Here is a 56613-nt window from a genome sequence, read left to right as displayed (position 1 = left end):
TCGAGTAACTATACGTCAAATGTGACGCTCTTTGCACTGAATGCCGATGGCCGTGAGGTCTCGGGGATCGCGCTGACACCGTCCTCTATGGAGGTGACGGTGAATCTTGCACGCGGCCTCTCGCGCAAGGTGGTCGAGGTGCAGGCAAAGGCACAGAGCGATCTCCCGCCGCAGCTGAAGCTCGAGGGCATCACGGTGGAACCCGCACGCATCGAGATTGCGGGTGCGGAGGATGTGATCAGAAAGATCACGAGCATCGGAACCGAGGAATTCTCTCTCTCTCATGTGCGCGAGACGGAGAAGCGCCAGGTGAAGCTTGCACTGCCCGAGGGCGTGACGGTTGCAGACCCGAATGTGACGGTGGAAATTAAAGTTGGAGCAATGCAATGATTCGCGTGAAAAATCTGCGCGTTCCCTATGACAGCACGCGGACGCTCGCGGAGATCGCAGCGGACCGCCTCAAGCAATCACCCTGTGCCGTGCACGGGGTGATTGTCGTTCATAAGGCTCTGGATGCGCGGCGTAGGCGCGGCGCGCCGATTCTGTGGATCTATACCCTCGATGTTGCGGTGGAGGAGGAGCGCACGGTGCTCTCGCGACTGAGGCGCGATAAAGAAGTCATGCCTGTACCCGCCGATCCGCCGCTGATGATCCCGCGCGTCGGGTGCAGCAGCACACGTCCCGTCGTCGTGGGATTCGGCCCTGCGGGGATTTTCGCTGCGTGGGCGCTCGCGCGCGCGGGCTGTGCACCGCTCGTGCTTGAGCGTGGGCAGGATGTCGATCGGCGTACGGCGGATGTTGCGCGTTTCTGGCAGGGGGGGGCGCTTGACCCTGCATCGAATGTGCAGTTCGGCGAGGGCGGCGCAGGGACGTTCTCGGACGGGAAGCTGACGGCGCGCAGCAATGACCCGCGCATGCGCGAGATCATCGAGGCATTTGTCGCGGCGGGCGCGCCCGAGGAGATCCGATATCTCCAAAAGCCGCATATCGGGACGGATGTGCTGCGCCGCGTGGTGAAGAATCTGCGCAGCGAGATCATTCGCATGGGCGGCGAGGTGCGCTTCAGCGCGCAGGTGACGGGCGTGGAGCTGTGTGCAGGACGGCTCGCGGCGCTCGTTGTGAACGATACGGAGCGGATTTCCGCCGATGCCGCCTTCTTCGGCATAGGGCACTCGGCGCGCGATACGTACGCTATGTTGCATGAGGTGGGGCTTATGATGGAGGCAAAGGCATTCGCCGTCGGTGTGCGTATCGAGCACGCGCAGACGTTCATCGACCGTATGCAGTACGGCGCGGCGGCGGGCAGTCCGCGGCTCCCCGTCGCGGACTACGCGATGACGTACCGCGACGAGGCGGGCGGGCGTGGCGTGTACTCATTCTGTATGTGTCCCGGCGGCATGGTGGTCGCGGCGGCATCTGAGGAGGGACGGCTCGTGACGAACGGGATGAGCAACTATCGCCGCAACTCGGGTGTGGCGAACAGTGCCCTGCTTGTGCAGGTCAGCCCCTCGGATTGGGGCGGGGATGTACTCGGCGGCATCCGCTTCCAGCGGGAACTCGAGGAACGTGCCTATCGCCTTGGCGGCGGGGATTACTGTGCGCCCGTGCAGTCCGTTGGCGATTTCTGTGCGGGGCGGACGGGCACCCGGGACTTTGCCGTTACGCCGACCTATGCGCCCGGTGTGCGCGCCGCCGATCTGCGCGCGCTGCTGCCTCCTGCGTGCACGGCATCCCTTACGCGTGCGCTTACATTTTGGGAGGAGCGCGTGCCGGGGTTCGGGGCTGCCGATGTGCCGATGACGGGCGTGGAGTCACGTTCGTCCGCGCCCTGCCGCATCCTGCGCGATGCGGAGACGATGGCATCGGTCTCGACGGCGGGGCTGTATCCGATCGGTGAAGGTGCGGGCTATGCGGGCGGCATTATGAGCGCGGCGCTCGACGGGCTGAAAGCTGCGCTTGCATTTTTGGGAAAGATACAGTAGATTATAGAGACAATATAGTATAGGGGGCTGTTCATGGTGAGACTTTTTGGTACGGACGGCGTGCGCGGTGAGGCAAATACAGAGCTGACGCCGGAGCTGGCATATCATCTCGGGCGCGCGGCGACGCTCTATTTCGGCGCGCAGTCGGAGGTGCGCCCGCGCATCTTGATCGGACGCGATACGCGCATCTCGGGCGAGATGTTCGAGGCGGCGCTCACGTCGGGCATTTGCTCAGCTGGCGGCGTTGCACTCCTCGCGGGTGTCGTTCCGACGCCTGCGGTCGCCTATCTCGCGCGTGAGCACAGGATGCAGGCAGGCATTGTGATTTCCGCCTCACACAATCCGTTTCCCGACAACGGGATCAAGTTCTTCGGCGGGGACGGCTACAAGCTGCCCGATGCCGTGGAGGATGAGCTCGAGGCACTTGTGCGCCGCCTGCAGACGAATGACGATGCAGCGCGCCCGACGGGCAAGGCGATCGGGATCGTGGAGTACCGCGACGATCTCCTTAATCAGTATATCGACTACGTGGTGAGCACATGCACGGAGCGGTTCGACGGCATGAAGATCGTGCTCGACTGCGCGAACGGCGCTGCCTATGAGGCGATGCCGAAGGTGCTGCGCCGCCTCGGCGCCGAGGTGAAGGTCATCCATGCGCTCCCGAACGGCGTGAACATCAACGACGGCTGCGGCTCGACCCACCTCGAGTCCCTGCGGCGCACTGTGCTCGAACGCGGCGCGGACATCGGCATTGCGCACGATGGGGACGCAGACCGCTGCCTCTGCCTCGATGAGACGGGCGCGCTGATCGACGGCGATCACATCCTCGTTGCCTGCGCCTCGGAGATGATTCGCGCGGGGCGTCTGCCGCACAAGACGGTCGTGACGACGGTGATGGCGAATATCGGCTTCCACAAGGCAATCGCAGAGCTGGGCGGGCGCGTCGACGTGACGGCGGTCGGCGACCGTTATGTGCTCGAGTCCATGCGCGCGAACGGCTACAGCATCGGCGGCGAGCAGTCGGGGCATATCATCTTTGCCGAGCATGCGACGACGGGCGACGGGCTCATCACGGCGCTGCAGGTGCTCGCGGCGCTGCGCCGCAGCGGAAAGAAGGCGTCGGAGCTGAACGCGATGATGACGACCTACCCGCAGCTCCTCGTCAATGTCCGCGTGAAGACGAAGGCGGGCTGGGAGGAGAATCCCGCGATCCGCGCTGCGATCGAGGAGGGCGAGCGCGTGCTCGGCAGTGACGGGCGCGTGCTCGTGCGCCCCTCGGGCACGGAGCCGCTCATCCGCGTGATGGCGGAGGGCAGCGATCAGGCGCAGCTCGAGGAGGTCTGCGGCGCGATCGTCGAGGTTGTGAAGCGGGAGCAGGGTGAGGCGTAATGTCTCATCTCTCCGCCGTTCTTCTCGTCCTGCTCGCAGGGACGATGTGGGCGGCGAGCGGCACGGCGGCGCAGCATTTCTACACGCAGTCCGCGCATGTCCCCATCGAGCTGACGCAGGTGCGGCTCTTCATCTCGAGTTCGCTCTTCTTCCTGCTCTCGTGGTGGAGCGGCGGACTGCGGCGCGGCATCCGATTCCTGAGGCGTGATCCGCGTCTGCTTGTGCAGCTGGCGATCCACGGCATTCTCGGGATCATGATTGTCCAGTACTCCTATTTCATGGGGATTGCGGAGGGCGATGCGGCGGCGACGACTGTCATCGGCTATACGAGTCCCGCGATGATGATCCTCTATCTCGCCGTGCGCTGGCGGCGTCTGCCGTCGACAGCGGAGGCGGGGACGGTCATCGTGGCGGTGGCGGGGGTGTTTCTCCTCGTGACGGGCGGCGATATCGGGCGTCTCTCCGTGCCGATGTCCTGCATCGTTTGGAGCCTCATCTCAGGAGCGACCTTCACCTTTGCCATGCTCTATCCCGTGCGGCTGCTGCGTCTCTTTGACCGTTTCTTTCTGCTCGCCGTCTGCATGCTGATCGGTGGCATTTCGCTCCTGCCGATGACGCAGGCAATCGCCGATGTCGGATCTTTTTTTACGACGGGGACGTGGCTCGATCTCCTCGTCATCATTGGCTTTGGGACGATTGTCGCGTTCTTTGCGTTCAACCTCGGGCTGCGTTGGCTGAGTCCTGAGGAGACGGCGATCACGGCGACAATCGAGCCCGTGGCAAGCGTCATCTTTGCATGGCTCATCTTTGATACACATTTTGTCATGATGCAGATCGTTGGGATCGTGCTCGTCATTGCGGCGATTTTGACGCCGAATGTGCTGCGGAAATGGGGGTACACATGAAGATTCCCCTGCGCTATCAGATGTCGGAGTACGACTGTGGGCCGACGGCGCTGCTCAATGCGGTGAGCTATCTCTTCCCGCGCCGTGAGGTGCCGCCCGAGATCATCCGCAGCGTCATGCTCTACACCTTGGATTGCTACGGCATGGACGGGACGGCGTGCAAGGCGGGGACGTCGCGCATGGCGATGATGTATCTCGCGAACTGGCTCGAGGGCTTTTCTCGCGCGACGAAGTTCCCGCTCACCTGTCAGTACATCTCGGGGCGCGCGGTGCACATCGGCGCGCACAGCTATATCAACGACGCGCTTGTACGCGGCGGTGCTGCGGTCGTGCGCCTCTTCTACGAGGTCGAGCACTATGCGCTGCTCACGGGTGCGTCCGAGGGGCACATCTATCTTTTCGATCCCTACTATCTCGCGGAGGCGGAGCCGGAGTTCGTGCAGGAGGGCATTGCGGTGACGCTCGCGCATCCGCATAGCTACAACCGCATCGTGCCCTTTGATGTGTTCAACCGCGAGACACAGGAGCTCTATGCGTTCGGTGCGGTGGACAGCCGTGAGGCGGTGCTGCTCTTTGACGAGCGGACGAGGCGGACGGCAGACGATACGATCGAGTATTTTATTTGACGGGAGGTTTGTTCTTGCAGGAGACGACGGAGACGATTGAGTTCAGGGATATGCACGAGGCGGCGGCGCTCCTCGGGGAGCGAGACACGCTGCTACAGTGCATGCAGGAGGTCTTTGCCTGTCGCATCGTGAGCCGGGGCACGGCGCTCGCCGTGACGGGGGCGGAGGAGGATGTCGCCGCCGCGCGCGTGCTCATACAGGAACTGCTCTTCTATCACAGGCAGGGCGCGAAGCTGACGACGCATGAGGTGAACTACGGCGCGCAGCTCGTGCGGGCGGGGCGCGTGGAGGAACTGCACTCCCTTTTTGCCGAGGTGCTGCTTGTGACGGCAAAGGGCAAGGAGGTGCGCGCAAAGACGCTCGGACAGCGCGACTACCTTGCGAAGATCCGACGCAATGCCGTGACCCTCGGCGTCGGCCCTGCGGGCACGGGCAAGACCTATCTCGCGGTCGTGATGGCAGTCGCGGCTCTGCGCAACCGCGAGGTGAGCCGCATCATCCTGACGCGTCCCGCCGTGGAGGCGGGCGAGCACCTCGGCTTCCTGCCCGGCGATCTGACGGAGAAGATCAATCCATACCTGCGGCCGCTCTACGACGCCCTGCAGGACATCCTCGGCGCGGAGGCGTATCAGAAGATGATGAGCCGCCAGTTGATCGAGGTTGCGCCGCTTGCCTACATTCGCGGGCGCACGCTCGAGGACGCCTTCATCATCCTCGACGAGGCGCAGAATACGACGGGCGCGCAGATGAAGATGTTCCTCACGCGCCTCGGCTTCGGCTCGCGCATGGTGGTGACGGGCGATCTCGAGCAGGTCGATCTGCCGCGCGGCACGGTGTCGGGGCTGAAGCAGGCGTGCCAGATTCTAAAGGGTGTGCGGGGCGTCGGCATTGTGCGGCTTGAGCCTGTGGACATCATCCGTCACGAGGTCGTGACACGCATTGTCGAGGCATACGGCGCGTGGGAGAAGAAGCGGGGACAAAAGTATGGAGATTGAGATTCGGACGGAGCCGGAGGAACTGCCCGTCTCCGAGGAGGAGCGGGCGGCGGTGCGCCGCGCGATTGAGACGGTCGGACGCCTCTACGGGGCGGAGGGCGCCGAGGTGAGCGTAACACTCACGGACGACGCGCACATCCACGTCATCAACAGGGAATATCGCAATGTCGACCGTCCGACGGATGTCATCTCCTTTGCCCTCATGGAGAGCGAGGAGCCCGAGATTATCGGCGGTGGGGAACATGAAGTGCTCGGCGATCTCATCATATCGCTCGAGCGCATGCGGGCACAGGCGGCGGAGTACGGGCATACGGAGCTGCGCGAACTCTCCTTTCTCACGGTGCACGGGATGCTGCACCTCCTCGGCTACGACCACATGGAGGCGGAGGAACGGCTCGAGATGGAGGAGGAGCAGCGCGCGGTCATGGAGGAACTGGGGATCACACGATGAATGCACATAAATCGGGCTTCGCCGCCGTGATCGGGCGGCCAAATGTCGGCAAATCCACGCTGATCAACGCGCTCATCGGGCAGAAAATCGCCATCATGAGCGACAAGCCGCAGACGACGCGCAGCCGCATCCTCTGCATCTTGACGGAGGAGGACGCACAGATCATCTTCCTCGACACGCCGGGCGTACACAAGCCGAAGCACAAGCTTGGCGACTATATGGCAAAGGCGACGGAGGGGGCTCTGCACGGCGTCGATGTCGTCGTCTTTGTCGTGGACGTGACGGAGAAGATGGGCGCGGGCGAGCAGTATATCCTAAAGCAGCTAGCAAATGTGCGCGTGCCCGTCCTACTCGCCGTGAACAAGGTGGACTGCATCCCACGCGAGGAGAGTCTGCCCGTCATTGCAAACTATGCAAAGGCATACGACTTCGCGGGCATTGTGCCGATCTCGGCGCGCGAGGGGGAGAACCTGGACGGGCTGCTCGTGGAGATCAAAAAACATCTGCCCGAGGGACCGCAGTACTATCCCGCCGATATGGTGACGGATCAGCCCGAGCGCCTCATCATCGCTGAGCTCGTGCGCGAGAAGGTGCTCGAGCTGACGCGTGACGAGATCCCGCACGCGGTCGCCGTTGACATCGAGGAGATGACGACGCGCGCGAAGGGCGATGTCTACATCCGCGCTGTGATCTACGTCGAGCGCGAATCGCAGAAGGGCATTGTCATCGGTGCGCGCGGAGCACTCCTTAGGACGATCGGACAGCGTGCGCGCGCGGATGTGGAGACGCTGCTTGGGGCGAAGGTCTATCTTGACCTCTGGGTCAAGACGCGCAAGGACTGGCGTAATCGGGCAAATGCCCTGCGGGAGTTTGGGTTTTATGAAACCGATTGAAGAAACGGCGGTCATGACACCATCCTTTGATCAGATGTATCAGCGGGAACTGAATCGCATGTCACGCCGCTTTGTCAATGGGCTGCTCGTCCTCGTGCCCGTCATCATTACCCTGCTCGTCATCGAGTGGACGCTGCGCTTCACTGAGGGCGTGCTCGGGCAGTATCTGCCCTTCTACTTCCCAGGAATGGGCATCATCACGCTCGTCCTCGTCATCTACGCCGTCGGCTGGGCATCAACAAACTGGGCGATCGCAAAGTTGATCTCATTTGGAGAAAATATGATGGGCACGATTCCGTTTGTGAAGTTCATCTACACGAGCGTGAAGCGCCTCTCGGAAGCCGTGCTTGACTCGAGCAGCAACTTCAAGCGCGTCGTCCACGTGCCCTATCAGGGCGCGCGTGCGCTCGGCTTCGTCATGGCGGATCTGCCGCCGCGTTTCCAGCAGGCGATGGGCGGCGGTTACGTCTGCGTCTTCGTCCCGTGGAGCCTCAATATGACCTCGGGGACGACGCTGCTCGTCAAGGAGGAGGACGCGGTGACGATCGACATCCCGAAGGAGGAGGCCCTGCAGTACATGCTGACAGCGGGCGCCGTCATGCCGCTTGCCGAAGAGAAAAAGAAGGGCGCATCGAAAAATCCGGAGAACCGCCTCGCTGACGATGGGCAGAAGGCGGAAGGGTAGATGGCACTCTACGGAACAGAGGGCATCGTGCTCGGTGCGCGCAGCTGGGGCGAGGCAGACAAGGTCATGACGATCTTCACGCGCGAGCGCGGTCTCGTGCGTGCCGCCGCATTCGGCTGCCGCCGCCCGCGGAGTCCCCTTGCGGGTGCGATGCAGATGTTCGTGCACGCCGAGCTGCAATTTGCCGAGGGCGGACGCCTCGAGACAGTCAAGACGGCGAGCGTGCGTGCTCATCACGCAAAGCTCTCACTCGACCTCACAGCACTTGCCTATGCGACCTTTGTCGCGGAGGTGATCCGCGAATTTATGCCAGAGGGCATCACGGACGAAGCGTTCTTTGACCGACTCTCTGCGATCCTGACGGCATTCGAGACACGCAATCCGCGCGTCACGGCGCTCGCCGCCGTCTTGCAGACACTTGCCGCAGCCGGACTGCAGCAGAGCTATGAGCGCTGCTTGCACTGCGGTGTCCTGATCGAGGGGGACGCTTTCTTCCACACACGGGAGAACGGAGTCCTCTGTGCGGACTGCCGCACAGAGGACAGTGCAGATTTTTCGGAGGAGCTGCGCCTGCTCCTCATCTCACTCGAACAGCTTGACTGGGCGCACCCGCCGAGCCTGCAGCTGCGTGGCGGAACCCTGATGGCTGCAGAGTCTCTCGTGCTCGCGCACGTGCAGGATCTTGTCGGTCACCCCCTGCGTTCACTGTCGTTTTTAGCCCAGCTCGGATAATTTTTTTGAAAAATTTAAGGCATGATGAAAAAATAACCTGAAAAAAAAGGAAAAGTAAAGATGATGGCGAAAATATATCAGGTAATCATTTGTGTATAGTTTTTGCTGTGCGCAAAAAATGAGAGAGGGAACGGAGGGGAAAGCCTGTCATGATCATGCTGACGAAGTTCAACTCCAAGACGAACAAAAAAGGTGAGTTTGTCCTCAATGCAGAGATCATCGAGAGCATTGAGGAAACGCCGGATACTGTAATAACGCTTACCAACGGGAAAAAGCTGATCGTCGAGGAGCCGATGGAGGAGATTGTGCGACGCACGATCAAGTATCGTCGCGCGCTTCATCAAAATTAGTTGGCGAATTTCCATTCCTTTGGTATAATGGGGGGAACAGTGTTCCTCTACGTGGCAAGGGAGTGCCCGGGTGTGGAGCCCCTGTGGCTTCGTGGTCATTTTTAGGGAGGGAGTAACTCATGGCGGAGGAAAAGGAAGAACAGGCGGCTGAGCAGCCAAAGCAGAAATCACCCATGCTCATGATGGTCGTGGTGGTCATCGTGGCAGTACTTGTCGCAGTGGCGGCAGCCGGGGGCATCTCGTACTACATCTTCTCACAGGCGGAGTCACCGTCGCATTCGGAGGATGGCAGCGGGGGCAAATCGAATCACGATCCCGGGGTGTTTTACAAGCTTGGCGACCCGAAGGAAGGCATTCTCGTCAATGTCGGCGGCGGACGCTCCGGCAAGTTCCTCAAGGCGGGCATCGTTCTGGAGCTCAACCCCGGCAAGTCGGATAATGTTGTGGACGGCAAGGTCGGTTCGGTCGCGGAGACGAAGATCCTCGATACGACGATGCAGTTCCTGCGTGCTGCACCGCTGGAGGAGTTTGACGCATCCAAGCAGGATGCGCTCAAGAAGCAGCTGAAGGATGCGCTCAACGAGCGTCTGGGACAAGGCTCTGTTTATGATGTTTACATCACGAGCTTCCTGCTGCAGTAAGTAACATGAACCACTGCACAAAGGGAAGGGGGAAGAGTCTTGGCTGAGGACGTACTGTCTCAATCCGAAATAGATAAGCTGCTCTCAGCACTTTCGGACGGCTCGGTTTCCGCCGAGGAAGTCAAGGCGGAAGAAGAGGAACGCAAGGTCAAGGTCTATGACTTTAAGCGCCCGGATCGGTTCTCTAAGGATCAGATCCGCACGCTGTTCATGCTCCATGAGACCTTTTCGCGTCTCCTGAACACCTATCTGTCGGCGAGTCTGCGCACGATGGTCGATATCGAGGTTTTGTCGGTCGAGCAGATGACCTATCAGGAATTTGTTCAGTCGATGGGGAATCCGTCCGTGATCGGCATACTTGCACTTCCGCCGCTCAAGGGCAATATCATCATCGAGGTCGGTACGGATCTGGCGTTTGCCTACATCGACCGCGTTTTTGGCGGCGAGGGAAAAAGCGGCCTCAAGTCGCGTGCCCTGACGGATATTGAGACGGCGGTCATGCGTCGCTTCATCGACACGGTCACCAATTACTTTAGGGAAGCGTGGAGCAACGTGGTGGAGTTCCGTCCGAACTTCGAGACGATGGAAACGAATCCGCAGTTTGCGCAGATCGTCCCGCCCAGCGATATGGTCGTGCTCGTCACGATTCACATCAAGATGGGCGATGTCGACGGCATGATGAACATCTGCATTCCCTATCTGGTGCTCGAGCCGGTCATGTCGAAGCTCACCACGTCGTTCTGGGTGGCGTCCTCTGTGGACAAGGAGAGCTCGCCCGAGCAGGTGGCGGAGCTCCAACGCAAGATTGAGCGGACATGGGTGCCGTTCTCAGTGGAACTCGGCACGGTCGACATTACGATCCACGAGTTCCTGACGCTCGGCTTCGGCGATGTGCTGCAGCTCGACACGCTGGCACAGGATGAGCTCGTCTGCTACGTTGGGTCGAATGCGAAGTTCCGCGCACATCCGGGTACCGCCGGAAAGCGAATGGCTGTGCAAATATCCGGCATTATAGAAGGAGATGACGACGCGAATGAGTGATGAAATGATCTCGCAGGAGGAGATTGATGCCCTCCTGAGCGGTGGAGCGGGCGGCGGCGATGATGCGCCTGCCGATGACGCTGCGCCTGCTGCCGACTCGTCTTCTGAAGAGGATGATGCCGGCATTACAGACCTGGAACGCGATGCGCTCGGGGAGATCGGCAATATCTCGATGGGGGGCGCTGCAACGACCCTCTCCGTCCTGCTTGGACGCAAGGTATCGATCACGACCCCGACGGTCTCCGTATCCAATCTGCGCAAGCTGAAGGAAAAGTATCCCGTGCCCTTCCTCGTTGTCGAGGTGGGCTACAGCATCGGCATTGAGGGCAACAACGTCCTCTGCATTCAGGCGAAGGATGCCGCGATCATCGCCGATCTCATGATGGGCAATGACGGCACGAATCCCGATCAGGAGCTGAGCGAGCTCCACATGAGCGCGGTCAGCGAATGTATGAACCAGATGATGGGCAGCGTTGCAACCTCGCTCTCGTCGATGTTTAATAAAAAGGTGGATATTACTCCCCCGGTGGTCACGCTGGTTGACCTTGGGACAGAGGAAGTGGTGTCCAAGCTGCTGGACAAGGTCGACCCGATCATCCAGGCGTCCTTCCGCATGGAGGTGGACGGTCTCATCGACAGTGAGATCATGCAGCTCCTGCCGCTCGACGTCGCAAAGGATATGGTCGACGCGTTGATGAATCAGCAGCCGGATGTCGACAACGAGGAAGAAGCCGTTGTGGCAGCGGCTGCACCGCCTCCGCCTGCAGCGCCCGCTGCAGCTCCGGCAGCAGCGGCGCCGGCAGCAGCTGCACCTGCAAACTATGGATATGGAGCACCGCCTATGCAGTCACATGTAGCATCCAATGTGCCGGTACAGTCGGCGCAGTTCACACCGCTCAGCGCTACGCCGGTACAGGTCAACGACGCCAATATCGGTCTGATCCTCGACGTTCCGCTTCAGGTCAATGTCGAGCTTGGGCGGACGAAGAAGTCCATCAAGGACATTCTCGACCTGACGAAGGGCTCCATTGTGGAGCTGGATAAACTTGCCGGCGAGCCCGTGGACATCATGGTCAACGGCAAGTACCTCGCGAAGGGGGAGGTTGTCGTCATCGACGAGAACTTCGGCGTTCGCATTACGGAGATTGTCAGCCCGCTGGAGCGCGCTGCACGCCTCCAGTAGCGGAAGGAATATGGTTCTTTTGGGACTGGTGTAGAAAATCCTTGTCACAGAGGGCAGATTTCGTTATAATGAGTAACGATAAAAATGCACATGATTTCTATGTGTTTTGTGCCCTTTGGAATAGGGATGTTCTGTCGGATTAAGGAGAGATGAGAAAATGGCAACTCGCGTTCTGATCGTTGATGATGCAGCTTTTATGCGAATGATGGTGAAGGACATCCTCTCGAAGAACGGCTATGAAATCGTTGGCGAAGCTGAGAATGGCATGAAGGCTCTCGAGAAGTATCAGGAGCTGAAGCCGGATCTCGTGACGATGGACATTACGATGCCGGAGATGGATGGCATCACCGCTGTCAAGGAGATCAAGAAGGTCGATCCCGCTGCAAAGGTTGTTATGTGCAGCGCGATGGGACAGCAGGCAATGGTTATCGAGGCCATTCAGGCAGGCGCGCGCGACTTCATCGTGAAGCCGTTCCAGGCGGATCGCGTGCTGGAGGCCATTCGCAAAGCCGTCGGCTGATGAACAAACGGATATTTTCACTGTCCCTGCTGATCGGATGGCTCCTACTTTTCTTGTGCATGGGAGACGTGTCTGCCGCAGGTGAGACGGGCGGTGGATATTTAGCCGGATATGAAGAGGCTGACCCGCGCCCGTCGGCCGTATCATGGTGGTCGACGGTCGCCTATGTGGTCAGCCTTTTTGCTGTCTTTGCGTTCGTGGTCATCCTCGCCTACTTCGCAGCGCGTGCCTTTGGAAAGAACTCCATGCAGAGGCTTGCGGCACGCGGGGGACAGATCTATCTACAACTGCCGCTCGGGCAGAACCGCTCGGTCTGTGTCGTAGAGCTCTTTGGGCGCGTCTTTGTGCTGGGCGTCACCGATGCGAATATCCATCTGATCACAGAGATTGACGATCCGGAGACGGTGGACGAGATTCGCAGTTCGGCACCCGCAGGGGGCGGCGTCTTTCAGGAGCAGTTCGGCTCTCTGTCGGATTTTGTTCAAAAAATACCACCGCTTTTCCGAAAGTGAAGGCGGGGGAGAGAAATGGGGGGGGGGGACAGGATTGGGGCGCAAATTGCTTGTTTTGGGAGGCGCGGCGCTCCTCCTGATGGGCGCGGGACATGCGAGCGCAGCACCCTTGATTCCGACGCTTAGTGTCGGTGTGGGGACGTCGGAGAATCCGCAGGATGTTGCAACGACGATGCAGCTGCTTGCGGTTCTGACCATTATTTCACTGGCACCTGCGATTCTCGTCATGACGACCTCCTTCGTTCGTATTGTGGTCGTCATCGGCTTCCTGCGCAACGCGCTCTCAACGCAGAACGTACCGCCGAATCAGGTCGTCATCGCGCTCTCGCTCTTCCTGTCGTTTTACATCATGGCACCCTATTGGGGGCAGGCGAATGAGAACGGGATACAGCCCTATCTCGCCGGGCAGATCTCGCAGGAGCAGGCGCTTGACAATATCGTTGAACCGATGCGTGAGTTCATGTTCCGCCAGACGCGAGAATCCGATCTCGCGCTCTTTGTCAATCTTTCGGAAGCCCCCCGACCGGAGGGACCCGAGGATGTATCAACATTTACGCTCATTCCGGCATTCATCATCAGCGAGTTGAAGACGGCGTTTCAGATCGGCTTCATGATCTACATCCCTTTCATTGTCATCGATATGATTGTCGCGAGTACGCTGATGTCGATGGGTATGATGATGCTGCCGCCGGTGATGATTTCCCTGCCGTTCAAGATCCTCTTGTTTGTCATGGTCGACGGGTGGCATCTCCTGATCCAGTCGCTCATCATGAGTTTCCGTTAGCGGGGGAGGCGTGCGATGTCCGGAGATTTGGTCATCCAGCTTGCCCAGGAGGCGCTCTTCATCGTCCTTCTGGTCTCTGCCCCCATGCTGGGACTTGGACTGATTGTCGGTCTTTTGGTGGCGGTCTTTCAGGCGACCACCTCGATTCAGGAGCAGACACTGGCATTCATCCCAAAGATCATTGCAGTCTTTGTTGCAATCCTGATCTTTGGCCCGTGGATGCTGCGCATCATGGTCGAGTATGTGACGAATGTGTTTGTCAACCTGCCGATCTATCTGCGCTGAAGGGGGCGGCAGTGCATGGATTTGTATGAGCTGCTGCAGGGGCATATCGCAGCATTTTTGCTCTCGCTCACGCGGATTAGTGGTATCTTTCTCATATCGCCGTTCTTCGGCAGTATGAATATCTCGGCATATTTCCGCGTCGGCTTGGCGCTTGCAATAACGGTTGTGCTCTTTCCCATGATCGACGGATTGGGGACGCCCGCGGCGCCCGAGAGCATCATCATGTTTGCCGTCGCCGCGATCGGAGAACTTTTCATTGGATGGCTGATCGGCTTTGTGGCATACATCTCCTTCGCCGCCATTACGATGGCAGGCAAGGTCATGGATATGCAGGTGGGCTTTGCCATTGTCAATGTTGTGGATCCGACTTCCGGTCAGCAGATACCGCTCATCGGAAGTTTTCTTTATAATCTGGCGATCATCATCCTGCTCGTGACAAATGGGCATCATATGATACTGGCCGCGCTTACGGAGAGCTTCCGCGTTGTACCGATTGCGGGGATCGAGCCGAATATCTCGATTGCGCTCCTCATGGCGAATTTCGTCAGCGGCATTTTCCTCACGGGGATGAAGATCGCGATGCCGATCACCTTCGCGATCCTGCTCACGAATGTGGGGTTGGGCATCCTCGCGCGCACGATGCCGCAGATGAACATCTTCGTCGTGGGCATTCCGATGCAGCTGATGATTGGCATCACTGTCCTGTCGATGATCATTCCGTTCTATGTCTTATTCCTGGATGTGCTGTTTCATGAAATGTATGGAAATATATCACTTGCGGTACGCGCCCTCCAATAGCGCGCCGTTCGTCTTTGATCTCCAGCGTTTCGCGGGGGAAAAGACAGAGGAACCAACGGCGAAGAAGCGCGCCGACGCGCGCAAGAAGGGGCAGGTCGGACGCAGCCAGGAAGTCAACAGCGCATTCGTGCTGCTCATTGGCTTCTTTGGACTCAAGCTGCTGTGGGATTCGATCTATGTATCGATTGCAACCTATACAACCTATGTGTTCAGCAATCTGAACCAGACAGTGGACACGGAGAACATCCTCCGCATCTTCATCGGAATCGTCATCGTCCTCGCCAAGACTGCGTTTCCGATCATGATCTTCATCATGATTATCGGACTTGCGGTCAACTTCTTCCAGGTGGGGTTGAATTTCAACACGGAGTCCATCGAGTTCAAGCTGGACAAGCTCAACCCCATCAACGGGTTCGGTCGCATCTTCTCGAAGCGCTCCCTCGTGGAGCTGGCGAAGTCCATCTTCAAGATCATCGTCATCGGCTTCTTCCTCTACCGTTTCATCCACGAACAGATCCTTGCGATGCCGCAGTTCATGTTCTTTGACCTGACGACGAGCCTTGCGCTCGTTGCGGAGATCATCTTCCAGATGGCGTTCATCGTCATTGGCGTCATCATGGTTATGGCGTTCATGGACTACGGCTACCAGAAATGGCAGACGACGCAGGATCTCAAGATGTCGAAGCAGGAAGTCAAGGACGAGATGAAGCAGACGGAAGGTGATCCGCAGATCAAGGGCAAGATTCGTCAGAAGCAGCGGCAGATGGCGATGGCGCGCATGATGAAGGAAGTCCCGAAGGCGGATGTCATCATTACAAACCCGACACACTACGCTGTAGCGCTCTCCTATGAACAGGGCATGGTTGCGCCGACGGTCATTGCCAAAGGGCAGGATCTCGTTGCGCAGCGCATCAAGGAGATCGGACGTGAGGCACGTGTGCCGATCATCGAGAACAAGCCGCTTGCACGCACGCTCTACGCCGCCGTGCAGGTCGGCGACAGTGTGCCGCAGGAGCTCTATCAGGCGGTCGCTGAGGTGCTCGCGTACGTCTATCGACTGAAACACGCGCGGCGTGGTGCATGAGAAAACGGGCAATTTCTCTAATCCATGACGAAAGTCTTATTAAATATTTGACGTACTTGCGATATTTGGTATAATATTTAGGGGACGAATAAATATTTGTCTTCGTAGGGAATGAGGGAGTGAGTGAGAGTATGGCGGCACCGCAGACCGGCAGTGTAAATCCTCTTGCATCCGGCAATCTCATACAACGATACAGTGACGTCCTGATCGCCGTTGCCATCGTAACAATCGTCATCATGATGATTATTCCGTTGCCGACGATTTTGTTGGACGTTCTTATCTGTCTGAATATTACAATTGCACTTCTCGTCGTGATGTCAGCGATCTATAATGTGGAGGCACTCGATCTATCGGTCTTTCCATCTTTATTGCTGATTACGACACTGTTTCGTCTGGCGTTGAATATCTCCTCGACCCGTCTCATCCTCCTCAATGGCTATGCCGGAGAGGTTATTACTGCGTTTGGCAACTTCGTTGTCGGTGGTAATGCGGTGGTCGGCTTCATCGTGTTCGTCATCCTCGTCATTGTCAACTTCATCGTCATCACGAAGGGATCGGAGCGCGTGGCTGAGGTTTCGGCACGATTCACCCTCGACGCGATGCCTGGTAAGCAGATGGCGATCGACGCCGATCTCAACCAGGGCGCGATCACGGATGCGGAGGCGAAGCGCCGGCGTGAAAAGGTGCAGCGCGAGTCCGATTTCTTCGGCGCAATGGACGGTGCTTCGAAGTTCGTCAAGGGCGACGCAATCGCCGCAATCGTCATCATGATTATCAACATCGGTGGCGGCTTTGTCATCGGCATGCTGCAGCGCGATATGGACGCGGCGCAGGCGCTGCAGACCTATACGTTGCTGACCGTCGGCGAAGGCCTGGTCGCACAGATTCCGGCGCTCCTCATCTCGACGGCAACCGGTATTATTGTCACGCGTTCAGCGGCTGAGGGCAACCTCGGCGGCGATCTCGTGAAGCAGCTCTTCCGCAACGCGCGTATCTTTATGATCCTCACGGGCGTTCTCCTCTTCCTCGCCATCATGCCGGGGCTGCCGGGCGTGCCATTTACGGTGCTCGCTGCAATCTGCGGCTTGATTGCATGGAATCTTCATCGGGGGCAGGCAGTGGAGCAGGAGGTGCAGCAGGTCGAGCAAAAGGCAAAGGCGAAGAAGGAGGCAACGACCCCCGAGAACATCGTATCCCTGCTGCAGGTCGACCCGATGGAGCTCGAGATTGGCTACAGTCTCATCCCACTTGTCGATACGGGGCAGGGGGGCGATCTGCTCGACCGCATTGTCATGATCCGTCGGCAGTGTGCGCTTGAGCTCGGCCTCGTCGTACCGACCATCCGCATCCGCGACAATATACAGATCAAGCCGAACGCGTACATCATCAAGCTCAAGGGCATTGAGATTGCACGCGGCGAGCTCATGCTCGACCACTACCTCGCGATGAACTCCGGCACGGTGTTCGAGGAGGTGCCGGGCATTGAGACGACGGAGCCGGCATTTGGTCTGCCCGCCCTCTGGATCTCGGAGAACGAGCGCGAGCAGGCGGAGCTAAACGGCTATACTGTGGTCGACGCGGTCTCCGTGCTCGCGACCCATCTCACGGAGATCATCAAGCAGCATGCGGCTGAGATCCTCGGACGTCAGGAGACGCAGAACCTCCTCGACAATCTCCAGAAGACCAACGCGGCGCTCGTGGACGAGGTCGTCCCGAACCTGCTCAGCGTGGGCGAGGTGCAGAAGGTACTGGCAAATCTCCTGAGCGAACGCATCTCGATCCGCGATATGAGTACGATCCTCGAGGTGCTCGCCGACTACGGTACAGCAACGAAGGATACGGACATCCTGACAGAATATGTCCGCCATGCGATGGCGCGGCATATCACACAGCAGAACGTCCAGAACGGTGTGCTGCCATGCATTACGCTTGACCCTGCGATTGAGAACAAGATTGCGGGCAGTGTCCAGCGCACGGAGCACGGTTCATATGTCAGCCTAGATCCCGATTCCATGCAGAAACTGCTGATGGCATTGCAGGAGGAGCTCAAGAAGCTGACCGATCAGGGCTATCAGCCCATTGTGCTGACGAGTCCGACCGTGCGTCCCTACTTCCGTAATCTTGTAGAACGCTCCATTCCGGGGCTGATTGTGCTCTCCCATGCGGAGATCGAACAGAATGTTGAAATACAGATCCTTGGGGTGGTGAGAATCTAAGTGCAGGTCAGGACGGTGCGTGCCTCCTCTGTAAAGGAAGCCATGGAACAGATCAAGGACGAGCTCGGCAGCGATGCCGTACTCCTCCATACAAAAAAATATCGTGAGGGCGGGGTGCTCGGCGGCGCAGAGATGATCGAAGTGACAGCTGCGGTCGATGAGACCCAGGCACGCGTACCACACGCGCCATCTGTGTACGTGCCGCCTGCTGCACCAATTCTCCCCTCCAATGTCCTCAATCAATATCGGATGACGGAGGCGCCCGCAGAGGGAGCAAGCGCAATGCCGGCACGGAGTGTTTTGCCTGCATATGACGGCTACGGGGCAGAGCCTACCGTTGCAGACCCCTATGCCACGGCAGCGGCACCCATCTATCCGCAGGACGTGTATGCGGCACCTCTCGCACCGGCACCTGCTGCACCTGTGCTGCAGCCTGCGGCGCCCGCCTATGAGACGGCGGTCAAACCACCTCCTATACAGGCGGCAGAATTAGAGCCCGCTGAAGCCCGTGCAGATCAGCAGAAGGATGGCTCAGCAGAGCGCATCCGTATGCTTGAGGATGAGCTTGCGCAGATGAAGACGATGCTCGCCTCGATGATGGCGGCGAATCAGCCGAAGGAAACGGTCACGATACGGGATGTCCTGCGCCGTCAGGATGTGCGCGATGAACTCTGCGAGGATTTTTCCGGCAAGATTCCGGTTGCCGATGTGAATCTAGACAGTCTGGATCCGCGCGCCGTCAGTGTTCTCTCCGGTTACCTCGCGCAGGTGATGAAGTTCACGGATGGACTGCAGATGGCTGGGCGAAGTTCCCGCGTTGTCGCCTTTATCGGAACGACGGGGGTCGGCAAGACCACGACGCTTGCCAAGGCGGCGGCTCATTTCGTGCTGGAGCAGAATCTCAAGGGCGCGCTTATCACCGCCGATACCTACCGTATCTCAGCGGTGGAGCAGCTCAAAAAATACGCCGAGATTCTGGGACTTCCCGTCGAGGTCGTCTACTCCGCCGCCGACCTCAAGAAGGCGATTGCACGCCACCGCAGCAAGGATTTTGTCCTCGTCGATACAGCGGGACGTAGTCAATACAATGAGTTTCAGATGGATGAGCTCAAGGACTTGCTCATGGCGCACCCCCGCATGGAAAAGCATCTCGTCGTCAGTGCCACGACGAAAGAAGAGGATGTGGCGGAGATCATGAAGCGATTCTCCGTATGCAAACCGGATCGCATCATCTTTACGAAGACAGATGAGACGCGGACGATCGGCATGGTACTCAATCTGCTTGCGGGCAAAGATCTCCCGCTTTCCTTCCTATCAAACGGGCAGAGCGTGCCGGACGACATCATTCCGGCGACGGCAGATCGGTTTGCGGAATTGCTTTTGAGGGAATGATATGACGGATCAGGCAACGCGGCTACGTCAAATGGTAGGTGCTGAGACCATTCCGATGCCTGTCTCATCTGCGCAGGCAGAGGCGTGGGCGCATGTGCGCGTGATTGCAATCACGAGCGGCAAGGGGGGCGTCGGCAAGACTAACATTGCCGTCAACCTTGCAATCGCCCTCCAGCGCAGGGGGCATCGCGTGCTCGTCATCGATGCAGATCTCGGTATGGCAAATGTGGACATCTTGCTCGGCGCCTCGTCGCGCAAGCACTTGCTTGACCTTCTGCAGCCCGAAGTGAAGCTGGATGACGTCATTGTCGAGACCCCACACGGCGTTCAGTACATCTCGGGAGGCTCGGGCATTGAGAAGGCTCTCGAGTATGACCATGCAGAGAAAGTCCTCCTGCAGCAAAAACTTGCCGACTGTGCTGCACGTGCCGATCTGATTATCGTTGATACGGGCGCGGGGCTTGGGCGCAACGTTATGGATTTCATCCTTGCGGCAGACGAGGTGCTGCTTGTGACAACACCGGAGCCGACCTCGCTCACCGATGCCTATGCTGTCATGAAGGCATACAGTATCTACGCAGCACAAAAGAATCTTCGTCTGATTATCAATCGTGTTTATGAGCAGAAGGAGAGCCGCGAGGTGGCTCTGAAACTGCAGCGCGCTGCCGAGAAATTTCTGCATATGCCCGTGGACTGCCTCGGCTATGTCTTTGAAGATACATCAGTCACGAAGGCAGTGCGCAAACAACTCCCGCTCCTGAAAGCGGAGCCAAACGCCGCAGCAGCGCGCTGTATCGATGCATTGGCAGAATCCCTGCTCACAGGCGGTGAAATGAGAGTGAAACGAGGCTGGAAAGGTTTTTTACAGCAAATTTTCAAGTTTTCGACGTAGCCAAGGAGGAAAATTCAAATGGCGGGCGAATTGGTACAGGCAAGGAGTGTTTTAGCCATTGGACAACGGCTGGAAATATTCTTTGAAAACAACGAGGAGGAAACCTCCGGCTACACGAGCCGTGTGGAGGATATCGTCGGAGATGAACTCGTTGTTGCTATGCCCCTTGACGAACGCCGTGTTCCTGTAATCCCAAATGTCGGTGAGAATTTGTACGTGCTTGCTGCAGGGGATGGATGCCATTATCGATTCTTTAGCATACATCGTGGTCACGGACGGCACGAAGGACGGATTCCCGTGCTTCATATTTCTTTGCCCGAGGTTGCGGAACGCTTTCAAAAGCGTGGGTTCTTCCGCATTAAGGTGAATCTCACGGCAACAATACGCCTTGTCGATCAGGAGGGGAAAATCGATGCACCGAAGCGTGTCCCCATTGTGGATCTGAGCGGCAGCGGTCTTGCTTTTGCATGGCCGAAATCCGTGCCTTTGCACGTGAATGCAGCGCTTGAGATTAATGATATTCCAGGCATCGGAACCCTTGAGATCATGACGCGGGTCATGCGGTGTACGCGCGTTGAGCGCGAAGACGACACACCGATTTATCATGTCGGCGTGCAGTTTCAAGGGATTTCGCGCGGCATGAGGGACAAGATCATTCGCTATCTGTTCCATGTGCAGCGGGCGCAGGTGGAGCGCGTAAATGATGACTGACAGAGAAAAGAATGCTGCGTCATATGCCGGGAGGGGGGCGCCTCGGACGCGTATGCGACTTGTTGTGATCGGTTCCTCGACAGGGGGGCCACAGGCATTGCAGACTGTCATAACGGGGCTGCCGGAGAACTTTCCCTGCCCTGTGGTCGTCGTTCAGCACATGCCGGCAGGCTTTACGAATGCGCTCGCGGGTCGTCTGCACGGCGTCTCACGCGTGCAGGTGCGGGAGGCGCGGGACGGGGATCTATTGGAACCCGGCTGTGTCTACATTGCACCCGGCAGTCACCATCTGCGCATCCTGCACGAAGCCGGTGCGCGGCGGATTGCGCTCAGCGATGAGCCTCCCGTCGGCAACCATCGCCCCGCCGTCAATGTGATGTACGACTCTGTCGCGCATCTGGGGAAGGACGTCGTCGCCGTGATACTCACGGGGATGGGCAGCGACGGGCGCGAAGGGATGCGCAAGATCAAGGAAAACGGCGGCTACTGCATCGCGCAGGATGAAGCGACCTGTGTCGTCTACGGAATGCCAAAATCCGTCATCGACGCGGGGCTAGCCGATGAGATATGCCCATTGCCGCAGATCGCGCAGGCGATCGAGGCGGCTGTGAGAAGATAGGAAATAGGGGGAATATCAATGGATAACCAGTATATGGACATGTTCCTGGATGAGTCGCATGAGCATCTGCAGTCGCTCAACGAAGGCCTTCTGCGCCTCGAGGAGAACATGGAGGAGATCGATGCCGTCAACGACATCTTCCGCAATGCACACACCCTCAAGGGCATGTCTGCGACAATGGGCTTTGCCAAGATTGCAGAGCTCACGCACGAGATGGAAGATGTACTTGATCTCGTCCGCAAGAGCCAGCTCAAGCTGAACGAGGACATTATGGACACGCTGTTCAAATGTCTGGACTCTCTCGAGCAGATGGTGGACAGTGTCGGTAACGGCGAGGCAGAGGATGTTGTCGATGTCTCGGATCTCGTTGCAAAATTGAGCTCCATTTCTAAGGGAACACCTGCGCCTGCTGCGGCAGCCCCCGCTGCAGCAGCGGCTCTTGCACCCGCAGCCAATGAGGGTGAGGCGTCCGGTGTGGATCTTGACCTCGATGAGATCGACCTTGATGTCATGAAGAAGGCCAAGGAAGCCGGCATGAATATGTTCCATGTCAAGGTTACCCTGATGGAGACCTGTGTCCTCAAGGCTGCACGCTCTGTCATGGTCATGCATGCGCTCGATGAGGTCGGCGATGTCATCAAGAGCATCCCGCCTGCCGAGGATCTCGAGCAGGAGAAATTCGAGCGCAGCTTTGACGTGCTTGTCGCCACAAGCGGTGACGCCGAGGCCGTACAGAACGCCGTGGATACGGTATCCGAAATCGAAGACATCCTCGTTGAGCCAGTTGATCCCGACAAGCTCGGCAAGGAGGCGGCGCCTGCGGAAGCTGCTGCACCCGCTGCGGCGGCACCTGCGGCGAAGCCCGCAGCACCTGCGGCCAAGAAGGAGGCGGCAAAGCCTGCAGCAGCTCCTGCGAAAAAGCCGCATCAGAGCCAGAGTGTCCGCGTCGACATTGAGAAGCTTGATACGCTCATGAACCTCATGGGCGAGCTCGTCATCAATAAGGTGCGCCTCGAGCAGATCGGACAGACGCACCGCATGAGCGACCTCATGGAGACGCTCGAGCAGATGGATCGCGTGACGGGCGACCTGCAGAACATCGTCATGAAGGTTCGCATGGTTCCGGTTAGCGCCGTGTTCAACCGCTTCCCGCGTATGGTGCGCGACGTATCCAAGGAGCTCGGAAAGGAAATCAACCTCACAATCGAGGGTGAGGAAACGGAACTGGATCGTACCGTTATCGACGAGATCGGCGATCCGATCATGCACCTCCTGCGCAACTCACTCGACCACGGTGTCGAGAGTCCTGAGAAGCGTGAGGCAAAGGGCAAGTCGCCCGTCGGCGAGGTCGGCCTCATCGCACGCCACGAGGGCAACAATGTCGTCATCATGATTACGGATGACGGCGCGGGCATCGATGCCGACAAGATCCGCAGGAAGGCGGTCGAGAAGGGCATGATCTCGCAAGAGGAGGCAGAGCGTCTCGACGATGCGGATGCCGTGCGCCTGATCTTCCTGCCGGGCTTCTCGACGGCGGAGCAGATTACCGATATTTCTGGCCGCGGTGTTGGCATGGACGTTGTGCGCAGCAAGATCGAGGCACTTTCAGGGCACGTCGATGTCGAGACGCATATTGACGAGGGTTCCGTCTTCAAGATCAAGCTGCCGCTCACGCTCGCGATCATCCAGGCGATGCTCGTGCAGGTGCAGGAGGAGATGTACGCCATCCCACTCGGATCCATCGACAGTACGATCAATATCGAACCCACGGATATTCAGACCGTCCAGAACAAGGAGGTTATTGTCCTGCGTGGGGAAATCATCCCGATCATCCGCATGGAGGAGGCACTCCAGGTACCGCATACGAAAGATTCCGACGAGCTCTTCGTTGTCGTTGTCCACGCGGGCGAGGCAAAGGCAGGCATTGTCGTCGATAATCTGATCGGACAGCAGGAAATCGTTATCAAGACACTCGGCAATCTCTTCGCCGGACTCAAGCTCTTCGGCGGAGCAACCGTGCTCGGTGACGGTAAAGTTGCACTGATTCTCGACGTTGCAACAATGATACAGCAGTAAGCAGGGGAGGGCAAAGAAGATGGCAGAGGATATGAATCAGGGAAATGCGCCGCAGAACTCGCAGTATGTGGCGTTCAATCTTCGCGATGAAGAATACGGCGTCAGCATTCTGAACGTACAGGAGATCCGTAATCTGACGGACATCACGCGCGTTCCGTTTGCAGCGGACTTTATCAAGGGCGTCATCAATCTGCGCGGTTCGGTGCTCCCCGTGATCGACCTCAAGCAGCGCCTTGGGCTTGCGGAGACCCCGTATACTGACCGCACACGCATTGTCACAGTATCCGTTGAGGATGTCCACGTCGGCATGCTCGTCGATGCTGTGACCGAGGTTCTGAGCCTCGAGAATGCGCCTGTCGACACGAAGAAGGCGACAAATGCACGCGAGAGCAGCCGTTTCCTCAGCGGGATCGGCAATATCAACGGACGCCTCATCGTCCTTCTCAATCTGGAGGAGATCGTCGGACTTCCGAAGGAAGCGAAATAAGAGGATCGGAGCTTCCCGATCATTGCCCCATGACGAGAGGTAGAGTGAATGAGCGTAGATGAGAACCTGACAGAACTGTCAGAGCTGCAGCTGGATGTGCTCAGAGAGATTGGAAACGTCGGCGCGGGAAACTCCGCGACGGCGCTTTCTCGTCTCATTCAGCGTCGTATTGAGATGAATGTGCCCCATGTGGCGCTTGTTCCAATTGAAGATGTGCCAGAATTTGTCGGCGGACCGGAACTGGTCGTCGTCGGTATTTTTCTGCGCGTTTACGGCAAGGCTCCGAGCAATATTCTCTTCCTCATCCCTCGAGACAGTGCCTTTGCACTCGTGGACACACTGCTTGGACGTGATCGGGGGGAGACGACCGAGCTTGATGCGATGGACGAATCGGCGCTCATGGAGATTGGCAACATTCTTGCAGGCTCCTATCTGAATGCGTTCTATACGTTCACGGGCATGAGCATGCTACCGTCGATTCCTGCGCTTGCCGTGGATATGGCGGGGGCGATTCTCAACGTCGTTCTGGTTCAGCTTGGCGAGATGGGCGATCATGCATTGCTCATCGAAACGAATTTTGTCGCGGAGGATCGGAGCATCAGCGGGCATTTCTTCCTTGTGCCCGACCCCGGATCCCTCAGCAGCATTATGAATGCGGTAGGAGTTGAATGATATGCCGGATTTGATAAAAGTCGGTATGGCCGACTACAAAGTCGGCGCAGCTCCATCCACATTGATCAGCTATGGATTGGGCTCCTGTATCGGACTTTCACTTTACGATCCACAGGCAAAGGTGGGGGGACTCCTCCACTATATGCTGCCGGACAGCAAACAGGCGCGTCCATCGGACACCCCTGCAAAATTCATCGATACGGGATTTCCTCTCATGCTCGCAGATGTCCTGAAGCTCGGCGGTGTAAAGTCGCGTCTTGTGGCGAAGATTGCGGGCGGTGCGCAGATGTTCGCGTTCTCGAATACGACGAGTGTCATGCGTGTCGGAGAGCGCAATGCACAAGCGGCGAAGGAGCTGCTTGCACAGCATGGCATCCGTCTCCTCGCGCAGGATACGGGGCTCAACTACGGGCGTACGGTTGCAATCGACCTGAATGACGGAACCTATACGGTGAAGACTGTCAGCAAGGGAGATAAAACAATCTAGGGAGGCACTGATAAATTCAGCACCGCCATCTTAGCGCATCTTTTTTGCCCGCACAACGCCTGCAAATCCTCCACATAGCCTCTGCTATGCGTCTGGTTTGCCTCCTCGTTCGGACGAAAAAATCTACGCCAATCTGACGGACTTTATTTTATCAGCGATTCCCTAGGGAGGAAGGTGAAGATATGTTCAAACTCGGCATGGCTCTGGTCTTTGCTGTCATTGCAGCACTTGTTGTATTTATTACGGGCATGATCGGGGATGCGCGTGTAACAACAGCGCTTCTGCGCAGCCTCATCGCATTTCTCTGCGCCGGTGTATTCACCTATCTCGTGACATTTATCCTTGAGGCGAAGGCATGGGCGGCGTTTGACAAAGAGCCGGCTGCCCGGATGCAGGACATGAAGACGCAGCACTATGATGCGGATGACATCGACTTCGATGCGGTGGAGAAGGGGGAGCAGGCAGCGGAGGAATTTGCCGCACCGACGAACTTTCAGCCCCTTGAGGAGAAATCCTTTGTCCACATGAGAACCCCGCAAACGGAGGGGGATGAAGCGGTGGCTGCACCGGCCTGAGTGTGTTTTTGGGAGCTGAGAGGAGATGATGCAGATGGCGGAGCAGCCGGCAGAAAATATTGATGCACTGTGGCAGGCATACGCGACGGAAAAGACCGTTGACGTACGCAACCGCATCGCCGAGCATTATCTGCCGCTCGTTCGTCTTGTTGCTGGGCGGATTTCCATCAGTCTTCCGCAGCATGTTGACCGGGAGGATCTCCTGAGCAGTGGCTTCTTTGGGCTGCTCGATGCGATTGAGCGCTATGAGCTCGCGCGCGGCAATAAATTTGAGACCTATGCCGGTGTGCGTGTACGCGGAGCGATGCTCGACCATCTGCGTGCAAAGGACTGGATTCCCGTCAGCGTGCGTCAAAACATCAAAAAATACGAGAAGGCGGTTGCGCGTCTCGAAGGCCAGCTCGGACGCACGGCAAGCGATGAAGAGCTTGCTGAGGAGCTGGATCTCACGGTTGAAGGGCTGCACCACCTCGAGGGACAGGTCAGCGCGGCGACCATCATCCCACTGGAGGAATATCTGCGCACGGATACGCCGGCCTCCATGGAGGACGGCCCCGTAGAACATGCGGAGTGGACTGAGGTCAAGGAGACCCTTGCTGCGGCGATTGAGAAACTTCCCGAGAAGGAGCGCACGGTGGTTGCGCTTTATTATTACGACGAGATGACCCTCAAGGAAATTGCGGCGATTCTGCACCTCTCCGAGGCGCGGATCTCGCAGCTCCATACGAAGGCAATCTTCCGCATGCGGGGGTCGCTTGCACGTATGAATGAAGAAGTATGATGTGTTGTAAACTGGGGGAAAAAGTTATAATAAAGGCGCAATTTTGAAGGATCGGAAGTGATGTTGTGGAGAGAACAGTAGGGAATGTCAAGGAAGGGTTTCAGCTTGTTGTCAAAGCGGACGGTAGTTATCTGACCGTCTATCCGGCGACCAAGGACAATCCAGCGATTGACCTTGAGACACTGAAGCAGCGCCTCAAGGAGGCGCGCATCGCGGATTATGATGAACTTCAAGTGGCGCGCCTTGTGCGTGCGGCGGATGGATTCGAGGTGAAACTGGATATGGCTTCAGCAGACGATGGGGAAAATGAGGTCATCCCGTTTACGATTGAAATTGCACGGGATGCAATGAGTGTTGCAGTCCGCTTCGATGAGAAGCGGGGCAATCTGGCGCCTGATGTCTCAGATGTGTTGGATGCGCTCGCTGCAAAGAAGGTTACCTATGGTATTGACCGCGATGCCATCGGGCGCGGTGTTGCGCGTCTGACTCCCTTTATGGCAGCGCGCGGAACGGCACCAGAGGCGGGCGTCGATGCGCGCATCGAAAAGAAATTCGATATGGGTGCAAAGGGGCGGCCTGCTGAGCGCGCCTATGACCGCGTGGACTATAAGGATATGAACATCTTTATCCGTGCGCAGATCGGCGATGTGCTTGCCGTGCGTATTCCAGAGACCAGCGGCGTGGCGGGCACCAATGTGTTTGGCGAAGAGGTTCCCGCAAAGCCGGGGAAACCGGCAGTGCTTCCACAGGGAAAGAATACGAAGATCGTCAATGAGCACGAACTCGTCGCGCTCATCGACGGGCAGATCGTAGATGATGGGAAGAAGATTGGCGTCGATCCTCATCTCGTCATTGACACGAGCGTCGATGTCGGCACGGGCAATGTCGACTTTGCCGGCAGCGTTGAAATCAAGGGCGATGTGGAGAGCGGCTTTGTCGTGAAGGCATCCGGAGATGTTGAGATCAGGGGCATGATCGGCGGGGCGCAGGTTGAGGGACGCAACGTCATTGTGCATGGCGGCATTCGAGGCATGAACATCGGAAAGATTTACGCCGCTGAGGACATCAGCATCTCCTTTGTTGAGAATGCGAATATCGTTGCAGGGCGCGACATCTTTGTCAACGATGTGGTTTTGCACTCGGAGATGCGTGCGGGTCATCACGTCCGCGTCGAGGGACGGCGCGGCATCATTACGGGCGGCAAGGTTGGCGCAGGCGAGTCCATCCGTGCCAAGGTGATGGGCAATAACTTCTATGTTCAGACGAATTTGGATGTCGGCATCGACCCGAACCTCAAGCATCAGCATGATACCTTGCTCAAGGAATGCCAGGCGGCGGTCAAGCGTCTGACGGAAATCCGTCTCTCGCTTGACACGCTGAAGAAACAGCCTCTTACGAGCCTTTCCGAGCGTCGGCGGGAGCAGCTCGTCGAGATGACGCACGCGCAGTTCCCTCTTGCCAACGAGATCAAGAAGATGCAGGAGAAGCTCGCACAGATGGAGGAGGAGCTGGAGCAGATGAAGCGCGGCTCCGTGGCCGCCTCGGATACGATCTATCCCGGGGTGAACGTCACAATCAGCGGTGTGAAGAAGTCCGTGGAAGAGGAGCTGCATCACGCACGCTTGCAGATGCTCGATGGACAGATTGCTATAGGAGTCTTTTGAAGAGAGGCAGGTGCCGTCATGAATGTCACGCCAATCAGCATGCAGATGATGATCCCGCAGTCCAATGAGGCAGGGAACGTCCAAAGCAATATGCAGAATCAGGTCAACGTCCAGCAGAGTTTTGAATCCATCCGTCAGAGGCAGGATGCTGAACTCGCGCGTCAGCAGGTGCGGGCAAAGGAGCAGGCCAGCGAGGATGCGCGTGTGAAGGATGATCCGGAGCGTGAGCGGCGGCAGGGCGGTCGCGGCGGCGATGGACGACGCCGTGACCGCGAGGATCACGGGCCAGAGCTGCTGCAGCGACTGGCTGCCGATCCGAGTCGCGGCGTGCATCTTGACATCAGTTTTTGATTTTTGAAATGTGGATAAGGGAGGCGTCCTGTTATTATTTCTGTTACCGAAATTCTGGGGGCACTCATCATCCTCGGGGCGATTCTTCTGCTCATCGTGCGCTACGTTCTTCATCGGCGTCAACGCAGCGATGAGGCGGATGAGGATCTTGCGGAATCCATTGAGAAGCTGAAAAAGGAGCTGCAGCAGTCTGCTGACACCATCATCAAGCGTCTCGGCTCTCATGTGACGAAACTCGAGGGGTTGTTGCGTGAGGCGGATGATCGGCGCGTGCGCCTCGAGACGCGCGTTGCAGATGCGCAGCGCCTCGAGTGGGCGTTGCGCCAGCGCATTGAGGAGTTGGAACGCCGCTTGCGCGATCTCGGTCAGACCGCGTCTGTTCCTGTTGCTCCCAAGGCAATTCCTGCGGTGGAGACACCCGCGTCTCTCATGCCACAGGTGCAGGAGGCGCGGCGTACGGACGGCGATGAATTCGCCGCCGTTCTGCACGCATCCATTCTGCGTGAGCAGGCGCGTGCCACGGCAGAGCCTCCAGCGCAGCCGTATACGACAGGGGCTGCGCCGCAGGTCTATGTGCCGCCCGCGCCACGCGCCGCGTTGCCGCAGGAACGACCGGCGCCTCCACCTCCGACACACGGGCAGCCGATGCCGCTGCAGCGCACACAGCTTCCTGATACATCTGTGCCCCCGCCTCCAGCTCCTCCCATAGAACCGGAAGCACCCGCAAAGGAGGACGAAGCGATCATCAAGGCACGTGCACTTCTGCGTGCGGGACGTACGATCGAGCAGGTCGCACGCGAGACGGGGGTCGAGATCGGGGCGCTCCGTCTCATGAAGCAGATGACGCAAAGGGATTGACAAAACGAGAAAAGACCGTTATAATACCATTTGTTCGGGACGTAGCTCAGCTTGGTAGAGCGCTTCCTTGGGGTGGAAGAGGTCGTGAGTTCAAATCTCGTCGTTCCGACCATTTTCAGCATAGGAACCTCCGCGCAGCTTGCGTGGAGGTTTTTTCGCGTAAGGAGGAGGGCTTCTATGAATCTTATTGTCGATGTCGGTGTACTTCAGGTGCTGCTGCTCGCCGTCATGTTCCTCTCCATCATGGTGGAGATCAAGACAGGCGGCCTCGGTGTGGGCGTCCTGCTCGGCATTGTCGCGGCGGCGGTCTTCTGGGGCAGCCAATATACACGGGGACTCGTGGAACTCTATCACATAGCGGTCTTTCTTGCGGGCGTGCTCATGATTATCGTGGAGATCTTGCTGCCGACCGTGGGGCTGCTCGCGGGGCTCGGTGTTGCGGCAATGCTCTACAGCATTGTGCTCGCGCTCGGCGGGGACATCGGCGCACTCGCGGCGCTCGGGATCGCACTCGTGATCTCCGTCGTGCTCTTCATGCTTATCGTCTCGCGTCTGCCGTCGAGCAAACTGTGGAACAAGATCGTTCTGCAGAAGAGCTCGCGCACAGAGGAGGGCTATGTCAGCGCGGCGGAGCAGTCCGAACTTGTAGGGAAAACGGGCGAGGTGCTCACGGAGCTGCGTCCTTCGGGGACGGCACGCATTGACGGCCGCCCCGTGGATGTCATCTCGGAGGGCGCGTATATTCAAAAAGGGAAGCAGATTGTTGTCCTGTCCGTGAACGGCAGCCGCGTCGTCGTGCGCGAGGCATAGCTAGCCATCGGGCAGAAATACTAAGGAGGTACGTATGGGAACTCTGTTTGGAGGAGCATTCCTCATTGTCATCGTCATTCTTGCTGTATCCATCTTTCTGCACTTTGTGCCGCTCGGACTCTGGATATCCGCGATCTCGGCAAATGTCTCGGTCAGCATCATGTCTCTGATCGGCATGCGTCTGCGCCGCGTTCCGCCGAGCCGCATCGTACTCCCGCTCATCAAGGCGAATAAGGCGGGGCTGGATGTCAGCGTGAACCAGCTCGAGGCGCACTACCTTGCGGGCGGCAACGTGGATAAGGTGGTTGACGCGCTCATCGCGTCCCATCGTGCACAGATCGCGCTGCCGTTCGAGCGTGCGGCGGCGATCGATCTCGCGGGGCGCGATGTGCTTGACGCCGTGCAGATGAGCGTCAACCCGAAGGTCATTGAGACACCGATTGTCTCCGCTGTCGCGGCGAACGGAATCGAGCTCAAGATCAAGGCACGTGTCACCGTCCGCGCAAACATCGACCGTCTCGTCGGCGGTGCGGGCGAGCCGACGATTATCGCGCGTGTCGGTGAGGGCATTGTCACGACGGTCGGCTCTTCAGAGAACCATAAGGACGTGCTCGCAAATCCCGATGACATCTCCAAGACGGTGCTCGGCAAGGGGCTCGATGCGGGGACGGCATTCGAGATTCTCTCCATCGACATCGCGGATGTCGATGTCGGGCGCAACATCGGTGCGGAGCTTCAGACCGACCAGGCGGAGGCGGACAAGCGCATCGCGCAGGCCAAGGCGGAGGAGCGCCGTGCAATGGCGGTTGCACGCGAGCAGGAGATGAAGGCGTACACGCAGGAGATGGAGGCAAAGGTTGTCGAGGCGCAGGCGGAGGTACCGCACGCAATGGCGCAGGCGCTGCGCGAGGGTAAGCTCGGCGTGATGGACTACTATCAGCTGAACAACATCCAGTCCGACACCGATATGCGTCAGGCAATCAGCTCTGCGGGCAAGAGCGATGAGAAGCATCCAACACCGCCCGTAAAGTGAGGCGAAGTATATGGAATTCCTCATTGTCATTGCTGTTGCCATAGCACTTGCCGTCTTTGACGATCGCGTGCGCGGTAGAAAAAAAGTGCCGCCGCCGACGGTACCGCAGGATATCCCGCGGCCGAAGAAGCACACGGCACAAACGGGCAGCTTTGAGATTCCACCGTTGCGCGGCGCTCCCCGCGATGTACAGATCACTGTTGACGCGGAGGTGCTGCGCGCGCAGGAACTACGCGCGCGGTGGGAGGAGCAGCAGCGGGAGGCACTGCGCGCCAAACGCGCACGTGAGCGAGAGGAGCGCCTTGCTGCAGAGCAGATGGCTGCTGCCGCAGCCGTGCCGCATACGGGCGGACACGCGCATGCGCATGCGGCACTCTTGCCGCAGCTGACACCGGATACGATGAAGCAGGCGATCGTGCTTGCCGAGGTGCTCGGGAAGCCGCGCGCACTGCGCAGATTTCCAAGACGGTAAAAAATAGGAGCCCCTGCAGTCAACTGCAAGGGCTCCTATTTTCTGTAGTTATTTAATTTGATTCAGCAGCGCTGCAATCTCAGCAGCGCTTGTGTCGCCGTCCGTGCAGCTGATGATGGGCTGCGCCCCGAGCATGACGGTACGTCCGTCCGCGTAGGCGGCGGAGGCGGCGTGCCCGTTGCGGTAGGCGGCTGCAAGATTCCCCATGACGAAGTAGGCACGCTCTGCAGAGCTCATCCCGCCGGCGGGGGCAGGTGTCAGAAGGCGCTTCTTGTTCACATAGACATCGCCGTCATCGACTGTCACCTTGCCGCCGCTCATCTCCGTGAGTTTCTTCGCGTAATTGTCGCGGCGGGAGGAATTCGACGGATGATCGGCAGCGCCCGACATGATGTCAAACGCATTCGCGGAGTTGTTGCCCGAGAGGTCGATCACGCGCTGCCATACAGCAGCCGTTGCGCCTGGATTGTACGGAGAGCGTGAGATGTACTCAAATGCGAGGTTGTCCGCCTCCCACTCCATCGGCTTCGTGAGCCCCTGCCCGTTCCAGATATTTGCAGCGATCGCGCCGAGCACCGTACCCGTCGCGTTCGCGAGTATGGTAGGCCCGAGTGAGCGCTTCATGCCCTTGGCGGGGTGATCCTTCTGTCCGTGTCCCATTTCATGGGCGAGCACGACGGCGATCTCGTCCTCATTCGAGAGATAGCTGTAGAGCCCGACGTTGACACTCATATTGTGCCCAAGCGTGCAGAAGGCATTGAACCCCTCCTGCTGATTGATGAAATAATTGTATGGGCGGTCATAGACGGTCGCATCCATGGAGCCGATTGCCGCCGTGAGATTCGTAAAGATGCGGTCAAGCTGACTGTTCAGATCCCAGCGGTAATACACGCCGTATTTTTCCTGCAGTTCCTGAAAGAGTGCCTGACGTCCCTCTTCGGTCGTGTTGTAGTACTTGATCTGCTTGTTCATCTCGTCTGCCGCAGCCGCACCGCCGATGATTGCGCCGATGATCCTACCCGTATTTGCCTCAGCCGTGGCGGGCGGCACTGCAACGCCCGCTGTGATTGCCGCTGAGAGTGCGAGCGCAATCCCCTTGCGCATCCATTTTTTCTTGTTCATTTTCCTACTCCTTCCATGAAGCCGTGAACATATTATAAGCGATGAAATGCGGCTTCTTCCATGTAAAAGAGGTTATAAAGTGTCTGTGAAAATAAAATAAATCATTCAGTCGGCAAGTCTGGCAGACCGCACAGAATTCTTGACACTATAGAGAAAAAACATTAAAATGGATAGAAGTATTCTATAGGCATTTTTGCATTATGAAAAAGGAGGTGGCCGTTATTATTACTGAATTACTAACGGTAATTATTGCTGTCGCCGTTGGTGTTGCTGCGGGCTATGTTGCACGCAGACGCACGGCGGAGGCTCAGATAGGATCAGCCGAAGACGAAGCAAAGCGCATTGTCGAAGAAGCCGGAAAGAAGGCTGAGACAAAGCAGAAGGAAGCACTGCTCGAGGCGAAGGAGGAGATCCAGCGCCAGCGGCAGGAGTTCGAACGAGATACGAAGGAGCGCCGCAGCGAGATTCAGCGCCTTGAGCGCCGCACGATTCAGAAGGAGGAGAATCTCGACCGCAAGCTCGAATCCATCGAAAAGAAGGAAGAGGGGCTTGCCCGCAAGGAGGCACGCATCGACAAGACGCAGGCTGAGATTACAGCACTCTACGAGACCCAGAAGCAGGAGCTCGAGCGCGTCTCGGGGCTCTCGTCAGAGGAGGCTCGCACGATTCTCATGGCGGAGGCAGAGGAAGAGCTGAAGCATGAGAAGGCACGGAAGATCAAGGAGTACATCCAGCAGACAAAGGACGAGGCGGACAAGGCGGCACGCGAGATCCTGAGCGTGGCGATCCAGCGCTGCGCCGCTGATCATGTGGCGGAGACGACGGTCTCGGTTGTGGCTCTGCCGAACGACGAGATGAAGGGGCGCATCATCGGGCGTGAGGGGCGCAATATCCGCACCCTCGAGACGCTGACGGGCATCGACCTCATCATCGACGATACGCCGGAGGCGGTCATCCTCTCCGGATTCGACCCTGTGCGGCGCGAGGTTGCGCGCATTGCGCTCGAAAAGCTGATTCAGGACGGGCGTATTCATCCCGCACGCATCGAAGAGATGATCGAGAAGGCGCGACGTGAGGTCGATCAGCGCATCAAGGAGGCGGGGGAGCAGGCGACGTTCGAGACGGGCGTCCACGGCATCCATCCTGAGCTCGTGCGTCTCCTCGGACGCATGCGCTATCGGACGAGCTACGGGCAGAACGTGCTCGCACACTCCATCGAGGTCGCGCATCTCGCAGGTCTCATGGCGGCAGAGCTCGACTGTGATGTCATGCTCGCCAAGCGCGGCGGACTCCTGCACGACATCGGCAAGGCGGTCAGCCACGAGGTTGAGGGGCCTCATGTGACGGTCGGCGCCGATCTCGCGCGCAAGTACCGCGAGTCCAAGGAAGTCATCAACATCATTGCCTGCCATCATGGCGATGAGGAGGCGACGACGATCGAGGCGGTGCTCGTCGCTGCGGCGGATGCGGTCTCGGCAGCACGGCCGGGGGCACGCCGTGAGAGCCTCGAGTCCTACATCAAGCGACTCAAGGCGCTCGAGGAGATCGCCGAGTCGTTTGACGGCGTGGAGCGTTGCTTTGCAATTCAGGCAGGGCGCGAGATCCGCGTCATGGTGAAGCCGGACAAGGTAGATGATGCGGGCGCTGCCGTGCTCGTCCACGACATTGTAAAGAAGATCGAGGGCGATCTCGAATATCCGGGGCAGATCAAGGCGACGGTCATTCGTGAGACGCGCGTCGTCGACTATGCAAAGTAAACGGTCGCAGTCGATACGGAGAATCGAATCAGGGGGCACAAGCCCCCTCATTTCTCGGAGTTGCAGCATGGAGCAGCGACTCCCCAAGGAGGATATATGCAGCAGCTGACGTATATCGTTTCCGGTACCGCCGATGCCCAGTGCAAGGCGGAGCAGGCAAAGGAAAAGCTGGATCGGATTCCACATATTGAGTCTCTGCTCATCACCATTGCGGCACCGTACGAGATGCCGATGGCAAAGGCGCTCCGCATGCAGGGCGCTATACGCGAGCTGTTCCCCGATGCGCGGATCTTGGCGCATACCTGTGTGCTCAAGATGGCGGATCTGCGCCTTGATACGGACGGCGTCATGTTGACCTTTACGGCGTTTGAGGCGTCTCAGGTGGAATTTGTCACCGTGGAAGGAAATACTTCGGATACGGCGACGAAGGAGCACTTTGTGCACTTTGTCGGCGCGCGGCCGCATACGAAGGTCATTGAATTCTTTGTCGTCGGTCTGATGGATCAGATCAATGATTTGTTTGAGGGATTCTCTGCGATTGATGAGCGCATTGATGTATTCGGTGCGTTTGTCGATGCTGCCCCGATGGAGGCACACGGCTACATCATTGCGGATGGTGTGGCGATGCAGCTTGGCATGCTCGCAGTTGTGTTCCACGGGAAGACGCTGGATGTCCATGTGGTACGCAATTTCGGATGGAATTCGCTCGGACGCGAGATCGTTGCAACCCGCGTGGAGGGCTGTACGATCAAGGAACTGGATGGGGATGTACCGCTCAAGATCTATGAGCGCTATTTCGGCATCAAGGGCGATGGTGATTTCAGTTCGGATGCGGCGCTCTTTCCCCTCTGCTTCGAGGAGGAGGACGGCTCGATCTCGGCGCGTGTGCCGATCAAGATTGAGGAGGGCTCGGGCGAGCTGACCTTCGGCATTCCCATGGAGCAGGGGACGAAGTTCCGCCTTGCCTATGGCGACCCCTATGGGATTTTGTCGAAGGCTACGGAGAATTCGCGCGAGATGACCGCGTTCTCCCCGCAGGTGATCTTCGGAACCTCCTGTGTCGGGCACTATCTGCTGCTCGGCGACGACGTGGTGACAGAGATGACACCGTGCTCCGGATTCCCCGCCTCGACCGTGTTTGTCTTCGGCGAGGTGCGACGCGTGGGGCGGCGGATCTCAACGGCAAATCTGAACGTCCTGCTTGTCGGGATGAAGGAAGATCCGGGCTACGTCAAGAATATTAAGCTGCAGACGAAGCGCGTGGCGCATCTCTCCTACAATCGGAAGATGCTCGCGTTCATGTCGCATTTCATCCGTGTCTCTGAGGAGGAGCTCTTCACGGCGAATCAGCGGCTCAGTCATCTTGCGAGCCGCGATGCGCTGACGAATCTCCTCAATCGCCGTGAGATGGAGCGCCTGCTCAAGGCGGCGGTGGTGCGTTCTCAGGAGAATAAGACACCGCTTTCCGTCATCCTCATGGACATCGACCACTTCAAGGGGGTCAATGATACCTATGGGCATGATATGGGGGACAAGGTGATCCTGTCGGTTGCGGACGCGATCTCTCATACGATCCGCGGCTCGGATGCGGGCTGCCGCTGGGGCGGCGATGAGTTCTTCATCATCCTCGAGGGGGCACCGCTCTCGGTCGCAGGACGTGTCGGGGAGCGCATTCGCCGTACGGTGGAGTCCTCCGAGATGCCGTTTGCTCAAAATGTTACAGTGAGTGTCGGCGCGGCGACCTTTGATCCGGAGAAGGACAATGAACTGCAGCTCTTCAAGAATGCAGATGACGCGCTCTATCTGGCGAAGAAGGCGGGGCGCAATGCGGTCTACGCGCTCGGGCTCGGGCGCGTGAACAGTGTGAAATGAGGAATGCACGGGTGAAATCCTTATCAGTGCTTCCCAAGGGACGGCAGTAAGGGGGTTGATGCCATGTTTGATTTTCTGCGAAGATGTTTTTCAGGGCGCAGCGGTGGACGTACGAGAAGCGAGCAGGCACGCCCCGGTGTGCAGCTGCTCGCCTCCGTCCTCGTCTGTTTCCCTGAGATTGAAGCGGTTTCCTATGAGCCACGGCAGGAGCTGCTGACGATGGACTTCGTCGTACGTGCACGCCTTGATCCGTCAGAAATCGAGGATTTTGCCGCGTTTCTCGCCGAGAGCATTGAGACCTATTATGTGATCGAGGGCGGCGCGGCGAGTGAGATGGATTTTTCGTACGAGCAGCACGATGTGCTGACGATCCTCCACCTCTCACGGCGGATGGATGAGCTCTCGGAGCGGGAACTGAGCCTCACGGTTCAGCTCCTCACGGAGCGCTTTGGCGAGGCACTGCTCGTCGACCCACACGGCGCGGAGGCGCTTGACGCTGAGTTCCGCACCCTGCAGCATGAGACGCTGGAGCGCATGTTGATGGCGGTGCGCGAGATCCCGCTGCGTGACCGCTTGATCGGCATACGCGAGCGCGATCAGGTGGTTGTCTATAATCGGTAAAGAAGATGGGAGGCTGTGCCGTGCGCATTATGCTGGTCGGTGACGTGGTCGGACGTGCGGGACGGCGTGCTTTTCGCGCGATTACGCCGCGCCTCAGAGCGGAGCGCAGGATTGATGTAGTCATCGTCAACGGAGAGAATTCTGCAGGCGGCAAGGGGTTCACGCGCAAAGCTCTGGATGAGCTCTATGCGGGCGGTGCCGATATTGTGACTGCGGGCAATCACGTCTGGGACAAGAAAGATGTCTTCGCCTTTGTGGACGATGAGCCCTACCTCGTGCGTCCTGCGAACTATCCGGAGGGGACGCCGGGGCAGGGGTACTGCATCTTCCCGTTCAAGGCCGTGAACATCGCCGTAATGAATCTCTCAGGGCGCTCATTTATGCCCGCGCTCGACTGCCCCTTTCAAAAGGCGGACGACATTCTGGCGGAGATTAGGGGGCAGGCGGATGTCATCGTGCTCGACTTCCATGCGGAAACCACTTCGGAGAAGCTCGCGATGGGGCATTATTTAGATGGACGTGCAGATATCGTGGTCGGAACACATACGCATGTGCAGACGGCAGATGAGCAGATTCTGCCCGGCGGAACGGCATATATTACGGATCTCGGCATGGTCGGCGCGTGTGATTCCATCCTTGGCGTACGCAAGGAGATTGTGATTCAGAAATTCAGAACGGGGATGCCCGTACGCTTTGAGATGGCGGAGGGGGCGGCGGAGTATGCCGCTGTGATTGTGGACATCGAACCGAATGGGCGGCGTGCGCCGCTGATCGAGCGCATCTTGCTCCGCCAAGAGGACTGATCGAGGAGAATACTATGCCAAGCGATTTGCATATTCATACGACCTTCTCCGACGGCAAGGATACGCCAGAGGAGATCGTGGAGGCGGCAAAGGCTGCGGGGCTGCGTTATATCGCCATCACGGATCACGACAGTGTAGAGGGGGTCACGGCGCTCTATGAGAGCGGACATTATGCCTCCGGCAGTCTTCACATTATCCCCGGTGTAGGATTCAGCACGGGAGATGGACAGAACGAGATTCATATTTTAGGCTATAATATTGATATCTATGATGCCGGGCTTCAGGAAAAGCTCGAAGAGATCAGCGAGGCTCGCTGGACGCGCTTCACGGAGATTGTGGAGCGCCTGAAGGATATTGGCTATGAGATTGGTGAGACCGAGGTGCTGACGGACGAGGGGCTCTGCAAGGCGGTCGGGCGCTCTCATGTGGCACGTGTCCTCGTCAAAAAGGGCTACTTCGACTCGATACGCGCCTGCTTTGATCAGCTTCTAAAGCGTGGACGACCCGCCTATGTGCCCCATTTTTACCTCCCGATTGAGGAGATTGTCGCACTGATCAAGGGGGCAGGAGGTATCCCCGTGCTGGCCAATCCAAAGGCGATCGGGGATGAGGCTGCTGTGGAACGCATCGCTCAGCAGGGGATGGGCGGCATTGAGGCGTTCTATCCGTCGTATGACGTGCGGGACACGCAGCACTATCTGGATGTTGCACAGAAGTACGGGCTACTCGTATCCGGCGGCTCGGATTATCGCGGCTTTGCGGGACGAGAGCCGGACGCCGTTGGTAAGTTTACGATTGAAGACATCTACGCGGAGAATTTCTACCGTCCGCCGCAGCATATGTGAGCCTGTGAGAGGAGAAACACAATGGACGTTATCGCACTTGTCGGTCCAAGCGGCACCGGCAAAAGCCACCGCGCCCTGTGGGTCGCCCAGAAGAACGGTGCGGACGCCATCATCGATGATGGCATTCTGATCAAAGATGGAAAGGTTGTCGGTGGATATTCGGCGAAGAAGGAGAAGAATCGGATCATGGCAGTGCGCCGTGCCATCTTCGTCCTGCCGGGGCACGCCTCCGATGTGCGCCGCGCGATTGCCGAGACCCTGCCGCGGCGCATCCTCATCCTTGGAACGTCCGAGAACATGGTGCAGAAGATTGCAAAGGCGCTCAAAATCGGACCTGTCAGCAAGATCATCCGCATCGAGGACATTGCCTCAAAGAGGGACATGGAGCTCGCGCAGTATCACCGCCTCCGCAAAGGAGAGCACATCATTCCCGTGCCGACAATCGAGCTCAAGCCGCATTTCTCGGGGTATCTCATCGATCCGATCAAGAGTTTCTTCAAGACCTCCTCGTCGAAACGGCGCCGCCTGGGAGAGCGCTCCATTGTACGCCCCGTGTTCAGCTACTACGGCAAGCTCGTCATTGACGACTCGGTCATCAAGAGCATTATCCACATTGTTGCGGAGAAACTCGAGCATGTCTATCGTGTCGTCAGAACGCATGTGGAACATATCGTCAGCGGCGATGATGATCTGGGCATCACGGTTTCGCTCGAAGTGGTATTTGCCTATGGGTATGCGATTGCAGAGACCATGGAGACGCTGCGCAAAGACCTGCAGGAGGAGATCGAGCGCATGACGGGCATGGTTGTGCATGAAGTTGATATTCTCGTCAAGAGTCTCCACGTCGATGCGGCAGTTCCAGCACGCGCTTAGCCACTCCTTAAATTTTTACAGATACCTTCAAATCCGGACTTCATTTTTTTTGAGAAAAATGTTAGAATGAAAAGGATTTTTTTTAGGAATGTAGAAATAACTATATATCTGTTTTGTGTGCAGTTTTTTCCTGTGCGCATAAAATATGGGGAAAGGAACGTGACGTTTGATGCTTGAGCAGCTGGTAAACACTCCGACGATTGACATTGGCAGCCGTGCGATGGCGGCAGCATCCCTTCGGCATGAGGTGCTCAGCAATAACATTGCCAACGTGAACACACCGTACTTCAGGCGGAGTCATGTCCGCTTTGAAGACTTGCTGAAGCAAGAACTTGGGCTGGACGACAATCCTCTGATGAAGGTTGTGCGCACGCATGATCGGCATATGCCCATCGCCTTTCGCGGAAAGGCGCGTCCTGTGATCGAGCAGGATGCAACGACCAATATGCGTCTGGATGGGAACAACGTGGACATTGATATTGAGATGGCTGAGGTAGCAAAAAACCAGCTGTATTACAGCGCGCTGGCAACGGCGCTCGGCGGGCACATCAGCAAGCTGAAGAGCGTTATCAACAGCGGCCAGGGCAGCTGATGTAGGGAGGGCACGATATGGGAATGTTTTTGGGAATTGATGCAGCAGCTTCCGGTCTTACGGCAGAGCGGCTACGCATGGACGTGATCTCCAACAATATCGCAAATGCTAACACGACGCGCGCACAGGGCGGAGGTGCCTACCATCGCCGCTACGTGGTCTTCCAGCCGCGTGAGAAGGGGGCGGGCATAGGGTTTGAGTCCTTCCTTGCACGTGCTTCGAACCGTATGCGTCCCGGCGATGGCGTGCGTGCGGTTTCGATCGAAACGGATCGAACGCAGGGAACACTTGTCTATGAGCCGGGTCATCCCGATGCAAATGCGGAAGGCTATGTGGAGCGTCCAAATGTCAACATCGTCGCAGAGATGGTGGACATGATTTCGGCGTCCCGTGCCTACGAAGCGAATACAACGACAATTAATGCGGCAAAATCCATGGTGACCGCGGCGCTTCGCATTGGCGGAAATAGCTGATTACTGGGCACGTTTTAAGGGAGATCAATGTATATGGAAGTACAAGCACTGCAAATGACCCCCGTTACGATGCACGCAACCAGTCATCTGGGCGAGACCATCGAAAAAGAGCCGCCGAAGAGCTTCGGAACCTATCTGAAGGATGCCCTCTCCGAGGTCAATCAGCTCCAACTCGAATCAGACAAGCAGAACAAGCTGCTCGCGGCGGGCGAAATCTCGGATGTCTCTCAGGTCGTCGTGGCAGGGCAGAAGGCAGAGATTGCACTGCAGCTGACATTGCAGCTGCGCAATCGTGCTGTGGCTGCCTATCAGGAAATCATGCGGATGCAGGTATAAGGATTGCCTGTCGTTTTCGCACGCCTCGCAGGAGACGTTGCATAACCGTGATGACTTGAAGGGAAAGAGATTATGGGAGAGTGGAAAGAGCGCGGCCTTGCCTTGTGGAACCGCTTTGACAAGCGCCAGCGCTACATCATGCTCGGCTCGGCGCTCGCGATTCTCGTCCTCATCTTTGGTCTGAGCTTCTGGTACGGCAGCAAGCCCGATATGGTGCCGCTGTTTACGGATATGGAGACCAAGGATGCGGGTGAGGTCGCCAACCAGCTGCGCGAATCGAAGATCACCTACGAGGTACAGGAGAACAAGTCGGGCACGACGATTCTTGTGCCGACGACAAATGTCCACGAGGCACGTCTTAACCTTGCAACGCAGGGGCTTCCGCGTGGGAACAAGGGCTTTGAGATCTTCGATGACAGCAAGCTCGGCGTCACCGAGTTCCAGAACCGTGTCAACTACCTGCAGGCGTTGCAGGGCGAGCTGACGCGTACGATCGAACAGCTCGAGGCGGTTGAGAAGGCACGTGTTCATATTGTGCTGCCTGAGGACAGCCTCTATAAAAAAGAAGAGAAGCCTGCAACGGCTTCCATTATGCTACGCCTCAAGCCCAATGCGGAGCTGACGAAGAAGGAGATCAAGGGCATTGTCAACCTTGCAGCGCACAGCATCAAGGGGCTGACGCCCGAGAATATCACGATTGTCGATGATACAGGCAAGATCTTGAACGATCCCGACGATCAGGATGAGAAGTCCATCGGCGTTAAGACGCTCACCCAGCTCGATATGACGCGCAAGGTGCAGGACAACATCGAGAAGAAGGTGCAGTCCCTGCTCGACCAGACCCTTGGCGAGGGACGTGCCTTTGCACGCGTCAGCGTGGAACTTGACTTTGACGACCGCCTGACGGATCGTCAGACCTTCACACCTGTTGTGGACGACGCGGGCATTATTCGCAGTCAGCAGGATATCTCCGAGAGCTATGTCGGCAGTTCTACGAATCCAGGTGGCCCTGCGGGCGTGCAGAGCAACGTCCCCGGCTATGTCGAGCAGGAGACGAATGCGAATGCCGAGTATGAGAAAAAGGAATCCACAAAGAACTACGAGATCAACGAAGAGCGTCAGCACGTCATCGCCTCCCCGGGGTCAATTCGTCGTCTGACGGTCGCTGTTCTTGTCAATGACGATGTAACGCAGCCGCAGCAGGAGAGTATCCTGCGCACGGTGAGCAGCGCGGCCGGTATTAACCCGTCGCGCGGTGATACGATTTCCGTCGAGCCCCTACCATTCAGCACGGAGGCAGCAGAGCGCCGCGCCGCAGAGGAACAGGCGGAGAAGGATCGTCAGGATCGCATTTTCTATACGCAGGTTGCACTTGCCCTGCTCCTCATTGCCCTCATCGTCGGCGGCATCCTCATGTATCGCCGCAAGAAGCGTCTCGAGCGCGAGGCTGCCGAAGAGGCACAGCGTCTCGAAGAGGAGCGTATCGCAGAGGAGCGTGCCGCAGCGATTGCAGCGGGCGAGGTCGAGGAAGAAGACCTCTCCGAGGAGGAGCAGCAGCAGATGAACCAGAAACTCGCGCTGCTCGCACTCATCGACAGCAAGCCGGAAGAGGTTGCACTCCTCGTTAAGACGTGGCTTTCGGAGGAGGAGTAAGTATGCCGGATATGTATGGCAGCGGTGATCTGTCCAATCAGCAGAAAGCGGCGATCCTCTTCATCGCCATCGGCCCGGAGTACTCGGCAAAGCTCTTCCAGCATATGGATGACGATGAGATCGAGCATTTGACGCTCGAGATCGCAAATCAGAAGCAGGTCTCCGCCGCACTCAAGGCGGAGGTCATCGCCGAGTTCTACTCCATGTGCATGGCGCAGGACTACATCTCCTCGGGCGGTCTGCAGTATGCGCAGAACGTCCTGGAGAAGGCTCTCGGTCCCGACAAGGCGCTTGAGATCATCAATCGTCTCACGACGAGTCTGCAGGTGCGTCCCTTCGACTTCCTGCGCAAGACAGATCCTGCGCAGCTGCTTAACTTCATTCAGAACGAACATCCGCAGACCATCGCGCTCATCATGGCGTATCTCGATCCCGATCAGGCGGCCATCGTCCTTGGGGCGCTCCCACCGGAGTCGCAGGTCGAGGTCACGAAGCGCGTGGCTATGATGGACCGCACGTCGCCGGACTTCATCCGTGAGGTCGAGCGCGTGCTCGAGAGGAAACTGTCCTCGATGGTCACGCAGGACTTCACATCGGCGGGCGGCATCAAGGCAATCGTCGAGGTGCTCAACCGCGTCGACCGCACGACGGAGAAGGCGATTGTCGAGACCCTCGAGGTTGACAATCCCGAACTGGCCGAGGAGATCAAGAAGCTCATGTTCGTCTTCGAGGACATTGTCCAGATCGATGATCGTTCGCTGCAGCTTGTTTTGCGCCAGGTCGAGACGAAGGATCTCTCGCTTGCACTCAAGGCAACGCCACAGGAAGTTGCGGAGAAGGTATTCAAGAATATGTCGACCCGCGCTGCCGATATGCTGCGTGAGGAGATTGAGTTCATGGGGCCGGTCAAGATCCGCGATGTCGAGGAGGCGCAGCAGAAGGTTGTCGGCGTTATCCGCGCACTCGAGGACAAGGGCGAGATTGTGATTTCGCGTGGCAAGGGAGACGAGATGATTGTCTAGAGTTATCAAGGCAGCCGTCTGGGAAGAGAATCCCCATCTCATCGACGTGCCGCCCCCACCGCCACCGCCCCGTGAGGATGGTGAGGAGGAAGGGCTGAGCGAAGAGGCCGTTCAGAATCTGCTCGCGCGCATTGCAGAGCGTGAGCAGGCGATGGATGAGCGCGTCAAGGAGGCGGAGATCCACGTTGCAGTCCTTCGCGGGGAAGCCGAGGAGGAACGCGAGCGGCTTCTTAGTGAGGCGCAGACAAAGATCGAACAGGATCGCGAAAAGGCTCGTGCCAAGGGGCATGAGGAGGGCTTTGCTGCAGGTCGTGAGGCGGGGAAAGCCGCTGTGCGCGAGGAGATGGCAGAGCTTATCCGCCAGACCAACGCACAGGCGGAGAAGACCCTGCGCGATGCGCGTGATGCCATCCGTGACTATGTGGTGAATGCAGAGGAGGACATCGTATCGATCGCCATGACAGCGGTCGAGCGCGTCCTGCCGCAGCATTTCATCGACGTGCCCCAGATGGTTCTGCCCATTGTGCGCGATGCCATCCTGCGCGTCAAGGATCAGAAGGAGATCGTTGTTCACGTTCCTCCGCAGAGCTATGACTTCGTGTTGATGGCGCGCGATGAACTGCGCAGCATACTGACGGCAGGGGACTCGAATCTGACGATCACCTCCGACGATGGGCTGAAGCCTGGCGACTGCCTCGTGGAGACCCCGAACGGCAGCGTGGACGCGCGGCTTCAGACACAGATCGAACAGCTGAAAAAAGCTGTGCGGGAAGTTATGTTATGAATATGAGTGAAACGGGGGGGAATCCCCCATTTTCCATAGATATCCATAAATTTCGGGATGCCCTGCACGCCGCTTCCCCGATGAAGCTGACAGGCAAGGTGACTCAGATCATCGGGCTCGTCATCGAGTCGCAGGGGCCGACGGTCACCGTTGGGGAGCTCTGCTATGTGAGCTCGCATTTTGCGGGACTGCCGCCGATCCCGGCGGAGGTCGTGGGCTTCCGTGAGGGGAGCGTACTCCTCATGCCCGTCGGCGAGATGCAGGGCATCGGTCCCGGCTGTGAGGTCATCGCAACGGGACGCCGCCTGCGCGTGAAGGTGGGGCCGGAGCTGCTTGGGCGTGTGCTCGACGGTCTCGGCAACCCCATCGACGGCAAGGGACCGATCCTCGCAAAGGAAGAGTATCCGCTGCAGGCACCGCCACCGCCGCCGCTGACGCGCCCGCGTATTCACGACAACCTCTACGTCGGCGTGCGCGCGATCGACGGGCTGATTACGCTCGGCGACGGGCAGCGCATCGGCATCATGGCGGGGTCGGGCGTCGGCAAGTCCACGCTGCTCTCGATGGTCGCACGCAATACCGAGGCGGACATCAGCGTCATCACCCTCGTGGGTGAGCGCGGTCGCGAGGTGCGCGACTTCATCGAGCGCGACCTTGGCGAGGAGGGGCTGAAGCGCTCCGTTGTCGTCGTGGCGACCTCCGATCAGCCCGCGCTCGTCCGCATCAAGGGGGCGATGACGGGTACGGCGATCGCCGAGTATTTCCGCGATCAGGGTCACAAGGTCGTGCTTATGATGGACTCCGTCACGCGCTTTGCGATGGCACAGCGCGAGGTCGGACTCACGATCGGCGAGCCGCCCGCGACGCGTGGCTATACGCCGTCCGTCTTTGCCATGCTGCCCCGCCTCCTCGAGCGCGCGGGCACGAGCGAGAAGGGATCGATTACAGGCATCTATACCGTCCTCGTGGACGGCGATGATATGAATGAGCCGATTGCGGACGCTGTGCGCTCCATCCTCGACGGGCATATCGTGCTCTCACGGAGGATTGCGGCGCAGAACCACTTCCCCGCGATCGATGTGCTCGGCAGCGTCAGCCGCGTCATGTACGAGGTTGTCGACAAGAGCCATCTCGAGGCGGCGCAGGAGATGCGCCAGCTCATGGCGGTCTACAGCGAGGCGGAGGATCTCATCCACATCGGGGCATATGTCAAGGGCTCGAGCCCGAAGATTGACGCCGCAATCCAGCGGATTGACGGCATCAACGAATTCCTCTGTCAGGACATTTACGAAGTGACCTCCTACGAGGAGACGGAGCAGCGCCTGCTCTCCGCCGTGGGCAAGGCTGCGGCATCCGCAGCACCGAGCGCTGAGGCAGCATCATGAAAAAATTTCGATTTCAGCTCGAGACCCTGCTCAAGGTGACGCGCATGAAGAAGGAGGAGGCAGAGGTTGCCTTCGCCGAGGCTGTGCGCCGTCTCGAGGATGCCCGCGGCTATCAACGGCAGCTGCTTGAGGAGATGCATCAGGGGCAGCTCGACTACGAGAACCTCTCGAAAGAGGGCACGCGGATCAAGATCGGCACACTCATGAGCTTCAACCGCTTCTTTGGATGGAAGCGTCAGCAGATCGAGGATCAGCAGCAGGTGATCCTGCAGGCGAACGCCGAGCGGCAGAAGCGGCTCAAGGTGCTCATGGAGCAGATGAGTGCCCTCAAGAGCATCGAAAAACTGAAGGAAAAGCGCCTTGCAGAATACAAGGCGGAGGTCTTGCAGGAGGAGCAGAAGATGCTCGACGAGATCGGCCTGCAGCTGACCATGCGAAATAGGGAATTGGAGGAAGCAGTATGATGGATCTTTCGGGCGTCCAGCAGATACAGGCGCGCATTGCGGAGATTGAGGGACAGTTCTCCCTTCAGAATCAGCAGCTTCCGGGCATGGATTTTGCATCAAAGCTGCAGCAGGAGATCGACAAGAATGTCACGACTGCGGCAGGCAAGGCACATGCGGCGCAGCGCGTGCAGGAGAGCTCTGCCGCCCATCAGGCGACGGCCTCCGCGCAGGAGAACTTTGCCAATCCCGACCTTGCACGCATGATTCACACGGCGGCGACGAAATATGCCGTCGATCCGAAGCTCATCTCTGCAGTCGCGGAGGTCGAGTCCGGCGGCGATCAGAATGCCGTCTCGCCTGCGGGCGCGGTCGGCGTCATGCAGCTGATGCCAGAGACGGCTGCGGGGCTTGGCGTCAATCCCTACGATATGAAGAGCAATGTCGAGGGCGGTGCAAAGTATCTGCGCGAGATGCTCGACACCTTTGACGGCGACGTGAAGAAGGCAGTTGCCGCCTACAATGCGGGGCCAAATGCGGTGAAGGCCTACGGCGGCGTTCCGCCCTATGCAGAGACGCAGAACTACGTGTCGAGCGTTCTGGACATCTATCGCTGAGCGAATAAATCGTGTATAATAAGGGGAAGAGAAAGAGGGCAGGGATTCCATGCGGAAGAAATTGAAGATCCTATTCATACTGATCTTACTCCTCGTACTGATCGCGGGCGGCTTCGCGCTCGGCGTCTATCTCCGGCTCTTTGATACGCAGGCGCTCAATGAGGAGTACGGCCTGCACGAACTGCCCATCATCGGCGAGTACTTTGTCCCGCCGGCAGGTAGGGATCATGCGGCTGCACCTGCGGAGACCGCAGCACCTGCTCCTGCGGGAGCTGCCGCCGCTGCCGCGTCGAAAAAGGCTCCCGAGACTGTGAAGATCACGAAAGAGGAGATCGAAAAGCAGCAGAAGGAACGCGAGGCGGCGGAGAAGAAGCGCGTGACAAAGCTTGCGCGTCTTTACAACGATATGAAGGCGGCGGATGCGGCAAAGGTCATGGAGAGTCTTGATATCGATCTCTGCATTGCGATCCTCCAGCGCATGGACGAGGGGAATGCAGCTAAGGTCATGGCAGCATTCGAGCCCGAGCGCGCCGCCCAGATCACGCAGATCATCTATGAGGGTGTGCCGCAGCGTACAAAGAATGCGCGCAATGCAGCTGCCGCAGCCGTGCCCGGTGTGGAGCAGGGCGAGGAAGCAGAGCCACAGCAATAGGGAATTGGGAAATACAACATAGGATGGAGAGAACCTGCGAAGTTGCCTTTCAGCTGCTTCGCAGGTTTTTATCCGTTTGATATTGGGGGGATACTCTTGCACCGTATATTTTTACTGCTTACTGTCGTGCTTGTCGCTGTCCTTGGGGTCACCTTCGCTGCGCATTCTGCGGAGGCGGCGTTCAGTGACCGTGCGAAGGACCTGACGAAGATTGCGGGCGTTCGCATCGGAAAGACGGATGGGAATGTCCGCATCGTCATCGATGCCGACCGCCCCGTCTCCTACAAGCAGTCTGTGCTGTCGAATCCGACGCGCATTGTGCTGGACATCCAGAATGCGTGGATTGCGCCCGAGGCGAAGAAGAATATCTCCGTAGACTCCTCCCTCGTCTCCGCCGTGCGCGTAGCGCAGTTCGACGCGACAACAGTGCGCATTGTCGTGGAAACCTCAGTGGACAAGGGGGGGTGGAAAATCTTCTCCCTCAACGAGGGGAAACCACGCATCGTCATGGACTTTGGCGCAGCGCCCTCCCCGAAGCCTGCGAAAAAGCCCGAACAGGAGACGGAGAAGCCCGTACCCGCACCGCCGTCACAGACGGATGAGGACGAAGAGGACACGCGGGATCAGATTGACCGCGATCTGGATGCCATTACAGGGATGAAGGGGCGTAAGATCGCCATCGACCCAGGGCACGGCGGCAGTGACTCGGGCGCGATCGGCCCGACGGGCATCATGGAGAAGTCTGTAACCCTGCGTGTCAGCCGCGAGCTCAAGCGCCTCCTCGAAGCGGAGGGGGCGACGGTCATCCTTACGCGTACGGGCGATACGGAGGTCTCGTCCAAGGGGGCAAATGCCACCTCTGTTGAGGAACTCGAGGCGCGCTGTGAGATTGCGAACCGTGCAAATGCGGACATCTTCCTTTCGATTCATGCCGATGCCTTCACAAATCGCGAGGTGAAGGGGACGACGGCGTATTACTACACGAAGGGGACGAAGCAGTCAAAACAACTCGCCGACAGCGTGCGTACAGCACTGATCGATGCCATCGGTACCGTTGACCGAGGGACGCAGTCGTGTAATTTCTATGTGGTGAAACATACGGACATGCCCGCAATTCTTGTGGAGATCTCCTTTATCTCGAATCCGGATGAGGAGAAGATGATGAACAGCGAGACGGGCATCAAGAAGATTGCACAGGGCATTGCGGACGGGATTGCTGATTACTTTGGATGATATTTAGGAGAGGAGGGAGCATTTGCAGGAAGTTCACGGCTATCCGGCGCGTGCGCGCCAGTTCTTCATCGTGCTCCTTCCGATCCTCATCACGCAGATCTCCCTCATGGCGCCGGGCTTCTTCAACACGGTCATGGCGGGACATATCAGCAAGGAAGATCTTGCAGGGATTGCTGTCGGCGCGAGCATCTTCTTTCCCGTGTTCGGGGCTTTTATGGGACTCGTCTCGGGGCTGACTCCCGTCATTGCACAGCATTATGGTGCGGGGCAGACACGCGAGATTCGGCGCGTCGTCCAGCAGAGCTTCTACTGGGCGACGCTTCTTGCTGTGTTCCTGCTTGTGTGCGGTGTGCTGACGGTTCCAGCGCTCGTGCACGCGCTGCATCTTGAGCCCGTGGTCGAGCGTATTACGATGGAGTATCTGTCCTACATCGCCCTCGGACTTATTCCTGTTGCGCCCGCGATCGTTCTGCGCAACTTCATCGATGCGCACGGGCGGACGCGTCTCACAATGTATATCACGATGACGACGATTCCGATCAACATCGTTCTCAACTATATCTTTATGTACGGCGCGTGCGGGATTGAGCCGCTCGGCGGACCCGGCGCGGGGCTTGGTGCGGCGCTGAGCTACGGCGTTTTTCTCGTGCTGAACAGCATTGTCGTCCTCCGGATCAAACAGTTTGCACGCTATCATGTATTTGCACGTCTGCCGCGTCCAATTCTCGGTGACTGGTGGGTGCTGCTCAAGATCTGCATCCCGATTGGACTCACGGTGTTCTGCGAGCAGAGCATCTTTGGCGCAGTTGGTATCCTCATGGCGGCATACGGGACGACTGTGGTTGCTGCACATCAGGCGGCGATGAACTTCACCACGATTGTCTATATGCTGCCACTCTCGGTCTCCATGGCAATCACGATCCTCGTGGGCTTCGAGGTCGGCGGCGGACGTGAGAACGGCGCGCGCGCCTACATCCGTCTCAGCCGCGTGCTCACACTCGTCTTCGTCGGCGTGATTGCCCTCGGGCTTGCAGCGATGCGCGACTCCGTGGCGGCGCTCTATACGACGAACCCGGAGGTGCAGGAACTCCTGCGCGTCTTCCTTCTCTATGCACTCGTCATGCAGTTCTGTGACTGCGTGAATGCACCTCTGCAGGGGGCGCTGCGCGGCTACAAGGATGTCACGGTCACGTTCTGGCTCGCCGTGCTCTCGTTCTGGGGCATCGGTCTGCCGAGCGGCTACGTGCTCGCGGGCTGGACGGAGCTCGGCCCCTTCGGCTACTGGGCGGGGCTGAACGGCGGCATCATCGTCGGCGCAGTCATGCTCATGATCCGCCTGCGCATCATCGAGGATCGCATGCGGCGCGCGAAGATGCAGTCTGCATGATGCGCTGTGACGTATGCAATGTATACAGTGCAAATGCCACCTGTCCGTGAAAAAAATCCTATTGAATTTCCTGTAAAACGTGGTATGATGTACCCCATGAGGGGAAAATTACTCATATCACATTTCGAGCAGTGAAAAAATATTTAACTATGTGATTTTTTTCACTATTAAACAAAGGAGTGGGGTTAATATGGCAGATCAAAAACACATTGTCATCGTCGGCGCCGGGTTCGGAGGCGTGACTCTTGCCAAGGAACTCGCGAAGGAAAATGTGCGGGTCACACTCGTGGATCGGCACAACTATCATCTCTTTCAGCCGCTCCTCTATCAGGTGAGTACGGCTGTCCTCTCCGCGTCGGAGATTGCCTATCCCACGCGCCAGTTTTTCAAGAACAACAAGAATGTGAATTTCTATATGTCCAAGGCGCTCGATATCGATCAGGAGCGCCGCGTGCTTATCACGAAGCACGGCGAGATTTCCTATGACTACCTCGTGCTTGCGGCGGGCGCGACAACGAATTTCTTCGGAAATGAGAGCGTTGCACGCAATTCCTATGCAATGAAGACGCTGCAGGAGGCGATTGCGCTGCGCGGGCACATCATCCATGAATTCGAGCGCGCTGCGCGCAAGTGCGGCCCCGATCAGTGGGAGGCGCGTCAGCGCCATCTGAACTTCGTCATCGTCGGCGGCGGCGCGACGGGCATCGAGATGGCGGGCGCACTGATGGAGCTCATCGACATCTTCAAGAAGGAGTTCCATACGATTGACTTCAAGGAGGTTCACGTCACCCTCCTCGAGGCGATGGGCTCCGTCCTGCCGATGGTGCCGCCCGATCTGCAGCAGCATACAATCGACGTACTGCGCAAGAAGGGCGTCGACGTGCGCCTCAATACGGCGGTCACGGAGTATGACGGCAACGATCTGAAGCTGAACAATGGCGAAGTCATCCCGACGAAGACTGTCATCTGGGCGGCAGGCGTGCGCGCGCAGGACTTCATCAAGGACTGCGGCGCAGAGGTGGATCGCGCGGGGCGCGTCATCGTGGAGGAAAATCTGCTCGTAAAGGGCAGTGACCGCATCTTTGCGATCGGCGACTGTGCGAACTTCCAGCACGGCGGTCTCGAGCGTCCGCTCCCGACGGTCGCACCCGTAGCGACGCAGGAGGCAATGCAGGTCAAGAAGAACATTATGGCGCTGATCGCGGGTAAGACACCGGATCAGTTGGAGAAGTTCGTCTATCATGACCTCGGCGCCATGGCGACGATCGGCCGAGGCGAGGCGGTCATGAATGGCCCCATGCCCGGGCTCGGCTTCATGCTCAAGGCGAAGGGATTCTTTGCGTGGTTCGCGTGGATGCTCGTCCATCTCGTCCGTCTCGCGGGACGCTATGCGGACTTTACGGTCTCGATCAAGTGGATCTGGAATTTCTTCTTCGGCACGCGTCTCGCGCGTATCATCCACAGCAAGCTGGAGTAAATGCTTGCACGACGCGCTGTTTTATGCTATACTTGCGCGGTAATGAACGCAGGGCGTTTGTTTCCATGACTCGTTCTCGGCAAGACATGCCGAGTTCAACCAAGCGTGCACAAGCGCGCTTGTATCCGGCAAAAAGAAACGAGGTGTATTTACATGAAAGAGGGCATTAATCCCGAGTTCTTCGAGGCGACGGTGACGTGCGGCTGCGGCAATACGTTCACGACGGGCTCGACGAAGCAGGATCTGCGCATCGATGTCTGTTCGAAGTGCCATCCGTTCTTCACGGGGCGTCAGCGTGACGTTCAGGCGGGCGGGCGCATCGAGAAGTTCCAGAAGCGCTACGCACGGAAGTAGTGACCATGGTGAGGTGCTGTGCGCCTTGCCTGTTTACTGCACGACAACAGGGAGGGGCTATTGCACGAGAGATCGTGTGATAGTCTCTTTTTTGATACTGTAAAGGAAAACTATGCCAAAGAAAATTACCGACCTCGCAGTCGGCGGACAGGCGGTCATCGAGGGGGTCATGATGCGCGACGCGGCAAAGACCGCGACTGCTGTGCGACTTCCGAATGGTGAAATCGCCGTGGAGACGCACCCCGTCACCTCGATCCGTGACCGCTATCCGATCCTCAACCTGCCGCTCATTCGCGGCTCCGTCATCATGGTGGAATCCCTCGTCATCGGCATGCGCGCCCTCTCATTCTCCGCACAGGCGGCTGGCGAGGAGGAGGAGAAGATGACGACGAAGGAGATCGCCATGACCATCCTCTTCGCGCTCGTCCTCGCGAGCGTGCTCTTCATCGTCATCCCGACGGGCGCGGCGCATCTCGCGGCGGCGTACACGGACGACCCTGTCGTATTCAACCTCATCGAGGGCGGTATTCGCCTGCTCGTATTCCTCCTCTACATCTGGGGCATCTCGTTTATGGGCGGGATTCGTCGTGTGTTCCAGTACCACGGTGCGGAGCACAAGACCATCCACTGCTACGAGTCGGGCGAGGCGTTGACCGTGGAGAACGTGCAGAAATTCCCGCGCCTGCATCCGCGCTGCGGCACAAACTTCCTCCTCATTGTCATGGTTGTTGCCATCGTCTTTCACGTGTTCTTTGGCTGGCCTGACCTCTGGCTGCGCATCCTGAGCCGCCTCGCCGTCCTGCCCGTGGTCGCGGGCGTCTCCTACGAGATCATCCGCTTTGCGGGGCGCAGCGAAAACCGCATTGTCCACATTTTGATTACGCCCGGACTGTGGCTGCAATATCTGACGACGCGCCCGCCCGCCGATGAGATGGTCGAGGTCGCAATCGAGTCGCTGAAGGCAGTGCTGCCGCCCGAAGACATCCCCGAAGGCAGTGGGAACTACCGAAAGGAAGTAACGTGTTAAGCAAACTGAACGCCGTTGCGGATAAATATCATGAACTCGAGGCGCTCCTGAGCGACCCCGCCGTGATGGCAGATATGGCAAAATGGCAGCGCTATACGCGCGAGCACGCGGCGCTCACGCCGATTGTGGAGGCGTATGACGCCTATCGGGCAGCGCTCGCGACCATAGAAGAGGACAGGGAAATGCTCTCCGAAGCCGATGCCGAGATGAAGGAGATGCTCACAGAGGAGATTGCCGAGGCAGAAGCGGAACGTGACCGACTTGCCGAGCAACTGCCGATCCTCCTTCTGCCGCGCGACCCGAACGACGACAAGAACGTCATCGTCGAGATTCGCGGCGGCGTCGGCGGGGAGGAGGCGGCACTCTTTGCGGCAAGCCTCTTCCGCATGTATGCGCGCTATGCCGAGCGGCAGGGCTGGCGGACGGAGATCCTCTCCAGCAATCCGACGGAGATCGGCGGATTTAAGGAAATCTCGTTTCTCGTCAATGGCGTAGGAGCATACAGCCGTCTGAAATACGAGAGCGGCACACACCGCGTGCAGCGCATCCCCGTCACGGAGTCGGGCGGGCGCATCCACACATCGGCGGTTACAGTCGCCGTCCTGCCCGAGGCGGAGGAGGTCGAGGTGACGATCGACGCAAACGATCTACGCATCGACACCTACTGCGCCTCGGGAGCGGGCGGACAGTACGTCAACCGCACGGAGACGGCAATTCGCATCACACACATCCCGACGGGCATCGTCGTGCAGTGTCAGGACGAGAAGTCGCAGCTCAAGAACCGCGAGAAGGCGATGAAGGTGCTGCGCGCGCGTCTCTACGACCGCGCACAGCAGGAGCAGGCAGACGCCGTTGCCGCAGATCGGCGCAGTCAGGTCGGCTCGGGCGATCGCAGCGAGCGCATCCGCACATATAACTTCCCGCAGGGGCGCGTGACCGATCATCGCATCGGGCTGACACTCTACAAGATCGATGCCGTGCTCGACGGTGAGCTGGATGAAATCCTTGCGGGGCTCATCACGGCAGATCAGGCAGAGCGGCTGAAACAGGTGAACTGATGGCGGATTCTGTTTGGACGATTGCGCGGCTCCTCACGTGGACGACGGATTTCTTTCGAGAGCACGGCATCGAGAATCCGCGCCTTGATGCGGAGGTCTTGCTCGGCGCGGTGCTCGGCAAGGATCGGATGTACCTCTATGTGCATTTCGACGAGCCGCTCGAACCTGTGGAGCTTGCCGCCTTTCGCTCGCATGTGAAGGAGCGGGCGGCGCATGTGCCGCTCGCCTATGTGCTCGGCACGCGTGAGTTTATGGGGCTGGACTTTTGCGTGACGCGTGATACGCTCATCCCGCGCCCCGATACGGAACTGCTCGTGCAGTGTGCCGTGGACTTCCTGCGTGCGCGGACGGTAGCAGGGGGCGATGAACTCTCTATCGCGGACATTGGCACGGGGACGGGGGCGATTGCGCTCTCCGTCCTGCACTATACGGAGGGAACGCGCGCGGATGCTGTCGACATCTCGCCCGCAGCGGCAGAGGTTGCGCGGGAGAATGCGGCGCGGCTCGGGCTTGCGGAGCGCATCGAGGTGTATGTGGGTGATCTCACTGCGCCGCTCGCGGGGCGGAGCTATGACGTGATTCTTTCGAATCCACCGTATATCCCGACGGCGGATATTGCGACCCTCATGCCCGAGGTGCGTAGCTATGAGCCGCACCTCGCGCTCGACGGCGGGCGCGATGGGCTGACGATCTATCGCCGCCTCGCGGCGGATGCGCCCGCACTTCTGCGGGACGGCGGTATGCTCGCCGTCGAGGTCGGCATTGATGAGGCACGCGATGTGGCGCACCTGATGGCGGCGCATCCGCGCATTGTGTGCACGGAGATTAAAAAGGATCTTGGCGGCATCGAGCGGGTCGTTGTGGGATATACCGAATAAAAACGACACGATCCTTTACGTTCGTAGCGAGAAAGTGCATCGCAGCCGTGCGATGCTCCTAAGCAAACCCTAGTGGAGCAAGCGGAAACGAGGGAACGTTCTGCCCCCTGCGGATTTCTTTCGTTCAAGCGAAGCGCGTTTAAGAAGTCCGCAGGTATTTAGGCAGATAAGTGCCCGACCGCTTGCGTAACGAGGCGTTTGCGTGGAGTTCGCACGGCAAAGAGCTTTAGAATCACATCTCAAAGGAGGGATCACATGGATACGGAGATTCTGCGTCCCATCTCGGACGCCGATTTCGAGCGTGTCGCCGCGCTGATTCGCAGCGGTGCGCTCGTTGCGTTTCCGACGGAGACGGTCTACGGACTCGGTGCGAACGGATTGGACGCGGCGGCGTGCGCACGGATCTATGAGGCGAAAGGGCGCCCCTCCGACAATCCGCTCATCCTCCATATCGCTGATCTCGCGATGGCACACGACGTTGCCTCTGAGGTTCCGTCGCTTGCGGCGCATCTCCTCACGGCGTTTGCACCGGGACCTCTCACCGTCATCCTGCCGAAAGCGCCGCATATCCCCGATATCGTGACGGGCGGGCTCTCGACCGTCGGTGTGCGCTGTCCAGACCACGATATAGCGCGACGCCTCATCCGCGCAGCGGGCGTGCCGATTGCCGCGCCGTCCGCGAATACCTCGGGGCGTCCGAGTCCCACGACGGCGGCGATGGTCTATGCGGATATGGCGGGACGCATCCCGCTCATCCTCGACGGCGGAAGCTGCCGCTTGGGCGTGGAGTCCACGATTGTCGACTGTACGGAAGAGGGTGTCGTCACGATTCTGCGCCCCGGAGCCATCACGCGCGAGATGATGGTGGCAGAGCTGCCGCACGCAGATGTCCGCATGGATACGGCGCTCATGGCAGAGGACGAAGCACCGCGCGCCCCCGGCATGAAGTACACGCACTACGCGCCGCGCGTCCCTCTCACTGTCTACGTGGGCGCGGGGGCTGATGTCACCGCAGCGCTGCGCGAGGAGTTCCTGCGGCGCACGGCTGCGGGCGAATGTCCCGCGTTGATTGCCAGCAATGAGACCATAACGGTGCTCTCCGATCTTGTCCCCGCAAAGCGTACCTATAACTGTGGGGCGCGCGGCAATCACAGCGCACTTGCATCCTGTCTCTACGACGCACTCCGCCATTTTGACGATATGCCTGTCACCTCCCTCCTCGCCGAGGGGGCGGCGGCGGTCGGACTGGGGGCTGCCATTATGAACCGCCTGCGCAAGGCAAGCGGCGGACGTATTATATCTATCTGATCTTGGGTAACTAAGTGTTTGCTCCACGCAAACACTTAGTTACGCAAGCGGTCGTGCGCTTATCTGCCTAAATACCTGCGGACTTCTTA

The 56613-nt window shown here is 58.4% G+C and carries 62 protein-coding genes, 1 tRNA gene and 1 pseudogene (1 of these 64 only partly in view); 62 read left to right on the top strand and 2 right to left on the bottom strand.

The window, feature by feature from the left end:
* The 29 genes from HMPREF9163_RS07700 to HMPREF9163_RS07560 all read left to right on the top strand — a co-directional run.
* Positions 1 to 390: the final stretch of a YbbR-like domain-containing protein gene (locus HMPREF9163_RS07700; protein WP_009441188.1), read on the top strand. Its footprint begins 543 nt before the window's first position; 390 of the gene's 933 nt are visible here — the last part of the coding sequence; its start codon lies beyond the left edge, outside the window; the stop codon is at positions 388 to 390.
* A complete protein-coding gene (locus tag HMPREF9163_RS07695) occupies positions 387 to 1982 on the top strand; it encodes an NAD(P)/FAD-dependent oxidoreductase (RefSeq protein ID WP_009441187.1) in 1596 nt (531 codons plus the stop codon). The genes HMPREF9163_RS07700 and HMPREF9163_RS07695 overlap by 4 nt, the downstream gene beginning before the upstream one ends.
* Positions 1983 to 2015: 33 nt before the next feature.
* Positions 2016 to 3371 (top strand): phosphoglucosamine mutase, encoded by a 1356-nt coding sequence (gene glmM / locus HMPREF9163_RS07690; protein ID WP_009441186.1) that lies wholly within the window; start codon positions 2016 to 2018, stop codon positions 3369 to 3371.
* Entirely contained in the window at positions 3371 to 4276 is a 906-nt protein-coding gene (locus tag HMPREF9163_RS07685) for a DMT family transporter (RefSeq protein WP_009441185.1), read from the top strand. The genes glmM and HMPREF9163_RS07685 overlap by 1 nt, the downstream gene beginning before the upstream one ends.
* On the top strand, positions 4273 to 4902 hold the full coding sequence (locus HMPREF9163_RS07680; RefSeq protein WP_009441184.1) for a hypothetical protein: 630 nt from the start codon (positions 4273 to 4275) through the stop codon (positions 4900 to 4902). The genes HMPREF9163_RS07685 and HMPREF9163_RS07680 overlap by 4 nt, the downstream gene beginning before the upstream one ends.
* 14 nt (positions 4903 to 4916) lie before the next feature.
* A complete protein-coding gene (locus tag HMPREF9163_RS07675) occupies positions 4917 to 5897 on the top strand; it encodes a PhoH family protein (RefSeq protein ID WP_037346639.1) in 981 nt (326 codons plus the stop codon).
* Positions 5887 to 6348 (top strand): rRNA maturation RNase YbeY, encoded by a 462-nt coding sequence (gene ybeY, locus HMPREF9163_RS07670; RefSeq protein WP_009441182.1) that lies wholly within the window; start codon positions 5887 to 5889, stop codon positions 6346 to 6348. The genes HMPREF9163_RS07675 and ybeY overlap by 11 nt, the downstream gene beginning before the upstream one ends.
* Complete coding sequence (gene era / locus HMPREF9163_RS07665) at positions 6345 to 7241, top strand: GTPase Era (RefSeq protein WP_009441181.1); 897 nt, start codon at positions 6345 to 6347, stop codon at positions 7239 to 7241. The genes ybeY and era overlap by 4 nt, the downstream gene beginning before the upstream one ends.
* Positions 7242 to 7275: 34 nt before the next feature.
* Positions 7276 to 7926, top strand: coding sequence for a DUF502 domain-containing protein (locus HMPREF9163_RS07660; RefSeq protein WP_157049435.1), 651 nt, complete (start codon positions 7276 to 7278; stop codon positions 7924 to 7926).
* Positions 7927 to 8658, top strand: coding sequence for a DNA repair protein RecO (gene recO, locus HMPREF9163_RS07655; protein WP_009441179.1), 732 nt, complete (start codon positions 7927 to 7929; stop codon positions 8656 to 8658).
* A 149-nt stretch (positions 8659 to 8807) separates the two neighbouring features.
* Positions 8808 to 9008, top strand: a complete 201-nt coding sequence (locus HMPREF9163_RS07650; RefSeq protein ID WP_009441178.1) for a flagellar FlbD family protein — start codon at positions 8808 to 8810, stop codon at positions 9006 to 9008.
* Positions 9009 to 9127: 119 nt separating this feature from the next.
* Complete coding sequence (fliL, locus tag HMPREF9163_RS07645) at positions 9128 to 9649, top strand: flagellar basal body-associated protein FliL (RefSeq protein WP_009441177.1); 522 nt, start codon at positions 9128 to 9130, stop codon at positions 9647 to 9649.
* A 39-nt stretch (positions 9650 to 9688) separates the two neighbouring features.
* A complete protein-coding gene (fliM, locus tag HMPREF9163_RS07640; RefSeq protein ID WP_009441176.1) occupies positions 9689 to 10690 on the top strand; it encodes a flagellar motor switch protein FliM in 1002 nt (333 codons plus the stop codon).
* Positions 10683 to 11873: a flagellar motor switch phosphatase FliY gene (gene fliY / locus HMPREF9163_RS07635; protein ID WP_009441175.1), complete on the top strand. Its 1191-nt coding sequence runs from the start codon at positions 10683 to 10685 to the stop codon at positions 11871 to 11873. Before fliM ends, fliY begins: the two co-directional genes overlap by 8 nt.
* A 157-nt stretch (positions 11874 to 12030) precedes the next feature.
* The gene (locus HMPREF9163_RS07630; RefSeq protein WP_006307432.1) at positions 12031 to 12393 is read left to right on the top strand and encodes a response regulator; all 363 of its coding nucleotides are present in this window, start codon (positions 12031 to 12033) and stop codon (positions 12391 to 12393) included.
* Positions 12393 to 12905 carry a flagellar biosynthetic protein FliO gene (locus tag HMPREF9163_RS07625; protein WP_009441174.1) on the top strand — a complete coding sequence of 171 codons (513 nt, stop codon included), beginning with the start codon at positions 12393 to 12395 and terminating at the stop codon, positions 12903 to 12905. The genes HMPREF9163_RS07630 and HMPREF9163_RS07625 overlap by 1 nt, the downstream gene beginning before the upstream one ends.
* A 34-nt stretch (positions 12906 to 12939) precedes the next feature.
* Positions 12940 to 13689 (top strand): flagellar type III secretion system pore protein FliP, encoded by a 750-nt coding sequence (fliP, locus tag HMPREF9163_RS07620; RefSeq protein WP_009441173.1) that lies wholly within the window; start codon positions 12940 to 12942, stop codon positions 13687 to 13689.
* A 15-nt stretch (positions 13690 to 13704) separates the two neighbouring features.
* Positions 13705 to 13974: a flagellar biosynthesis protein FliQ gene (gene fliQ / locus HMPREF9163_RS07615; protein ID WP_009441172.1), complete on the top strand. Its 270-nt coding sequence runs from the start codon at positions 13705 to 13707 to the stop codon at positions 13972 to 13974.
* A 15-nt stretch (positions 13975 to 13989) separates the two neighbouring features.
* Complete coding sequence (gene fliR, locus HMPREF9163_RS07610; protein WP_009441171.1) at positions 13990 to 14772, top strand: flagellar biosynthetic protein FliR; 783 nt, start codon at positions 13990 to 13992, stop codon at positions 14770 to 14772.
* Positions 14735 to 15856 (top strand): flagellar biosynthesis protein FlhB, encoded by a 1122-nt coding sequence (gene flhB, locus HMPREF9163_RS07605; protein WP_009441170.1) that lies wholly within the window; start codon positions 14735 to 14737, stop codon positions 15854 to 15856. Before fliR ends, flhB begins: the two co-directional genes overlap by 38 nt.
* Positions 15857 to 15987: 131 nt before the next feature.
* Entirely contained in the window at positions 15988 to 18072 is a 2085-nt protein-coding gene (flhA, locus tag HMPREF9163_RS07600) for a flagellar biosynthesis protein FlhA (protein WP_009441169.1), read from the top strand.
* Complete coding sequence (flhF, locus tag HMPREF9163_RS07595; protein WP_009441168.1) at positions 18073 to 19464, top strand: flagellar biosynthesis protein FlhF; 1392 nt, start codon at positions 18073 to 18075, stop codon at positions 19462 to 19464.
* Position 19465: 1 nt separating this feature from the next.
* Positions 19466 to 20356 carry a MinD/ParA family protein gene (locus HMPREF9163_RS07590; RefSeq protein ID WP_009441167.1) on the top strand — a complete coding sequence of 297 codons (891 nt, stop codon included), beginning with the start codon at positions 19466 to 19468 and terminating at the stop codon, positions 20354 to 20356.
* Between the two features lie 18 nt (positions 20357 to 20374).
* Positions 20375 to 21067 (top strand): flagellar brake protein, encoded by a 693-nt coding sequence (locus HMPREF9163_RS07585; protein ID WP_009657145.1) that lies wholly within the window; start codon positions 20375 to 20377, stop codon positions 21065 to 21067.
* On the top strand, positions 21057 to 21686 hold the full coding sequence (locus HMPREF9163_RS07580) for a CheB methylesterase domain-containing protein (RefSeq protein ID WP_009441164.1): 630 nt from the start codon (positions 21057 to 21059) through the stop codon (positions 21684 to 21686). Before HMPREF9163_RS07585 ends, HMPREF9163_RS07580 begins: the two co-directional genes overlap by 11 nt.
* An 18-nt stretch (positions 21687 to 21704) precedes the next feature.
* Positions 21705 to 23762 (top strand): chemotaxis protein CheA, encoded by a 2058-nt coding sequence (locus HMPREF9163_RS07575; protein ID WP_009441163.1) that lies wholly within the window; start codon positions 21705 to 21707, stop codon positions 23760 to 23762.
* A gap of 19 nt (positions 23763 to 23781) precedes the next feature.
* The gene (locus HMPREF9163_RS07570; protein WP_009441162.1) at positions 23782 to 24249 is read left to right on the top strand and encodes a chemotaxis protein CheW; all 468 of its coding nucleotides are present in this window, start codon (positions 23782 to 23784) and stop codon (positions 24247 to 24249) included.
* Positions 24250 to 24297: 48 nt separating this feature from the next.
* Entirely contained in the window at positions 24298 to 24921 is a 624-nt protein-coding gene (locus tag HMPREF9163_RS07565) for a chemotaxis protein CheC (RefSeq protein WP_009441161.1), read from the top strand.
* A gap of 1 nt (position 24922) precedes the next feature.
* A complete protein-coding gene (locus HMPREF9163_RS07560) occupies positions 24923 to 25408 on the top strand; it encodes a chemotaxis protein CheD (protein ID WP_009441160.1) in 486 nt (161 codons plus the stop codon).
* On the opposite strand, the pseudogene HMPREF9163_RS12520 reads toward HMPREF9163_RS07560, so the two are convergent.
* Positions 25405 to 25533 (bottom strand): annotated as a pseudogene (locus HMPREF9163_RS12520) (secretion protein HlyD); the annotation flags it as partial. The gene HMPREF9163_RS07560 and the pseudogene HMPREF9163_RS12520 sit on opposite strands and share 4 nt — an antisense overlap.
* A 57-nt stretch (positions 25534 to 25590) precedes the next feature.
* Here HMPREF9163_RS12520 and HMPREF9163_RS07555 point away from each other — a divergent pair.
* The 9 genes from HMPREF9163_RS07555 (at position 25591) to HMPREF9163_RS07515 (ending at position 31952) form a co-directional block, all read left to right on the top strand.
* Positions 25591 to 25983, top strand: coding sequence for a hypothetical protein (locus HMPREF9163_RS07555; RefSeq protein WP_009441159.1), 393 nt, complete (start codon positions 25591 to 25593; stop codon positions 25981 to 25983).
* A 25-nt stretch (positions 25984 to 26008) separates the two neighbouring features.
* The gene (locus tag HMPREF9163_RS07550) at positions 26009 to 26764 is read left to right on the top strand and encodes a FliA/WhiG family RNA polymerase sigma factor (protein ID WP_009441158.1); all 756 of its coding nucleotides are present in this window, start codon (positions 26009 to 26011) and stop codon (positions 26762 to 26764) included.
* A 65-nt stretch (positions 26765 to 26829) separates the two neighbouring features.
* Entirely contained in the window at positions 26830 to 28428 is a 1599-nt protein-coding gene (locus tag HMPREF9163_RS07545) for a DUF342 domain-containing protein (protein ID WP_009441157.1), read from the top strand.
* 18 nt (positions 28429 to 28446) lie between these two features.
* Complete coding sequence (locus HMPREF9163_RS07540) at positions 28447 to 28779, top strand: hypothetical protein (RefSeq protein WP_009441156.1); 333 nt, start codon at positions 28447 to 28449, stop codon at positions 28777 to 28779.
* Positions 28780 to 28875: 96 nt separating this feature from the next.
* Positions 28876 to 29637: a hypothetical protein gene (locus HMPREF9163_RS07535; protein WP_009441155.1), complete on the top strand. Its 762-nt coding sequence runs from the start codon at positions 28876 to 28878 to the stop codon at positions 29635 to 29637.
* Between the two features lie 35 nt (positions 29638 to 29672).
* A tRNA-Pro gene (locus HMPREF9163_RS07530) sits at positions 29673 to 29749 on the top strand.
* 65 nt (positions 29750 to 29814) lie between these two features.
* Positions 29815 to 30447, top strand: a complete 633-nt coding sequence (locus tag HMPREF9163_RS07525) for an NfeD family protein (protein ID WP_009441154.1) — start codon at positions 29815 to 29817, stop codon at positions 30445 to 30447.
* Positions 30448 to 30481: 34 nt separating this feature from the next.
* Entirely contained in the window at positions 30482 to 31480 is a 999-nt protein-coding gene (gene floA, locus HMPREF9163_RS07520; protein ID WP_009441153.1) for a flotillin-like protein FloA, read from the top strand.
* Between the two features lie 10 nt (positions 31481 to 31490).
* On the top strand, positions 31491 to 31952 hold the full coding sequence (locus HMPREF9163_RS07515; protein ID WP_009441152.1) for a hypothetical protein: 462 nt from the start codon (positions 31491 to 31493) through the stop codon (positions 31950 to 31952).
* 48 nt (positions 31953 to 32000) lie between these two features.
* On the opposite strand, the gene HMPREF9163_RS07510 is transcribed toward HMPREF9163_RS07515, so the two are convergent.
* A complete protein-coding gene (locus HMPREF9163_RS07510) occupies positions 32001 to 33074 on the bottom strand; it encodes a M48 family metallopeptidase (protein ID WP_009441151.1) in 1074 nt (357 codons plus the stop codon).
* A 200-nt stretch (positions 33075 to 33274) separates the two neighbouring features.
* Here HMPREF9163_RS07510 and rny point away from each other — a divergent pair, with 200 nt between their 5' ends.
* The 24 genes from rny (at position 33275) to HMPREF9163_RS07390 (ending at position 56524) form a co-directional block, all read left to right on the top strand.
* Positions 33275 to 34831, top strand: a complete 1557-nt coding sequence (rny, locus tag HMPREF9163_RS07505) for a ribonuclease Y (RefSeq protein WP_009441150.1) — start codon at positions 33275 to 33277, stop codon at positions 34829 to 34831.
* Between the two features lie 96 nt (positions 34832 to 34927).
* Entirely contained in the window at positions 34928 to 36703 is a 1776-nt protein-coding gene (locus HMPREF9163_RS07500) for a diguanylate cyclase (RefSeq protein WP_009441149.1), read from the top strand.
* Between the two features lie 63 nt (positions 36704 to 36766).
* Positions 36767 to 37324 (top strand): hypothetical protein, encoded by a 558-nt coding sequence (locus tag HMPREF9163_RS07495; RefSeq protein ID WP_037346631.1) that lies wholly within the window; start codon positions 36767 to 36769, stop codon positions 37322 to 37324.
* 20 nt (positions 37325 to 37344) lie between these two features.
* On the top strand, positions 37345 to 38127 hold the full coding sequence (locus HMPREF9163_RS07490; RefSeq protein WP_037346629.1) for a TIGR00282 family metallophosphoesterase: 783 nt from the start codon (positions 37345 to 37347) through the stop codon (positions 38125 to 38127).
* A gap of 14 nt (positions 38128 to 38141) precedes the next feature.
* On the top strand, positions 38142 to 38972 hold the full coding sequence (locus tag HMPREF9163_RS07485; protein WP_009441146.1) for a PHP domain-containing protein: 831 nt from the start codon (positions 38142 to 38144) through the stop codon (positions 38970 to 38972).
* Positions 38973 to 38993: 21 nt separating this feature from the next.
* The gene (locus HMPREF9163_RS07480) at positions 38994 to 39845 is read left to right on the top strand and encodes an Asp23/Gls24 family envelope stress response protein (protein ID WP_009441145.1); all 852 of its coding nucleotides are present in this window, start codon (positions 38994 to 38996) and stop codon (positions 39843 to 39845) included.
* Positions 39846 to 40014: 169 nt separating this feature from the next.
* Positions 40015 to 40437, top strand: a complete 423-nt coding sequence (gene flgB / locus HMPREF9163_RS07475; protein WP_009441143.1) for a flagellar basal body rod protein FlgB — start codon at positions 40015 to 40017, stop codon at positions 40435 to 40437.
* 17 nt (positions 40438 to 40454) lie between these two features.
* A complete protein-coding gene (gene flgC, locus HMPREF9163_RS07470; RefSeq protein ID WP_009441142.1) occupies positions 40455 to 40910 on the top strand; it encodes a flagellar basal body rod protein FlgC in 456 nt (151 codons plus the stop codon).
* A gap of 33 nt (positions 40911 to 40943) precedes the next feature.
* The gene (gene fliE / locus HMPREF9163_RS07465) at positions 40944 to 41246 is read left to right on the top strand and encodes a flagellar hook-basal body complex protein FliE (protein WP_009657114.1); all 303 of its coding nucleotides are present in this window, start codon (positions 40944 to 40946) and stop codon (positions 41244 to 41246) included.
* A 72-nt stretch (positions 41247 to 41318) separates the two neighbouring features.
* Positions 41319 to 42899: a flagellar basal-body MS-ring/collar protein FliF gene (gene fliF, locus HMPREF9163_RS07460; protein WP_009441140.1), complete on the top strand. Its 1581-nt coding sequence runs from the start codon at positions 41319 to 41321 to the stop codon at positions 42897 to 42899.
* Between the two features lie 2 nt (positions 42900 to 42901).
* The gene (gene fliG, locus HMPREF9163_RS07455; protein ID WP_009441139.1) at positions 42902 to 43921 is read left to right on the top strand and encodes a flagellar motor switch protein FliG; all 1020 of its coding nucleotides are present in this window, start codon (positions 42902 to 42904) and stop codon (positions 43919 to 43921) included.
* Entirely contained in the window at positions 43914 to 44705 is a 792-nt protein-coding gene (locus tag HMPREF9163_RS07450; protein ID WP_009441138.1) for a FliH/SctL family protein, read from the top strand. Before fliG ends, HMPREF9163_RS07450 begins: the two co-directional genes overlap by 8 nt.
* Positions 44702 to 46090: a flagellar protein export ATPase FliI gene (fliI, locus tag HMPREF9163_RS07445; protein ID WP_009441137.1), complete on the top strand. Its 1389-nt coding sequence runs from the start codon at positions 44702 to 44704 to the stop codon at positions 46088 to 46090. The genes HMPREF9163_RS07450 and fliI overlap by 4 nt, the downstream gene beginning before the upstream one ends.
* Positions 46087 to 46554, top strand: a complete 468-nt coding sequence (fliJ, locus tag HMPREF9163_RS07440) for a flagellar export protein FliJ (RefSeq protein ID WP_009441136.1) — start codon at positions 46087 to 46089, stop codon at positions 46552 to 46554. Before fliI ends, fliJ begins: the two co-directional genes overlap by 4 nt.
* Entirely contained in the window at positions 46551 to 47150 is a 600-nt protein-coding gene (locus tag HMPREF9163_RS07435) for a lytic transglycosylase domain-containing protein (RefSeq protein WP_009441135.1), read from the top strand. The genes fliJ and HMPREF9163_RS07435 overlap by 4 nt, the downstream gene beginning before the upstream one ends.
* A gap of 49 nt (positions 47151 to 47199) precedes the next feature.
* Positions 47200 to 47802 carry a MotE family protein gene (locus tag HMPREF9163_RS07430; RefSeq protein ID WP_009441134.1) on the top strand — a complete coding sequence of 201 codons (603 nt, stop codon included), beginning with the start codon at positions 47200 to 47202 and terminating at the stop codon, positions 47800 to 47802.
* Between the two features lie 96 nt (positions 47803 to 47898).
* On the top strand, positions 47899 to 49035 hold the full coding sequence (locus HMPREF9163_RS07425; protein WP_037346623.1) for an N-acetylmuramoyl-L-alanine amidase: 1137 nt from the start codon (positions 47899 to 47901) through the stop codon (positions 49033 to 49035).
* 22 nt (positions 49036 to 49057) lie between these two features.
* Positions 49058 to 50422 (top strand): MATE family efflux transporter, encoded by a 1365-nt coding sequence (locus HMPREF9163_RS07420; protein WP_009441132.1) that lies wholly within the window; start codon positions 49058 to 49060, stop codon positions 50420 to 50422.
* A gap of 190 nt (positions 50423 to 50612) precedes the next feature.
* A complete protein-coding gene (locus tag HMPREF9163_RS07415; protein WP_009441131.1) occupies positions 50613 to 51899 on the top strand; it encodes an NAD(P)/FAD-dependent oxidoreductase in 1287 nt (428 codons plus the stop codon).
* 153 nt (positions 51900 to 52052) lie between these two features.
* Positions 52053 to 52253: a 50S ribosomal protein L31 gene (gene rpmE, locus HMPREF9163_RS07410; RefSeq protein WP_009441130.1), complete on the top strand. Its 201-nt coding sequence runs from the start codon at positions 52053 to 52055 to the stop codon at positions 52251 to 52253.
* A 112-nt stretch (positions 52254 to 52365) separates the two neighbouring features.
* Positions 52366 to 53280 carry a DUF1385 domain-containing protein gene (locus tag HMPREF9163_RS07405; RefSeq protein WP_009441129.1) on the top strand — a complete coding sequence of 305 codons (915 nt, stop codon included), beginning with the start codon at positions 52366 to 52368 and terminating at the stop codon, positions 53278 to 53280.
* Positions 53274 to 54338, top strand: a complete 1065-nt coding sequence (gene prfA, locus HMPREF9163_RS07400) for a peptide chain release factor 1 (protein ID WP_009441128.1) — start codon at positions 53274 to 53276, stop codon at positions 54336 to 54338. Before HMPREF9163_RS07405 ends, prfA begins: the two co-directional genes overlap by 7 nt.
* The gene (gene prmC / locus HMPREF9163_RS07395) at positions 54338 to 55216 is read left to right on the top strand and encodes a peptide chain release factor N(5)-glutamine methyltransferase (protein ID WP_009441127.1); all 879 of its coding nucleotides are present in this window, start codon (positions 54338 to 54340) and stop codon (positions 55214 to 55216) included. The genes prfA and prmC overlap by 1 nt, the downstream gene beginning before the upstream one ends.
* A 255-nt stretch (positions 55217 to 55471) precedes the next feature.
* Complete coding sequence (locus tag HMPREF9163_RS07390; protein WP_009441125.1) at positions 55472 to 56524, top strand: L-threonylcarbamoyladenylate synthase; 1053 nt, start codon at positions 55472 to 55474, stop codon at positions 56522 to 56524.
* Positions 56525 to 56613 lie beyond the last annotated feature (89 nt).

Source organism: Selenomonas sp. oral taxon 138 str. F0429 (genome assembly GCF_000318175.2).
GTDB lineage: Bacteria > Bacillota > Negativicutes > Selenomonadales > Selenomonadaceae > Centipeda > Centipeda timonae.
The sequence above is the reverse complement of the archived record's forward strand: the minus strand, read 5'-3'. Positions and strand labels throughout refer to the sequence as shown.

Bases quoted from the DNA above. Each gene is read 5' to 3' on its own strand.
- ybeY (WP_009441182.1), top strand. From the start codon at position 5,887: ATGGAGATTGAGATTCGGACGGAGCCGGAGGAACTGCCCGTCTCCGAG.
- fliF (WP_009441140.1), top strand. From the start codon at position 41,319: ATGGGAGAGTGGAAAGAGCGCGGCCTTGCCTTGTGGAACCGCTTTGAC.
- HMPREF9163_RS07680 (WP_009441184.1), top strand. From the start codon at position 4,273: ATGAAGATTCCCCTGCGCTATCAGATGTCGGAGTACGACTGTGGGCCG.
- HMPREF9163_RS07575 (WP_009441163.1), top strand. From the start codon at position 21,705: ATGGATAACCAGTATATGGACATGTTCCTGGATGAGTCGCATGAGCAT.
- HMPREF9163_RS07565 (WP_009441161.1), top strand. From the start codon at position 24,298: ATGAGCGTAGATGAGAACCTGACAGAACTGTCAGAGCTGCAGCTGGAT.
- fliQ (WP_009441172.1), top strand. From the start codon at position 13,705: ATGTCCGGAGATTTGGTCATCCAGCTTGCCCAGGAGGCGCTCTTCATC.
- floA (WP_009441153.1), top strand. From the start codon at position 30,482: ATGGGAACTCTGTTTGGAGGAGCATTCCTCATTGTCATCGTCATTCTT.
- glmM (WP_009441186.1), top strand. From the start codon at position 2,016: ATGGTGAGACTTTTTGGTACGGACGGCGTGCGCGGTGAGGCAAATACA.
- HMPREF9163_RS07390 (WP_009441125.1), top strand. From the start codon at position 55,472: ATGGATACGGAGATTCTGCGTCCCATCTCGGACGCCGATTTCGAGCGT.
- HMPREF9163_RS07480 (WP_009441145.1), top strand. From the start codon at position 38,994: ATGGACGTTATCGCACTTGTCGGTCCAAGCGGCACCGGCAAAAGCCAC.
- fliL (WP_009441177.1), top strand. From the start codon at position 9,128: ATGGCGGAGGAAAAGGAAGAACAGGCGGCTGAGCAGCCAAAGCAGAAA.
- rpmE (WP_009441130.1), top strand. From the start codon at position 52,053: ATGAAAGAGGGCATTAATCCCGAGTTCTTCGAGGCGACGGTGACGTGC.
- HMPREF9163_RS07590 (WP_009441167.1), top strand. From the start codon at position 19,466: ATGACGGATCAGGCAACGCGGCTACGTCAAATGGTAGGTGCTGAGACC.
- HMPREF9163_RS07555 (WP_009441159.1), top strand. From the start codon at position 25,591: ATGTTCAAACTCGGCATGGCTCTGGTCTTTGCTGTCATTGCAGCACTT.
- HMPREF9163_RS07560 (WP_009441160.1), top strand. From the start codon at position 24,923: ATGCCGGATTTGATAAAAGTCGGTATGGCCGACTACAAAGTCGGCGCA.
- flhB (WP_009441170.1), top strand. From the start codon at position 14,735: ATGGAAATATATCACTTGCGGTACGCGCCCTCCAATAGCGCGCCGTTC.
- HMPREF9163_RS07650 (WP_009441178.1), top strand. From the start codon at position 8,808: ATGATCATGCTGACGAAGTTCAACTCCAAGACGAACAAAAAAGGTGAG.
- fliG (WP_009441139.1), top strand. From the start codon at position 42,902: ATGCCGGATATGTATGGCAGCGGTGATCTGTCCAATCAGCAGAAAGCG.
- HMPREF9163_RS07485 (WP_009441146.1), top strand. From the start codon at position 38,142: ATGCCAAGCGATTTGCATATTCATACGACCTTCTCCGACGGCAAGGAT.
- fliY (WP_009441175.1), top strand. From the start codon at position 10,683: ATGAGTGATGAAATGATCTCGCAGGAGGAGATTGATGCCCTCCTGAGC.
- HMPREF9163_RS07630 (WP_006307432.1), top strand. From the start codon at position 12,031: ATGGCAACTCGCGTTCTGATCGTTGATGATGCAGCTTTTATGCGAATG.
- prmC (WP_009441127.1), top strand. From the start codon at position 54,338: ATGGCGGATTCTGTTTGGACGATTGCGCGGCTCCTCACGTGGACGACG.
- flhA (WP_009441169.1), top strand. From the start codon at position 15,988: ATGGCGGCACCGCAGACCGGCAGTGTAAATCCTCTTGCATCCGGCAAT.
- flgB (WP_009441143.1), top strand. From the start codon at position 40,015: ATGCTTGAGCAGCTGGTAAACACTCCGACGATTGACATTGGCAGCCGT.
- rny (WP_009441150.1), top strand. From the start codon at position 33,275: ATGAAAAAGGAGGTGGCCGTTATTATTACTGAATTACTAACGGTAATT.
- fliI (WP_009441137.1), top strand. From the start codon at position 44,702: ATGAATATGAGTGAAACGGGGGGGAATCCCCCATTTTCCATAGATATC.
- HMPREF9163_RS07515 (WP_009441152.1), top strand. From the start codon at position 31,491: ATGGAATTCCTCATTGTCATTGCTGTTGCCATAGCACTTGCCGTCTTT.
- HMPREF9163_RS07695 (WP_009441187.1), top strand. From the start codon at position 387: ATGATTCGCGTGAAAAATCTGCGCGTTCCCTATGACAGCACGCGGACG.
- HMPREF9163_RS07685 (WP_009441185.1), top strand. From the start codon at position 3,371: ATGTCTCATCTCTCCGCCGTTCTTCTCGTCCTGCTCGCAGGGACGATG.
- HMPREF9163_RS07580 (WP_009441164.1), top strand. From the start codon at position 21,057: ATGATGACTGACAGAGAAAAGAATGCTGCGTCATATGCCGGGAGGGGG.
- HMPREF9163_RS07415 (WP_009441131.1), top strand. From the start codon at position 50,613: ATGGCAGATCAAAAACACATTGTCATCGTCGGCGCCGGGTTCGGAGGC.
- era (WP_009441181.1), top strand. From the start codon at position 6,345: ATGAATGCACATAAATCGGGCTTCGCCGCCGTGATCGGGCGGCCAAAT.
- fliR (WP_009441171.1), top strand. From the start codon at position 13,990: ATGGATTTGTATGAGCTGCTGCAGGGGCATATCGCAGCATTTTTGCTC.
- fliE (WP_009657114.1), top strand. From the start codon at position 40,944: ATGGAAGTACAAGCACTGCAAATGACCCCCGTTACGATGCACGCAACC.
- HMPREF9163_RS07660 (WP_157049435.1), top strand. From the start codon at position 7,276: ATGTATCAGCGGGAACTGAATCGCATGTCACGCCGCTTTGTCAATGGG.
- HMPREF9163_RS07495 (WP_037346631.1), top strand. From the start codon at position 36,767: ATGTTTGATTTTCTGCGAAGATGTTTTTCAGGGCGCAGCGGTGGACGT.
- HMPREF9163_RS07570 (WP_009441162.1), top strand. From the start codon at position 23,782: ATGGCAGAGGATATGAATCAGGGAAATGCGCCGCAGAACTCGCAGTAT.
- fliJ (WP_009441136.1), top strand. From the start codon at position 46,087: ATGAAAAAATTTCGATTTCAGCTCGAGACCCTGCTCAAGGTGACGCGC.
- HMPREF9163_RS07430 (WP_009441134.1), top strand. From the start codon at position 47,200: ATGCGGAAGAAATTGAAGATCCTATTCATACTGATCTTACTCCTCGTA.
- HMPREF9163_RS07550 (WP_009441158.1), top strand. From the start codon at position 26,009: ATGATGCAGATGGCGGAGCAGCCGGCAGAAAATATTGATGCACTGTGG.
- recO (WP_009441179.1), top strand. From the start codon at position 7,927: ATGGCACTCTACGGAACAGAGGGCATCGTGCTCGGTGCGCGCAGCTGG.
- HMPREF9163_RS07625 (WP_009441174.1), top strand. From the start codon at position 12,393: ATGAACAAACGGATATTTTCACTGTCCCTGCTGATCGGATGGCTCCTA.
- HMPREF9163_RS07435 (WP_009441135.1), top strand. From the start codon at position 46,551: ATGATGGATCTTTCGGGCGTCCAGCAGATACAGGCGCGCATTGCGGAG.
- HMPREF9163_RS07500 (WP_009441149.1), top strand. From the start codon at position 34,928: ATGCAGCAGCTGACGTATATCGTTTCCGGTACCGCCGATGCCCAGTGC.
- HMPREF9163_RS07405 (WP_009441129.1), top strand. From the start codon at position 52,366: ATGCCAAAGAAAATTACCGACCTCGCAGTCGGCGGACAGGCGGTCATC.
- HMPREF9163_RS07540 (WP_009441156.1), top strand. From the start codon at position 28,447: ATGAATGTCACGCCAATCAGCATGCAGATGATGATCCCGCAGTCCAAT.
- HMPREF9163_RS07510 (WP_009441151.1), bottom strand. From the start codon at position 33,074: ATGAACAAGAAAAAATGGATGCGCAAGGGGATTGCGCTCGCACTCTCA.
- HMPREF9163_RS07585 (WP_009657145.1), top strand. From the start codon at position 20,375: ATGGCGGGCGAATTGGTACAGGCAAGGAGTGTTTTAGCCATTGGACAA.
- HMPREF9163_RS07525 (WP_009441154.1), top strand. From the start codon at position 29,815: ATGAATCTTATTGTCGATGTCGGTGTACTTCAGGTGCTGCTGCTCGCC.
- flgC (WP_009441142.1), top strand. From the start codon at position 40,455: ATGGGAATGTTTTTGGGAATTGATGCAGCAGCTTCCGGTCTTACGGCA.